Here is a 49,651-nt window from a genome sequence, read left to right as displayed (position 1 = left end):
GCAGCGACCGGGTGGGGGCGGCTGGAGGATGGGCCCTCCCCACCCCGCCGCCGCTTCGCGTCGCCGACCCTCCCCGTGCCGGGGAGGGAGAAGCGGACAGGGAAGACAAGCCCCTTCCCTCACGCTAAACCGCCCCCAAATCCCGTTCAGGAGCTTCCCATGACCGTCGCCGCCCGCCTCGCCGAACTCGGCATCAACCTGCCGGAACCCGCCAAGGCGGTCGCCAACTACGTGCCCTACGTCCAGACCGGAAACCTGGTCCACATCTCGGGCCAGCTGTCGAACGACGCCTCGGGCGGCGTGAAGGGCACCGTCGGCGCCGACGTCTCGCCGGAACAGGCCCAGGCCGCGGCCCGCATGTGCGGCGTCAACCTGCTGGCCCAGATGTCGGCCGCGCTGGACGGCGATCTGGAACGCGTCGTCCGCGTCGTGAAGCTGGGCGGCTTCGTCCAGGCCGCCGGCGACTTCGAAGCCATCCCGGCCGTGATCAACGGTTGCTCGGACCTGATGGTCGAGGTCTTCGGCGACAAGGGCCGCCACGCCCGCTCGGCCGTCGGCGTCTACAAGCTCCCGCTCGGCTTCGCCGTCGAGGTGGACGCCATCGTGGAAGTCCGCTGATCGGCGCCACGCTTCGATCCTTCCCGCGAAGCGGGACCCGACTTCCTCGCGGAGTCCGGTCCCGCGGAGCGGGTGCATCACCAAGGCCACGAAGACCGCACGAAGCGCACAAAGGTCGCGGAGCCACGCATGGACTCCTTCGTGTTCTTTGTGCCCCCTTGGTGCTCTTCGTGATGAACCTGCCGGCGACGACAGGGATACCCACCCCGCTTCGCGGGACGTCCGCATGACCGAGCCGGCCTTCCGCATCCACGTCCACAACGCGGTCGCCGACATCGGCCGGGACGCGTGGGACGCCTGCGCGGCCCCGTCCGGCGACCCCTTCGTCTCGTACGACTTCCTCGATGCCTGCGAGGCGTCCGGCAGCGCGGTTCCGCGTGAAGGCTGGGCCGGACGCCACCTCGCCCTGACCGACGCGGACGGCCGCGTCATCGGCGTCATGCCCCTCTGGCTCAAGGGCCACAGCCAGGGCGAATACGTCTTCGATCACAGCTGGGCCGACGCTTACGAGCGCGCCGGCGGCGCCTACTACCCCAAGCTCCTCGGCGCCGTGCCCTTCACCCCGGTGACAGGTCAGCGCTTCCTCGCCCATCCCGACGGCGACGCCGCCGTCGTCCGCCAGGCCCTGCTGCAGGGCGCCGTGGCCCTCACCGAACGCCTCGGCGTCTCCTCGCTGCACGTCACCTTCCCCACCCGCGAGGAGTGGCGGGCCATGGGCGAGAGCGGCCTGCTGCTGCGTCAGGACATGCAGTACGTCTGGCGCAACGGCGGCTACGAAACCTTCGACGACTTCCTCTCGGCCCTGTCGTCCAGCCGCCGCAAGACCATCCGCCGCGAACGCCGCGAGGCCCGGGCCGGGCTCGACATCCGCACCCTCACCGGCGTCGACATCACGGAGGTGCACTGGGACGCCTTCTTCCAGTTCTACATGGACACCGGCGGCCGGAAGTGGGGCCGCCCCTATCTGACCCGCGACTTCTTCAGCCGCCTCGGCGCGACCATGGCCGACCGCATCGCCCTGGTGCTGGCGTACCGCGACGGCGCGCCCATCGCCGGGGCCCTGAACCTGATCGGCCGCGACGCCCTGTACGGACGCCAGTGGGGCGCGCTGGACGACGTGCCCTTCCTGCATTTCGAGCTCTGCTACTACCAGGCCATCGATTTCGCGATCGCCCGCGGTCTGTCGCGCGTCGAGGCCGGCGCCCAGGGCGAGCACAAGATCGCCCGCGGCTACCTGCCCGCACCCGTCTACTCGGCGCACTGGATCGCGGACCCGGCCCTGAGCGCGCCCGTCGCCGATTATCTCGAACGCGAGCGCCCGGCGGTCGAGGCCGAAATCGACGCCATGACGGAAGAGCTCTCGCCCTTCCGCAAGAACCTGGGGTGACCTATTCGACGCGGCGCTGCGGCTCCGGGCCGATGAACCAGCCGGCGATCCAGCTGACGATGCCGGTCACGATCGCGGCGCCGATCCCGGCCCAGAAGCCGTTGACCGTGAACCCGCCCAGCATGACTGACACCAATCCGATCATCGCCGCGTTCACCACCAGCAGGAACAGGCCGAAGGTGATGATGGTCAGCGGGAAGGTCAGGATGGTCAGGATCGGCCGCACGATGGCGTTGACCACGCCCAGCAGGATCGCCGCCAGCCACAGCGAGCCGTTGTCGGTGAAAGACACGCCGGGCACCACCTTCGCCGACAGCCACAGGGCCAGGGCGGTGACGAGGAACTGGATGATGAAACGCAGCATGGCTTCCTCCGTGAAGACCTTGAGCATAACACCGGAAACCCGTCGGGGCTCCCCTCGCCGCCCCGCGATTGCTAGCCTCGCCTGAAGCCCCGGAGCCCCGCATGACCCTTCACGCGCCCTACGACCCGCACAACATCTTCGCGAAGATCCTCCGCGCCGAGATTCCCGCCGTGAAGGTCTGGGAGGACGACGAGGTCCTCGCCTTCATGGACGTCTTCCCCCAGTCGGAAGGCCATGTGCTGGTCATCTCGAAGACCTCCACCGCCCGCACCCTGCTGGACATCGAACCGGCGGTCCTCGCCCGCCTCATGGAGGCCACGCGGCGCACCGCCCGCGCGGTGCAGAAGGCGCTGCAGCCCGACGGCTTCCAGATCATGCAGTACAACGGCGAGGCCGGCGGCCAGACCGTCTTCCACGTCCATTTCCACATCGTGCCGCGCTGGTCCGACCGTCCGCTCAAGGGTCACAGCCAGGCCCCGATGGCCGACGCCGCGGCCCTGAAGGTCCTCGCCGACCGCATCGCGGCCGCCCTCGACTAGGTCGGGATCGGCCCCCGGAACACGAACCAGGCTCCCGCCACGATCAGGGCGAAGCCGACGGCGTGGTTCATCGTCAGCTTCTCGCCCAGGAAGGTGACCGAGAAGATCGCGAACACGATCAGGGTGATCACCTCCTGCATCGTCTTCAGCTCGGCCGCCGAATAGACCTGATGCCCGATCCGGTTGGCCGGCACCGCCAGGCAGTATTCGAAGAAGGCGATGCCCCAGCTGACGATCACCACCAGCCACAGCGGCTTGGACCCGAATTTCAGGTGCCCGTACCAGGCGAAGGTCATGAACACGTTGGAGGCGACCAGCATCAGGACCGGCGCCAGATGAGGAATTGAAATCGGCACCTGCGTCCCCGGCTTGCGTCCCGCCTCATGCGCCAGCATAAGGGCCGCCCGTCAAGCGGTGCGCCGGCTTAGCTCAGTTGGTAGAGCGCCAGTTTTGTAAACTGGATGTCGCGGGTTCGATTCCTGCAGCCGGCACCAGCTGTTTTTTATTTAAAAACAGTCACTTAGCCGAAATCAAAACTGAGAACAGGCTTCTCCGACCTACTGATTTGCTTGGCTTTTTTTGTCTGACGGCGATCCGAAAACAGCGTCAGTTCGATTCCTGCGGCAGGCATCTCACTGTGTTGATGGTGTCGCGCCGATTGCACCGCCGCCTAGCTCAAGAAGCTTGGCATTTTTCTAGCTTCGCTATCGCCACAACCCGATCGCGCGACACGAAAGTGGGCGTCCGGGTCTTTGGGTTATAGGTGAGGAGGCCACCACCGAACTGCCCAACAAGTGTGGTGCATAGTGAGCCACCATTCGTAAGGGACACATAGGTCGAAGGCGGTGCGCGTTTCATCGATTCACCCATCATCATTCCGAAGCCGAGCACCACGGTGATGGCACCGTACGTGAAGCACAAAGGGATGATGGTCCGGGCTCGAGCGTGGTTCCAATACAGTTCGGGGAGAAAGAAGACGCCGAACCCGTGCATGATCGTCAGGCCCGCGAGGAGCCTAAAGTCTTCGGGATAGATGGCCCGAACGAGCATAACGGCCGAAAAGCCGACCACGGCCAGGATACCAATGATCAGATTTTTGACGAGAACAATGACGGTGATGGCTTTCACCGGTGTCGTGTTTCCACTCGGTCCAGGCCGACCGGTGGCGTGAAACAGGAACCCACCAATCAGAGCGGCAAGGAGAGTGGGGGTCAAAAACCAGATGCCGCTAAGAAAATCTGCGACGGTAAGAAAGCTAAGCCAAGACGTGCCGAAGGGTGTGAAATATCCCACGGTATAGGACATTGCGAGGGCCACACCGCCCAATGAAACTAAGGGTAGCGTTTCGCCCGCGATCCGCCACACCGACTTCTGCTCATCTGCCATTCGCGCGCTCTGTTGGCGGCTGTCTCATCCGCCTAAGTGATCCAGCCATGGTGCTAAATCACGTGGAGATCGTGTACGAGGACAGGAGAACTGCCAAGCTTTTGCGGATGGCGACGCCATTTCGCGCCCGGACCCACCGTTGCTGGGCGCGGGGTCCGACTATGGCTTGGCAAGGAATTTTCCGAGGGCGGCGGCGATGCTGGGATCTAGGCCCCCATCTTCCTTCACGATGCCGTCGGGCGTGTTACGGAAGAGCGCGTTCAAGATCACCTGGCGATCTTCGGTCGATGCGGCGCTATTTTCTATAAGAGCGAGGTAGGTTTCGGTCATTGTCGCTCTCTCCTCAGCATCTTGGCGAAGGTGATGTTGGCTGAGATACAGCTTCGTCAGGAGGCGCCCGGCCCAGAAGACCAAGCCGGCGCAAGAAGCGAGGCCAGCTGAAGCCACAATGAAGATGGCGTTGGGAAATGGCGGAGCCCCAGGCACTTGGGCTTCTTTTGCAGCGTTTATCAACGATACGCCCGTCTCGTTGAATGCATACGCCATCCCCGCGAGGGCTGCCGGAAAGAAGATCAAGACCCAGAGACGAGTCCAAAATTCGGATTCTTTGTGTTGAGCAGCCTTGTTCTTCCAATAGTCTACAGGAGCTGCAAGCCCCATGTGCTCTTTGTAGGTCGCCTCTACAGTCTTTATGCTGGCCTCGGAAGCGGCGTGCCGATCGCGCCAGTTCCTACTCTCCTTTCGCCAAAGCCAGTTTCGTCGCACGGCCCAACGAGCAGCCGTCCGCTGAGCTTCGTGTACAAGCCGACGCCATTCTTGGTCAGCCAGTTCGGCTTTGGCCGCCGCCTCAGCAGTGACCTGCCGCACCGTAGACCGTGCGTTCTCTCGCTCCATCTTGAGACGTTCGGCCAACGCTGACGTTTCAGATAATGCGGGCGCAACCTCCCAAAGCGCGCCCAGGATGTCGTCCCGGTCTCTGGCATCGCCCAATGTCAGCGCGCCGCGCTTCAAGCCGATGTAGAAGAGCGCCGCGGATTCCGATAGAATATTTGCAATCTCTTTCCGAGTTTCTTGCAGCTTTGATCCGGTACCGATTAGCTCCCCTTCGGAACTATCGAACATCCTCGCCATGTGCTGGGCGGCTTGATTATAGTGCTGCCCCTGCTGCTGCATGCGGACTACTTGTTGGTTTAGCGTTCGTAGACCGGCCTGTTGGTTCTCTACAAGAACAGCAGCTCCATGGCTTAGTTCGCTTTCGCCTAGGCTTTGCCAGTATGCTGCCTGTTCCTGACGAAAGGTCGCAATCTCCTGCCAACCAGGGAAGGCGTCGGCATTCAGCCGCCCGTCAGCGTTGAACCACTCGGCCATTCAGCCCCCTCCCACCATATACTTCTGCGGACTAGCCTGTCCGGGTCTCCATGAACAGGTGGGGAGACCCCCACGGGTCTTAAGCTTGACGACCCAAAGGATCGCAACTCGTACTCCACACAGCAGTAGCGACGATCGAAGGTGGGCAGAGGTGGTCGATCACTGGTGTATGAACGATCTACGCATCACCGCAACAAGTTCTAGTTTGGGCAACCGCCCACGACCGCTCCATTCCGCTTGGCACTGACGCTCGAAGCAGCGATAGTCCCGCCGTCGCCCGAAGTTTGGTCACGGAAGGCGATGCGCTGTTGCGCGTGAACACAGGTCCGCTCTGTCGGGCGGCCTGCTGAATACAAAACCTTCGGGGAATAGGCGGGACGCGCCTTCCCTGTGTTCGCGCGTGACCAACCACCCGACTTCGGTCGGGCACGCGGAACACAGGGGGTGTGCGTGGAAGCTGGCGACGCCAAGCGACCGGATGGAGCCGGCTGCCTTCTAGGCGCCTTGGGAATCATCGTGATCCTGATGTTTTTTCACCATCTAGGCAGCAGGTCGCCGCGGCAATTGACGCCCGAGGAGCGTCAGATCTGCGCGCTGGCTGCAGCGTCTGCCGATCGCGAGGCGCAGGAGCCTTGGTACTGCGAGAAGTGAGCGCCTCAGAGGGTCACCTTCAGAAGTTTCTTAGGCTGCCTGAGGTTCTCCTGCTCACCGGTCTGTCTCGCGCAACGGTCTATCGGCGCATTCGGGCCGACGAATTTCCACGAGGTATCAAGGACGGGCGCTGCACGCTGTGGGCAACTTCGCAGATCGCAGCCTGGCAGAAGGACAAGCTCCGGCAAAGTCCATTTCCCCGCCATGAAACGCGTCACCTTAATAGTGAAAGTTGACGGTACCTCTGACGGTACCCAATGGTGAAAGCCATAATTTTCCTAGTAATTACTTGTTACTAGATACGATAGAGGTTTCCTGCAGCCGGCACCATCGCCCACGCCGCGCCGCGTCAAAGCGGCCTGTTCCGGGCGATGATCTTCAGCACGATCAGGATCAGCCCGACCGCGGCGATCAATCCGCCCAGCAGGATGAGGACGGCTCCCTGGTTGAAGACCCCGACGAGCATGATCGCCAGTCCGACCACCAGGAACAGCAGTCCCACCAGGAATTTGGCGATGAGGGTTCCCCCTCCCGGTCGCGTCGCAGTCATGATCCGCTCCGATCCTGTCGCGCCGCCATCGCGGCCCTCTGCGCCGCAGAGTGCCCCGTCGCCGACGCCAGGATAATCGGGGTGAACCCTGAGACGCCTCAGCCCGCGCCGAGCGCCACCGCGACCCGATAGGTGACGAAGGCGGCCAGGTAGGCCAGGCCGAACATATAGACGACCATCACCCACATCCACTTCCACGAGTTCAGCTCGCGCTTCACCACGCCCAACGTCGCCACGCACTGCGGCGCGAAGACGTACCAGGCCAGGAAGGCCAGACCCGTGGCCAGCGACCACTGCGCCGCCAGTGTCGCGCCCAGCAGGCTGGTCGCGCTCTCCGGATCAGCCACGGCGTAGACCGTGCCCAGCGCCGCCACGGCCACTTCACGCGCGGCCATGCCCGGGATCAGGGCGATGACCATCTGCCAGTTGAAGCCGATGGGTGCGAAGATCGGCTCCAGCGCGTGACCCATCATGCCGGCGAAGCTGTAGTCGATGGCCGGCTGCGTCGCCCCCTCAGGCGGATACGGGAAGGTCGACAGCGCCCAGACGATGATCATCAGCGGCAGGATGATCCGCCCCGCCCGCTCCAGGAAGATGCGGGCGCGGAGCCACAGATTGAACAGCACGCTCTTGAAGTCCGGCGTCTTGTACGCCGGCAGCTCCATCATGAAGGGCTCGACCGCCCCTCTCCAGAACACCTTGCGGATCACGAACGACACGACCAGCGCGCTCAGAATGCCCGCGGCGTAGAGACCGAACATCACCAGCCCCTGCAGGCTGGCGAAGCCCCACACCTGCTCGTTCGGAATGAAGGCGGCGATGATCAGGGTGTAGACCGGGATGCGCGCCGAACAGGTCATCAGCGGCGCGACCATGATGGTCGTCAGCCGGTCGCGCTTGGAGTCGATCACCCGCGCCGCCATCACGCCCGGAATGGCGCAGGCGAAGCTGGACAGCAGCGGAATGAAGGCGCGGCCGTGCAGCCCGGCGCCGCCCATGATCCGGTCCATCAGGAAGGCGGCCCGGGCCATGTAGCCGAAGTCCTCCAGCAGGATGATGAACAGGAACAGGATCAGGATCTGCGGCAGGAAGACCAGCACGCTGCCGACCCCCGAGATCAGGCCGTCGACGATCAGGCTCTGCCATATGCCGTCGGGCATGACCGTGGCCACCCAGGCGCCGAGCATGCCCAGCGCGCCCTCGATCCCGTCCATCAGCGGCGTCGCCCAGGTGAACACCGCCTGGAACATCACGAACAGCAGCGTCAGCAGGATCACCAGACCAGCGACCGGATGCAGCAGCAGGCTGTCGATCCGGCCCGTCAGCGTGTCCGGCCGCTCGGGGGGACGCACGCAGGCCTTCATGATCCGCTCGGCCTCGAGGGCCTTGCCGCGCAGGGCCTCGGCGTCCGGCGCGACCCAGGCGTTCTCGGCGGTCGCCGACAGACCGCCGGCGGCCGCGTCGATGGCGGCGATCAGCTCGTCGATGCCGCGCTTGCGCGTCGCCACCGTGGTCACGATCGGCACGCCCAGTTCGGCGCGCAGCTTCTCCAGATCGATCCGTAGGCCCTGCCGCTGGGCGATGTCGTACATGTTCAGCGCCAGCACCATCGGACGCCCGACGGCCTTCAGCTCCAGCACCAGACGCAGCACCAGGCGCAGATTGGTCGCATCGGCGACCGCCACCAGAACGTCCGGCGTCGGCTCGCCCGCCAGTTTGCCCAGCACGGCGTCGCGGGTGACCTCCTCATCCGGGCTGCGGGCGCGCAGCGAATAGGTGCCCGGCAGGTCCAGCACCGACATCGTCCGGCCGTCCGCCGTCCGGATGTGGCCTTCCTTCCGCTCAACGGTGACGCCGGCGTAGTTGGCGACCTTCTGGTGCGCGCCGGTCAGGGCGTTGAACAGGGCGGTCTTGCCGCTGTTGGGGTTGCCGACCAGGGCAACCCGCGCGGTGCGAACGTGCATATCCATCAGATGGCCGCCGTATCGAGACGAACGGTCAGGCTGGCCGCTTCATGGCGACGCAGCGCCACCCGCATGTCGTCCACCTTCAGCGCGATGGGATCGCGTCCGAACAGACCCTCGTGCAGCAGCTCGATCCGGGCGCCCTCGACGAAGCCGAGCTCCAGCAGACGCCGCTCCAGCTCTGCGGCATGCTCCTGCCCGTGGTGGCGGTGATCGCCGACCCGCACGATGACGCCGCGGGCGCCCTTGCGGGCCTGGCTGAGTTTGAGGGTGTCGGACATCAGGCTCTTGAACCACTGGCGCTGACAGGCGCGCCTATCTGACAGTGATTATCAGGTGCGAAGCGTCAGCGTCCAGTCTGTCGGAGGGTCGCAGGCGGTTGCCCCGCCTCACGGTTGAGCTATCAGAGGGACGCGCAACCCGGAGCCCGCCCATGACCCGCCTCGCCCTCGCAGCCGTCGCCCTGCTGACGCTGACCGCCTGCGGCGAAAGCGCCACACCGGCATCGGACCAGCCGGCCGCCCCGGCGAAGCCGGCCCTGACGGACGCCCAGAAGACCGCGCTCCTCGCCTCCCTGCCCGCGCCGTATAACGAAGCCAGCCTCGACAACGGCCGCCGCGTCTTCGCCCGCTGCCGCTCGTGCCACACCATCACCGAGGGCGGGCCGAACATGACGGGCCCGAACCTCTACGGCGTGTTCGGCCGTCAGGCCGGGACCTATCCGAAATACAACTACTCCCCCGCCGTGAAGCAGGCCGGCTTCACCTGGGACGCCGAGCGGCTCGACCACTGGCTCGAGAACCCGCGCACCTTCCTGCAGGGCACCAAGATGAGCTTCGCCGGCATCCCCGACGCCACGGACCGCCGCGACGTCATCGCCTGGCTGAAGGTCGAGACCGGCTACACGCCGCCGGCCGCGACCGCCCCCGCGCCCTGATCTATTCGGCGGCGGCCGGGATCTGGTCGTTGGCGGTGGCTTCCTTGGCTTCCCACTCCTCGATCTTGCGGGCGGTGTACTCCGGCGACTTGGTGAAGCGCGCCAGCACGCCGTAGATCACGGGCACCACGAACAGGGTCAGCAGGGTCGCGAACATCGCCCCGGCGAAGATCACCACGCCGATCGTCTGACGGCTGCCCGCCCCCGCCCCGTGCCACAGCACCAGCGGCAGCGCGCCGAATGCGGTGGCGATCGAGGTCATGATGATCGGGCGCAGACGGAGCGTCGACGACTCGATGATCGCCTCGCGGATCGACCGTCCCTGGTCGCGCAGCTGGTTGGCGAACTCGACGATCAGGATGCCGTTCTTCGCCGCCACGCCGATCAGGATGATCAGGCCGATCTGCGAATAGATGTTCAGGCTGGACCCGGCCATCGTCAGGCCGAACAGCCCGCCGGCCGCCGCCAGCGGCACCGTCAGCATGATCACCGCCGGGGTGATCCAGCTTTCGAACTGGGCCGCCAGCACCAGGAAGACCAGCAGCAGGGCCAGGCCGAAGGCCGCGGCGACCGCGCCGCCCGCCTCCTTCTGGTCCCGCGCCGCCCCGCCCCACTGGGTCGTCACCACGCCTTGCGGCTGTTCCGCCGCGACCTCGGTCAGGAAGGCGGTGGCGTCGGCGATGGTGTAGCCGGGGTTCAGGTCGGCGCTGATCGAGATCGCCCGCTGGCGGTCGAGACGACGCCGGTCCGGCGTGTCGCCCGAGGTCTTGGTGGTCACCACCGACGACAGCGGCACCAGCTGCCCGGCGCCCGTGGCGACATACAGGGCCTCCAGATCACCCACGTTGCGACGGTTGTCGCGCTGGGTCTGCAGGATCACGTCGTATTCCTGGCCGCCGCGCAGGTAGGTCGTGGCGCGCCGCGACCCGAACATGGTCTCCAGCGTCCGGCCCACGGCCTGCGCCGAAACGCCCAAGGCCGCCGCCTTCTCGGAGTCGACGTCGACCAGCAGACGCGGCGCGTTGGGCTCATAGTTCAGGCGCGGACGCGACAGGCCCGGATTCTCCAGCGCCTTCGCCAGCACCGGCTGGATCCAGTTGTAGATGTCGGCGTACTCGGCCCCCGTCACGATCATCTCGACCGAGTTGGAGTTGCCGCCGCCGCGCTGGAAGGCGCCAGGCACCGAGGCGTTGACCTGGGCGTCCGTCTGCCCGCGCAGCTTGCCGTTGATCTCCTGGGCGATCTCGTCCGCCGGGCGGTCGCGCTTGCTCCAGTCGCTGAGGATCAGGCTGGCATTGCCGGTGTTGTAGCTGCCCCCGCCGAAGCCGGGCGCCGACACCAGATAGCTGTCCGCCTCGCCGTTGGCCTTGTACTCGGCCAGGATCGGCTCGAGCCCGAGCATGATCTTCTTGGTGTAGTCGAAGCCGGCGCCCTCGGGGCCCTGGACCCGGATGCCGACGCGACCGCGATCCTCCGGCGGCACCAGTTCGTCCGGCAGGGTGATGAACATCACCGTCGCCCCGGCGCCGACCAGCAGGATCAGGCCGATGACCCCGATCACCGCCGCCTTCACGCCCAGCAGGGCCTCCAGCGAGTTGCGATAGGAGCCGCGCAGCTTGTCCATCGCCCAGTCCACGCGGCGCGCGACGAAGCCGCCGCTGTGCGCCGGACGGAGGATTTTCGACGCCAGCATCGGCGACAGGCTGAGGGCCAGGAAGGCCGAGAAGGCCACGGCGGCCGCGATTGCGGCGGCCAGTTCGACGAACAGCCGCCCGACGTATCCGGGCAGGAACAGCAGCGGCGCGAACACCGCCAGCAGCACCACCGTCGTCGCCACCACGGCGAAGAACACCTGACGCGCGCCGCGCTCGGCGGCGACCAACGGCGGCTCGCCGTGATCGATGCGGCGCTGGATGTTCTCGGTCACGACGATCGCGTCGTCGACGACGAGGCCGATGGCCAGCACCAGCGCCAGCAGCGTCAGCAGGTTCAGCGAGAAGCCCAGCGGCGCCAGCACGATGAAGGTCGCCAGCAGGCAGATCGGCGCCACGATCGACGGAATGAGCGCCGCCCGGAGCGTGCCCAGGAAGATGAAGTTCACCAGCGCCACCAGCGCCATCGAGATGCCGATGGTGATCCAGACTTCCTCGATGGCGTGCTTGGTGAAGACCGAGTTGTCGGATCCGACGACCAGTTCCGTACCTTCCGGCAGGCTTGGGCGGATCTCCTCGACCATCTCCTCCACGCCTTTCGAAATGGCGAGGTCGTTGGCCTGGGCCTGACGCGTGACGGCCAGACCGATCTGGTCGACGCCGTTGCCGCGGAACAGCCGGCGGTCCTCGGCCGGCGCTTCCTCGACCCGGGCGATGTCGCCCAGCCGGGTCACGTAGGAGGCGGCCCCCTGCAGGGCGCCGCTCGCGCCGCTCGGCAGGTTGACGCTGGCCTGGGTCTGCCCCGTCTGCGTCGTCCCGGTGGTCGAGGCCGAACCGCGCGTGCCGATCGGCAGCTGGCGGAAGTCCTCGGCCCGGGCGTAGGTGCGGGCGACGCGGACCGTATAGTCCTTCTGACCCGACTCCAGCTGGCCGGCCGGCAGTTCGACGTTCTGGTTGGTCAGGGCCGTTTCGACGTCGCTGACGGTCAGGCCGCGCGCGGCGAGCGCCCCGGCGTCCAGCCAGATGCGCATGGCGTAGCGCTGCTCGCCGTAGATCTGCACCTGCGCCGCGCCCGGCACCGTCGCCAGGCGGTCGATCAGATAGCGGTCCGCATAGTCGGTCAGCTCAAGCCGGTTCAGCTTGGTCGAGCGCAGGAACAGGATGATGATCGGCTGGCTGTCGGAGTCCGCCTTGGCGACCTCGGGCGGGTCGGCCTGGTCCGGCAGACGGCCCACCACGCGCGACACGCGGTCCCGCACGTCGTTGGCGGCGTCGTCGATGTTCCGGTCCAGCGCGAACTCGATGTTCACATTGGAGCGGCCGTCGCGGCTCGTCGAGTTGATCCGTTCGACGCCCTGGATGCCGGCGATCTGCTGCTCGATCGGCTCGGTGATCCGGCTCTCGATGACTTCGGCCGACGCCCCGGCGTAGGTCGTGTTGACCGAAACAATCGGCGGATCGACGTCGGGCAGCTCCCGCACCGGCAGGAAGAAGAAGGCCGCAGCGCCGATCACGCAGAGGACGATGGCCGCCACGGCGGCCATCACGGGACGGCGGACCGAGACGTCGGAGAGCATCATCGCGCAGCGCCCCTGGCTGCGCCCTGGCCAGCGCCCTGACCGCCGCGACCGGCGACGCGCACCGGCGCGCCCGGCTGGATGCGGTTCAGGCCTGAGCCGACCACACGATCACCGGCGTTGAGGCCGGAGACGATCTCGACGAAGCCGCCCTCGACAGCGCCGGTCTCGACCTCGACCCGCTGGGCGGTCGAGCCGCCGTCGCCCGCGGCTATGCGGTACACGAAGGCTCCGTCGCCCTCGTACTGCACCGCGGCCTCGGGCACGGCCACGCCGTTGCGCAGGCCCTGCTGGACGGCCACGCGAACGGCCATGCCAGGACGGATGCGACCGCCGGGATTCGGAATTTCTGCACGCGCCGTGACCGACCGGGTCTGTTCGTTGATCCGCGTGTCGACCAGGGCGATGCGGCCGGTGAAGGCCTCGTCGCCATAGGCGTCGATCGTGGCCGAGATGGGCGTCCCGGTGCGGAGCACGCCGAGATAGCGCTCGGGGATCGGGAAATCGACGCGGACGACATCGATGTCGTCCAGGGTGGTGATCACCGCGCCCGGGTTCACCAGCGTCCCCGGCGTCACCGTGCTGAGCCCCAGCACGCCCGCGAACGGCGCCCGGATGGTGCGATCGCCGGACCGCGCCTGGGCGGCGGCCAGCGAGGCCTGGGCGGTTTCCAGCTCGGTCTCGTATTGCTCGATCATCATCGGCGAGGCGAAGCCGCGATCGCCCAGCGCCTTGTAGCGCTCGTACATGGTCTGGGCGCGCGCCACCCGGGCGCGGGCCTCGGCGATGTCGGCGTCTTCCTCGCGGGCCTGCAACTGTACCAGCGGCGTGCCGGCCGCGACGCGCTGCCCGTCCGTGAACATCACGCGCGTGATCAGTTCGCTCGTCGACGAGGTGATGTTGACCGACCGGCGGCCCCGGGCGACGCCCAGCACGCGGATCTGGTCGGAGAATTCGCGCGGCGTCGCCACCGCCTCCGCGACGGTCTGGCCACGACCGCCGGGACCTCCGCGACCGCCCCCGGGGCCGCCGGCTTTCTGATCGTCGGCGAACGCCATGCGCAGGACCACTGCAACGACCATCAGGCCCAGCAGGGCCGCCGCGGCGACAAGGAAGAAGTGGCGTTTGATCACGCGGCTGGCGCTCCGGACGAGGGACGAGCCGACTTAGCGGCTACCGCCGTCGACGCAACTAAAGTTCCTGTAACGGGCGCCGTTCCGGTTTTCCGTCGCGACCGGACGTCGCGGTCAGAAGCTGTACCAGAGCGCGATGACGGCCCCGCCGGACTGCGGAGTCTCCCGCCCGGCGACCGCTTCGCGCCACCCGGCCTGCACCCGCCAGTCGCCGAACGAGCGCACCACGGACGCCTCCAGCGACAGCCACTGCGGACCGCCGTCGTCCGCCATGCCGCCGAAGGCCTGGCCGAGGACCATCCAGTTCTCGCCGAAATGGGCGCCGACGGTCGCATCCAGCCGGGTCTCGTCCGGCAGGCCGGCGCGCATCCGCCGCGCGGCCTGAACGTCGAAGAAGGTGCCCGAGGGAATCCAGCCGCTCACATTGCCGCCGTTGAACGAGCGGCCGAACGCGGCCCGGACCTCCCAGTCCTGATCGCCGACGCCCGGCGGCGCGTAGCCGGCGTTGCGCCCCTCTCCGCCATCAGCCAGACCGGCGTACAGCGCCACGGCCGTGTGGTCGTCGCGCCAGACCTGCCAGTTGACGCCGATCTCCAGCGGCCCGCGACCGTCGTATTCGACGAACGCGTCCTCGCCGGACTGCCACTCGCCCTTGAAGCGGATGCTCACGCTGTCGGTGACGCCGTATTCGGTGAACAGCGACAACACCCGGTCCGTGCGGTCGGCAGGAAGATCGGCCAGGTCGCCGTCGGGGTCGAAGCCGCGCCCGGCCTGCATATCCTCATACTTGAAGATCGCCTCGCCCTTGCCCTTCGGCTGCGTCCAGGCGCCCGCCGCCGCAGGAGCGGCGCCGGTGATGACGATCAGAAAGAGAAGCAGCCCCCCGGCCGGTCTCAAGCGTCGTAGCCTGGAGATTTTCGGTCGACCATCCGCAGCGCGCCGGGCCAGGCCAGCGCCGAGATGAAGCCGATTCCGGCGCCCTGCCCTTTCGTCTCTTCCTGCGCGGCGTCCGGCGCGAACAGCACATGCTCGCGACCGCCCGACAGCGCGGCGATCTGCTGGGCGCACGCCCGCTCAAGGAAGAACATCCCGACCCAGGCCTGGGCCGCGGTCTGTCCGACCGCCAGCGTGCCGTGGTTGCGCAGCAGCATCAGCGGCTTGGTCCCCAGGTCGGCGACCAGTCGCTCCCGCTCCTCGTGGTTCAGGGCCAGGCCTTCATAGCCGTGATAGGCGACCTGATGCTGCAGCAGGCAGGCGTTCTGCCCGATCGGCAGCAGCCCTTCCTTCTGCGCCGCCACCCCAACCCCGGCGACGGTGTGCAGATGGATGACGAAGTGCGCATCCTCGCGGGCGCCGTGGATCGCCGAATGGATCGTGAAGCCGGCCGGGTTGATGAAGTCCGTGGTCTCCTGAACGATGTTGCCGTCCAGATCGACCTTCACCAGCGACGAGGCGGTGATCTCCTCGAAATACCAGCCGTACGGGTTGATGAGGAAGTGATGCTCTGGCCCCGGCACGCGCGCCGAGATGTGGGTGAAGATCATATCGTCCCACCCGTGCAGGGCGACCAGACGATACAGGGCCGCCAGCTCGACGCGGGTTTTCCATTCCGCATCAGAGACTTTCGACTTGAGAGAAGTGATTGCGCCGTCAGCCATAGCCGTTGTCCTGGGTACCGGGAGGCCGGCACGCTCGCGCCAGGCGGGGTTCCCGTCAAGATTCAGGTTCCATTAACCCTGTCTTAGTCCCCAAGCGCTACCGTTGATCTTGTCGAACCGCGTCGGCGCTTCGGAGACGTTTGTGACCGTCCTCGTCCAGCTTGTTCATCCTCCGCGCGCACCGGAGAGCGTCCCCTCTGTCGGGGAACTCCTCGCGCTTGCCCGGAACACGAGTCCCGACGCTCGCCACCGCCTGCTTCTGGGCGTCATGGCCCTGTGCGACGCCAGCCCGCCCGCCGGCGAACTGTCACCGGTTCTCGGCGAAATCTTCCTGACCCTCGCCCGTCAGGCCGAGCGCGAAGTGCGCAAGGCCCTCGCTGACCGTCTGGCTCACGCCGACTGGGCGCCGGTCGCCCTGGTCAACGTCCTGGCGCTCGACGAAATCGAAATCGCCCGCCCGATCCTGCTGTCCAGCCCGGTGCTGCAGGACGATGACCTGTTGCGCGTGCTGATCGAGGCCTCTCTCGACCACCAGATCGCCGTCGCCCGCCGTCCGCAAATCAGCGGCCGGGTCGCCGACGCCGTCATCGACCGGGGCGACCCGGCCGTCCTGACCGCGCTGGCGACCAACCGTACCGCCGAAATCAGCGTCGAGGGCCTGCGTCGCCTGGTCGAACAGTCGCGACGCGTCGCCGCCCTGCGCGCGCCCCTCACCCGGCACCCGCGCCTCACTGAGGTTCTGGCCGAGCAGATGTATCACTGGGTCGGCACCGCGCTGCGCCAGTCGATCGCCGCCCGCTTCTCCGTCGACGAACAGCGCCTCGGCGCCGCCGTCTACGACGCCGTCGAGGGTGTCCTCCGCAAGGCGCGGGTCGACCACTTCGAACCCGAGCCTCCGGGCCGCGAGGAAATGGAACGCCGGCTCGTCGCCAAGCTGAAGGCCGCGGGGCAACTGAAGGGCGGCGTCCTTGTCCGCGCCGCGCGCGAGCGTCGCCTCAGCCTCTTCGTCCACGGCCTTTCCGCCCTGGGCGGCTTCACCGTCGGGCAGGTCCGCCAGGCCTTGGCGGCGGCCACGCCGGAAGCCCTCTACTACGCCTGCGCGGCGGTCGAGATCGATCGCGCCGTCTTCCCGTCCCTGCTCGCGGACCTTCGCAAGCTGAACCACGGCCTCCCCGGCGATCTGGGTCAGGCTGTCTGGCTGCGCGGCGCGATTTCCCCGGCATCGGCCACACGCGCTTTCCGCGCCCTGGTCGACGCCGATCCGGCCGGGCAGCGGGCCGCCGTTTGACTTCGACGCCGCGCTCGGCTTGCGTGCGCGTGTGAGCCAGCCCTCCGAGACCTCCCTCCGCATCGCCTTCGCCGCCTCGGATCGTCCCGAGGCGCAGTCCGCGCGCGACCAGCTTGCCGCCCGCTACGGTTCGGTCGATCCGAACGAAGCCCAGGTGATCGTGGCCCTGGGCGGCGACGGCTTCATGCTCGAGACCCTGCACACCGTCATGGATCGCCGCACGCCCGTCTTCGGCATGAACCGCGGCTCGGTCGGCTTCCTGATGAACGACTATTCGGAGGACGACCTTCTGGAGCGCCTCGCCGCCGCCGGCCGGGCGGTGATCCACCCCCTCCAGATGGACGCCTGGACCGAAGCCAGCCAGGTCCACAGCGGTCTCGCCATCAATGAGGTCTCGCTGCTGCGCCAGACCCGCCAGAGCGCCAAGCTGCGCATCAGCGTCGACGACCGCGTGCGCCTCGAGGAGCTGTCCTGCGACGGCTGCCTCCTCGCCACCGCCGCCGGATCGACCGCCTACAACCTCTCGGCCCACGGCCCGATCATCCCGCTGGATTCGCGCGTCCTGGCCCTGACCCCGATCAGCGCCTTCCGCCCCCGCCGCTGGCGCGGCGCCCTGCTCCCGCATCAGGCCAAGGTCTGTTTCGAGGTGCTGGAGCCCGACAAACGCCCCGTCAGCGCCACCGCCGACAGCTTCGAGGTCCGTCGGGTCAGCAAGGTCGAAATCCGCGAACGCCGCGACATCGCCCTGACCATGCTCTTCGACGCGGGGCGGTCGTTCGAGGAACGCGTGCTCGCCGAGCAATTCGCATCCTGACGTCGTGCACCGCTTTTTAATGTCACTGACGTCACAGTGTCCCCCATTCATTTTCGGGAGCGCTCCGTGAGCAACTCGGCCCAGGTCATTCGCCCGCCCAACACCCTTCGCATGAAGGTTGGCGGCGGCTTCGGAGGCATCGACGCCAGCGCCATCGCCAAGGCCGAAGAGGCCCTGAAGGCGATGTCGGCCCAATTCGGCCAATGGCTGCAGGACGAGATCGTCAAGCTGGACAAGGCCCAGACGGACATCCGCACCGAGGGCTACAACACCCAGACCGCCGAAGCGCTCTACTTCCGCGCCCACGACCTCAAGGGCCTGGGCACGACCTACCAGTATCCGCTGGTGACCCGCCTCGCCGGCTCGCTCTGCAAGCTGATGGACGAGCAGACCAAGCGCATGGCCGCCCCGGTCGTGCTGATCGACGCCCACATCGACGCCATCAAGGCCGTCGTGCGCGACCAGATCCAGACCGACGACCACCCCACCGGCAAGATCCTGGCCGAAACGCTCGAAGCCAAGGTCGCCCAGCACCTGGGGTGATCCGCACAATAGTCCGAAGCCAGAGCGCCCGCCTCTCCGGCGGGCGTTTTGCTATGCGGCCGAGGCGGCCACTTCCACCGGCGTCCGCGCCGGCGCAGGCGCCTGGTCGAGGCGTTCCATCAGATAGGCCAGGTCCTCGCGCGGCGCATTCGGCCGCTGGGTCAGGAACCGCTCCAGCATCTGGTGCCGGAAGTTATCCCCGGAAGTATCCACACCCTCCGCCTGCAGCGCCCGCCACGTGTCGACGCCCGCCCGGAAGGCCTGGAACAGCCGCGGCGGCAGGCCTGCCCGGTCGTAGATCGCCTTCAATCCCAGCGGTCCCGCATCGTGAATCATCAGCCAGGCGCGCTGGTGCGGCGCACCCGCCAGCTCGGCCAGGCCGTGCTCGAACAGGCCCATCTGGCCCCGCGCCAGCGCCCGCAGAAGAAGCGATCCTGACAGCGCCCGCCGGGCGTTCAGGTTGGCGACGAACAACGGCATGTCGGCCTGGTTGGCGGCCTGGTCGACTAGGTCCACCGTCGCGCGCTCACGGGCGAAGGTCGCCAGACGAATGGCGGTCTCCGGCGCGACGGCGTGGCGGGTGACCAGGTGCTCGCGGACCGCGTCCGAGGCCAGTTCGACCAGGCGCTCCGTCACCGACAGCGGCAGGACCTGACGATAGGCGATGGCGGCGACGACTTCCGGCGACGCCCCGAAGCGATCCACGCAGCGGCCCAGCGCGGCTTCCGCGATGTCGGCGTTGTCGTTCGCGGCCAGGGTGCGCACGGCCTGCTCGCTGCCGGTCTCGGCCAGAGCGTTGGCGACGTCGCGCGCCACGGACGGGCGCCCCGCGACGGCCGTCTGACGCACCGCGGACCCGGCCTGAACGATCTCGATCAGGTCCGCGTCCGAGAACACCGGAGAGAACGAAATCAGCGGCAGGGCGACGCTGTCGACGTCGGCGGCAAGCCGGCGCGCCACGTCGTGGGGAATCAGGTCGGAGGACTTCAGCGTCACCGCCATGGCGCGGCGCACCAGCTCGGCGGCGTCGTTGGCGAGCAGGCGCAGGATCTTCTGCGCGGCGGCGCGGTCGTCCTCGTCGAGGTCAGCCTTGTCGATGCTGCGGCACAGCTTGTGGGCCGCCGCCGCGCGCTCGTCCTCGTCCGTCGCCTTCACCAGCCGGCGGATGTCGATCTCGGTCAGGCGGGCGCGGTAGGCGGTCATATAAGACGCTCGAAGGCTTGGCTGGCGAACAACATCGGCCCGTCATCGTTAACGGGCGGTTCACCATGGCCGGATTCGCGTCAGGCGTCGGCGCTCGTTCCCGGTCCGAAGGCTTTTCCAAAGCCGGTATCCGCCCCGTCGCCCTGCCCCAGCAGCAGCGACAGCAGGCTCTGGTCCTGCCGCAGCCGGTCCAGACGGGCAGCCAGCATCTGATCCCGCTCCGACAGATCCGGGGTCAGGGACGGCGCGCCCGTGGAGGCCGCCGGCGCCCCCTCTCCAGCGGTGCGCTGCAGGTTGGCGTGCACCTCGGCGACGGTGGCGGGTCGCCCGTCGCGATAGAAGATCGACCGGTTCGCCGAAGCCGCCTCCGGGAAGATCGAAGCGGCGCTGGAGCCCGGCCGCCGGTCCATGGCGTCCATCAGCTGGGCCGCGCCCGCCGGTCCCAGGAAGTGGGCGGCGTACAGGTCGCCCGCGCCCGGCTCCCTCCCCGTACGGCCTCGCAGATAGGCCGCGTTGGAAGCGGTCAGTTCGGCCGCCATGACCGACGCGGCCTGCGGATCGAAGCGCAGGTCCAGCACCACGTTCCGGGCCGAGCCCTCGACCCGCCAACGACCGTCCGATCCGCGATAGATCAGGTCGGCGTACTGGCCGTAGCCGTGCTTGGCGCCGTGCGTCTTCACCGTGCCCAGCCAGGTCTGCTCGATGAACTGGAACAGGCCGGCCGCCGACGAGGTCGGCGCGCGCGCGGAAGGGTTCATCGCGCTTTCGCGACGGGCGGTGCGCACGAGGAAATCGGCGTCTACACCCGTTGCGCTCGACGCACGCCGGATGGCCGCCTCAACCCCGCTCGACGATGGAATCGCCCCGATGGTCATAATCGTTAACGGTCGTCGGGTCTGGTTAACCAAAGCCTAACGTGGTGCGCGCGCAACGCGGTTCAACGAGCTGAATTCCGACCAACCGTCGCCGTAAACCCGCCGCAACGGCAGCGCTCAACTTTGGCGTGGGACGCTGTGGGGACGGCGAAGACAGGGAAGTACGGCCATGATGATCAGAACTGCAGGTGGGCCCGGAACGGTCAGCCCTATCAACTTCAACGAACGCCGGACGCAGCGCCTCTCGCGCAGCAGCTGGATTGCGATCGGCATCGTCGCCGCCGCCCACGTGGGGGTCGGAGTCGCCTTGTATTATCAGCGCTTTGAGATGCCGGCGCCGCTCGTCCTGCCTGAACCCCGCCCCATCACCGTGACGATGGAGCCGGTTCCGGAGAAGCCTGTCGAGAAGCTGCCCGAGCCGGCCGCGCCGAACACGGCGATCCATCATCCGGCCGCGCCGCCGACCACCGTCGACACAAATCCGGTCGCCTTGAACGACGACGCCAAGCCCGCCGAGGGGCCCGTCATCAGCATCACGCGGCCCGTGGATAAACCTGTGGAAGACGCCAGGCCGGCGGTCACCCCCGACCCTCCGGTCACGCGGGTTATCACCAGCCCGAGCTGGAGCCGGCAACCCTCGGCCGAGCAACTGATGCGCGCCTATCCGGATAGGGCCCTGGCGAGGGGCGTGTCGGGGTCCGCGTCGCTGAACTGCCTGGTGCAGGCGGACGGCACGGTCGCGTCCTGCGACATCACCGGCGAGACGCCGGCTGGCCAGGGCTTCGGGCGGGCTGCGCAAAGCCTGTCGCGGTACTTCCGCATCAACCCCCGCACGGTCAACGGGGCCGCGGAGGGGTCGCGCGTGGCGATCAACCTGCGCTTCGTGCCGCCAGCGGAGTGATCAGGCGAACCTGAGCGGGTCGAGGGTCGCCGCGTCGTCCACGGGCGCGCGGCCCTCAATTCCGTCGGCGACGATCCGGGCCACCAGCGGGCCCAGCAGCCAGCCGTTGCGGCGGGGCGCGAGGGCCAGGTGCAGGCCGGGCTCGCGGGAGGCGCCGGCCATCGGCAGGCCGTCCGGGGTGGAGCCGCGGATGCCGACGCGGGCCGGGAGGCCCTCCCCCTGGTGATCGAGGAGGCTGAGGCCTGCGGCTTGTTGGCGAGTCGATACGTCGGCGTCGACCGACAGGTCCCGCACGCCCGGTTCCATAGTCGCGCCGAACAGGGCGCCCTCCTCGGACGGGACGGCATAGACGCCCGGCGCCCGGACCACCCGGGCCGGCGAAGCGCATCGAACTGGCGTCAGCTGGCCGCGGATGGGTTCGATCCGGTTGATCAGGGCGGTCGTGCCCCCCGTCAGGCCAGGCAGGGGCGCAGCGGCGCCGGTCGCCAGGATGATGACTGGAGCCGACCAGGCGCGGCCGTCTTCCGCCGTGACGCGCCAGCTGTCGCCAGTCCGATCAATGGTTGAGACGGTCGCCACTTGGCGCAGGACGCCCGTCGCTGCGGACAGACCAGCCATCGCGGCGGCCACCTCGACGCGCCAGTCGTCAGGGGTTAGCAGACCGGCCGCCGTCCGCTCTGCGGCGAAGCCCAGAGCGTGGAGGCGGGCGATCCCGGCGTCAGGATCAGGACCGCGCCACTCGGCGCCTTCGAGATGCAGCGTGAGGCCGTGGCGGGCGGCGAAGGCGGGCCACAGGTCGCGGGCGCGCTTGAGCAGGGCGGAATGGCCGGGCGACAGGTCGTCGAGCAGGCTTTCCAGCGCCGGGGCGATCATGCCGGCGGCAGCCGATGAGGCGTTGGGCCCGCCGGGGTCGAGGACGGTCACGGCGTGGCCCCGCGCGCCGAGTTCGGCGGCGGTGCAGAGGCCGAGCACGCCGGCGCCGATGACGATCACATCAGGGGAAGACACGGACGGTCAGATCGACCGCCCGTGCTTCTTTTGCAAGTGCGCTATCGCGAGCGCGGACTACTCGGCCGCGATGGCGGCGGCACGGCGGGCGTCGATGCGCGTGGTGAGCGCCGCATGCTGGTCCCACAGGGCCTTCGGCAGGCGATCGCCGAACTTCGCATAGAACTCGGGGATCAGCGCGGCTTCCTCGGCCCAGACCTCGGCGTCGACGTCCAGCAGGGTCGCCAGGTCGGCGTCGGTCAGGCTGAGGCCCGACAGGTCCAGCGCGTCCGACGACGGCACGCGGCCGACCGGGGTGTCGACGGCCGTGGCTTCACCGTCGAGGCGTTCGGCGATCCATTTCAGGACGCGGGCGTTGTCGCCGAAGCCCGGCCAGACGAACTTGCCGTCCTCGTTCTTGCGGAACCAGTTGACGAAGTAGAGGCGCGGCAGCTTCGCGGCGTCGGTCTTGCCGCCCATCGACAGCCAGTGGGCGAAGTAGTCGCCCATGTTGTAGCCGCAGAAGGGCAGCATCGCGAACGGGTCGCGGCGCAGCTCGCCGACCTTGTTCTCGGCGGCGGCGGTGCCTTCCGAGGCGACCGTCGAGCCCATGAACACGCCGTGTTCCCAGTCGAAGGCTTCCGTCACCAGCGGCACGGCCGAGGCGCGGCGGCCGCCGAACAGGATGGCGTCGATCGGCACGCCCTTGGGGTCTTCCCATTCCGGCGCGATGGTCGGGCACTGGTGCGCCGGGGCGGCGAAGCGGGCGTTCGGGTGAGCAGCAGGCTCGCCCGAGGCCGGGTCGTGCGGCGCACCCTTCCAGTTGGTCAGGCCCGCCGGCGCTTCCTTCGTCAGACCTTCCCACCAGACGTCGTTGTCGGCTGTCAGGGCGGTGTTGGTGAAGACAGTGTTGGTGGCCAGGGTCGCGAGCGCATTCTGGTTGGTGTTGCGGCTGGTGCCCGGGGCGACGCCGAAGAAGCCGGCTTCCGGGTTCACCGCGTACAGGCGGCCGTCGTCGCCGAAGCGCATCCAGGCGATGTCGTCGCCGATGGTCTCGGCCTTCCAGCCTTCCAGCGTCGGCTGGAGCATGGCGAGGTTGGTCTTGCCGCAGGCCGAGGGGAAGGCGGCGGCGACGTATTTGGCGCGGCCCTTCGGATCGGTCAGCTTGAGGATGAGCATGTGCTCGGCCAGCCAGCCCTCGTCGCGGGCCATGATCGAGGCGATGCGCAGGGCGTAGCATTTCTTGCCCAGCAGGGCGTTGCCGCCGTAGCCCGAGCCGTAGGACCAGATCTCGCGGGTCTCGGGATAGTGGACGATCCACTTGTCCTCGTTGCAGGGCCACGGCACGTCGGCCTGGCCGGCGGCCAGCGGCGCGCCGAGGGTGTGCACGGCCGGGACGAAGACGCCGTCGGCGCCCAGCACGTCCAGCGCCGGCTTGCCCATGCGGGTCATGATGCCCATCGAGACGGCGACGTAGCCGCTGTCGGTGATCTCGACGCCGAGGGCGCTGATCTTCGAGCCGAGCGGCCCCATGGAGAACGGGACCACGTACATGGTGCGGCCGGCCATGCAGCCGTCGAACAGGCCGTCCATGCGGGCGCGCATCTCGACCGGGTCAGCCCAGTTGTTGGTCGGGCCGGCGTCGGCCTGGTCAGCCGAGCAGATGAAGGTGCGGCTCTCGACGCGGGCCACGTCCTTGGGGTCCGAGGCGGCGTAGTAGCAGCCGGGGCGCTTCGTCTGGTCGAGCTCGCGCAGGGTGCCCTTGCCGATCAGGTCGGCGACGATGGCGGCCTTCTCGGCCTCCGAGCCGTCGCACCAGTGAACCCGGTCGGGCTTCGTGAGGGCGGCGATCTGTTCGACCCAGGCGATGAGGCCGGCGTGCGCGGTAGGGGCCGGGTGAAGACCCGGGATGACGGATGCAGTCACTGTCAAAACTCCTGAACGCTGGCCCGACGATCTGCGCCGTCGTGACCCTCCCTGCGTGGATGATCACGCAATGTTTCAGCCGGGGCAATGGCTGGAAGCGGACGCCGCGTCAAACGATGCAAGTTTCAACCTTTTGCGACCGGTGACCTCCGGCGCCGGTGCACATTTCCGGTCGCGGGGACGGGTTTCGCGGGCTATCGGGACGTGCATGCAGACCATGGATCCCGCGACCGCGACTCCCTCCGGGGCCCTCTCCTCCCCCGCCACGGCGCGGAACACGGGGCCGATTCTGGAGGTGCTGCGGGCCCATCTGCCGGCCCGGGGACGGGTGCTGGAGGTGGCCAGCGGGGCGGGCGAACACGCCGTGGCTTTGGCCGGGGCGCTGCCGGGGCTGGAGTGGACGCCGAGCGATCCGTCGGCCGAGGCGCGGGCGAGCATCGCGGCCTGGACGGCGCAGGCGGGGCTGGCCAATCTGAAGCCGGCGCTGGCGCTGGACATGTTGGACAAGGCGACCTGGCCGGAGGCGGAGGTCGACGCCGTCGTCTGCATCAACATGGTCCATATCAGTCCGTGGGCGGCGACCGAGGGTCTGATGCGCCTGGCCGGGCGGGTGCTGCGCAGGCCGGGCGGGCTGCTGGCGCTGTACGGGCCGTACCGGGAGGCGGAGGTCGCGACCGCGCCGGGCAACGAGGCCTTCGACATCAGCCTGAAGAGCCGGGACCCGGCCTGGGGCCTGCGCGACCGGGACGCGGTGGCCGCGGCGGCGAAGGCGGAGGGGCTGGCGTTCACCCGGCGGATCGAAATGCCGGCGAACAATCTGATCCTCCTGTTCCGACGGCTGTCAGCCGCCTAAGCTGCGCCGTATCCAATCCAGCCGCGGAGCCCGTCATGAAGCGCATCGTCCTCGCCCTCGCTGTGGCGGCCCTGTCCGGCCCCGCCCTGGCCCAGACCGCGCCGACGCCGACTCCGGCCGCCGCGCCGGCCCCGCCGTACGGCGCGCCGATCAGCCTGGCGGACGCCCAGGCGCTGATCGAGCGGGCCATGGCCGAGGCGCGGAGCCGCAATTTCCGCATGGCCTTCGCCGTGGTCGAGCCGTCGGGCGAACTGGTCGCCTTCGCGCGCATGGACGACGTGCAATACGCCTCCATCGAGGTGTCGCAGCGCAAGGCCGAGACGGCGGCGCGCTTCCGCCGGCCGACCTCGTCGCACGAGGAAGGCGTCGCCGGCGGCCGCCACGCCATTCTGGGCGTCAGCGAGATCATTCCGCTGTCGGGCGGCGTGCCGATCATCGTCGACGGCCGGGTGGTGGGCGCGATCGGCGTGTCGGGCGCGTCCTCGGCGCAGGACGATGAAGTGGCGCGGGCGGCGCTGGCCCGATAGCGCCTTGCGCGGACACGGCCTGCGGTCCTAGTGACCCGCATGGCGTTCACCCGCACCTATGACGGCCCCGAGCCGGTCCGGATCAACAAATGGCTGGGCCAGTCCGGCGTCTGCTCGCGCCGCGAGGCCGACGCCCTGATCGCCGACGGCCTGGTGTCGGTCGACGGCGAGGTGGTCACCGACGCGGGCCGCAAGCTGGAGGCGGGCCAGACCCTGACCCTCAGCGACAAGGCGACGGCGACCCTGGCCGCGGGCGTCACCATCATGGTGCACAAGCCCGTCGGCTACGTCTCCGGCCAGCCGGAGCCCGACAAACGCCCCGCCGTGCGCCTGATCACCGAGAACAACCGCGTCGGCGAGGGCGAAGTCCCGGCCGACGAGGTCTCCCTGCCCCCGATCGGGCGGCTGGACGAGGACTCGCGCGGCCTGCTGCTGCTGTCGTCCGACGGGGTGGTGGCCAAGGCGGTGATCGGGCCGGAGTCGGACCTGGACAAGGAATACCTGGTCCGGGTGACGGGCGACATCACCGAGAAGAAGCTGAAGGTCCTGCGCCACGGCCTGATGCTGGACGGCCGGCAGCTGAAGCCGGCCTACGTCAGCCGGATGGAGTCCTTCCGGCTGAAATTCATCCTGCGCGAGGGCCGCAACCGTCAGATCCGGCGGATGTGCGAAATGGTCGGGCTGGAGGTCATCGACCTGATCCGCATTCGTATCGGCCCGATCAAGCTGGACAACCTGCCCGAGGGTAAATGGCGCATGCTGACCGCCGAGGAGCGCGAGGCCCTGGTCGGCGGCTGAGGCGTACTGTCGCCGGGAAAAACGGCGAAACCCTCTCAAGTCCTCTCAAGTCCGCCATTTCGCGCAACGCCGGTTCAGGCGTGGCGGGGTTTGGGGGTTCGGAGACGAGAGGGCGGAATAGAGGGAAATAGAGGATTTGAGAGGGTCCTCTCACGTCTATCCGCCCTGCGATGTCAAAGACCGGAGACGCAGTGAAGCACGCGTGGACGTCAAAAGCGGACGTACGGCCTCACCTTCTTTCGTCATCCTCGGGCTTGTCCCGAGGATCCAAACGCGCGGTGCGGCTTGTTCGGATGCGACCGGTCGACACCGGGTCTATGGGCCCTCGGCACAAGGCCGAGGGTGACGAGTGGGGTTGGCACTTCCCAACGCAAACAATCCGGGGACAACCTCAGGCCGTCAGGGAGGAGACCCATGGTCACGCGGGACGGTGTCATCGGTTGCTACATGATGGCCAACCGCAGGCATGGGACCCTGTACATCGGCGTCTCGAGCGATCTCGTCGGACGGGTGCATCAGCATCGGCAGGGGCTGATCGAGGGCTTCACCAAACGCCACGGTCTCAAGCGGCTGGTCTGGTACGAATGCCATCAGTCGATCACGGCGGCGATTCAGAGGGAGAAGTCCCTGAAACGCTATCTGCGGGATTGGAAGACGACCCTGATCGAACGGATGAACCCTGACTGGATAGATTTGTACGACAGTCTGGCGACCGGCGGAGCGGCATGGAAGGGCGAGCCCGAGGCCTGGCTCGACTGGAAGCCGAAGGCGCCGGAGCCGTCCAGGCCCCACCCGCTGCCAAAGGGTTGGAATTCGCGCCAGGCGTAGCCCCGTCCCGCAAGGCGTCAGTGCGCCGCCGCCAGTGGCGGTGGCGAAGGCGACGCCCGGAGAACAGTGTGCAGTCAGGCGCAGATCGAATATTCTCGCCCGGTCTTGCTGGTCCCGGAGCATCGAGATGTATCTGATCGTCGTGATTGGGCTGACGTTCGTGCTGCCGGCGGCGTCGGTCCTTATAGAATGGCTTTTGCCGGGCCATGCGGGTCTGATTTTCCTGATCGGGAAATGGTTCGTCTTCTGGGCCGTGGGCGTGAGGCTCCTGACCGCCGGCGTCAGGCAGATGGCCCAGCCGGAATTCACGGCGCGCACGATCTTCGAGATCAGGGATCCGGACGCTTCGAAGATCGTGTCCGAGCTTGGGGCCGCCAACGTTGCGATCGGTTCGATCGGCGTCGCCAGCCTGTATTTCGAAGCCTGGGTTCTGCCGGCGGCGGTGTGCGGTTTCATTTTCTACACGCTGGTCGGCGTTCGCCACCTGAGGAACAGGCAGCGCAAACCTGACGAAAACCTGGCGACCTACTCCGATCTGTGGGTCGCGGTGGTGCTGGCGATCTACCTCATCGGTCTCGTGGCCGCGTGAGTTTCAGGCGCGGGCGTCGAGCCACGCGGTAAGCGTTCCGGCGTCGCCGGCCGCCACGACGGCCACGACATTGCGCAGCAGACCCAGGACGGCGGCGCGCTGGGCCTCGGGCCAGGCGCCGAAACCGGCATGATCCAGCTTCTCCGACAGGATGTCCGGCTCCAGCATCCAGCGGTCGGGCGCGGCGGCGGTGCGGCGGAGGAAGTGCGGCAGGATCCATTTGAACGTTTCAAGGCCGCCGATGGTCGTTATGGCCCGGAAGGCGACGAGGTCGACATCCTCGTCGGACCAGGCCTCGGGCGCCGTCGCTAGCATGCGGGCGATGCGGGCGTGGTCCTCCCGACGCGCGGCGCGGAGCGGGCTTTCGGGGAGGACATCGGCGAAGGGATCGGCGGGCATAGCCAAGCCTAGCCGACAGTTTCCCCCCTCGTCATCCTCCGCCGAACGACACGACACCCCTCCCCCTAACCCGCTGCAAAGACTGGCCGATCGCCGGGTGGCCAGCGGAGGCGGCAGGCCCTAGGGTGGCCCATGGCCTCCGACGTGCGCGATCTTCCCGACGAGGCCATAGACGAGGCGTTCGTGCAGTCCGTGCTGGCGGCATCGAACGACTGCATCAAGATCCTGAGCCTCGACGGCGCCCTAACCTATATGAGCGAAGGCGGCAAGCGGGTGATGGAGGTCAGCGACTTCAACCAGCTGCGGGGCTGTCCGTGGCCGTCGTTCTGGGACGGTCCGAGCAATGCGGACGCGAAGGCCGCGATTCTGGCGGCGCGCGAGGGGCGGAACTACCGCTTCCAGGGGCCGGCCAACACCGCCATGGGCAATCCGCGCTGGTGGGACGTGCAGGTGACGCCGATCCCGGGGCCGGACGGCCGCCCGGCGCGGCTGCTGTCGGTGTCGCGCGACATCACCGAACTGAAGCGGGCCGAGGAGCAGCAGCGTCTGCTGGCGCTGGAGCTGAACCACCGCATGAAGAACATGCTGGCCATGGTCCAGGCCATCGCCAGCCAGACCTTCCGCAGCGGCGGCGAACCGGCCGAGCTGAAGACGGCCCTGATGGACCGGCTGGCGACGCTGGCGGCGGCGCAGGACGTGCTGACCCAGACCACCCGCACCGGCGCGCCCCTGCGGGACATCGTCGCCCAGACCTTACGGGCCCACGGCGGCGCGGCGCAGACGTCGTTCGCCGGTCCGGACGTGGATCTGAGCTCCCGCTGCGCGCTGGCCCTGTCGCTGGCGCTGCACGAACTGGCGACCAACGCGGTCAAATACGGCGCCCTGTCGACCGACGGGGGCCGGGTGGCGGTGCACTGGTCGATCGACGCCCCGGCCTTCACCCTGTCGTGGACCGAGAGCGGCGGACCGCCGGTGCAGCCGCCGACGCGCACGGGCTTCGGCTCCGGCATGATCCAGCGGGCGTTGAGCGGCTATGTCGGCGGGACGTCGGAACTGACCTATGCGCCGGAGGGCGTGAGGTTCGAGCTGGCCACGACGGTCGAGGCGCTGACGGCCGAAGCGTTCTGACCAATCCGCTTCCGACCGCTATTTGAGGAACGGCCCGACCTTCTTCTTCAGCAGGACCACCAACTCGGGCTGCATGAACGCGTAGTCGTCGGGGATGTCGAGGCAGATGACGCGGGCGGTCTTCAGGCCGGCGCGGAAGCGCTGTTGCAGCTTCGAGCGGTGGGCGCGCTCCATGACGAAAATGAGGTCGGCCCATTCAACCAGCTCGGTGGTGACGGCCTCCTCGGCGTCATGGTTCAGCCCGGCCGAGGCGGTCTCGACGCCCGGCCAACGACACCTGCTCGGCCGTGGGCGAGCGCAGGCGGTTGGCGGAGCAGATGAAGAGGACGTTGGTCATTCCGCCTATCCTACCCTTCTCCCCTTGCGGGAGAAGGTGGCCGAGCGGAGCGAGGTCGGATGAGGGGTCGCGCCGGCGCGTCAGTCCTTCGCCGCCCGTGCGTGCGCCGCTTCAATGATGGCCATGATCACCTCATGGCCCCTGGATTCGATTTGCTGGTTCGGGAAACGCAGGACGCGGAAGTTCTGGCCGCGAAGCCATTCGTCGCGCGCGGCATCTTCGGCTCGCTCGTCGTGATGCGGCCCGTCAGCCTCGACGATGAGCCGATGGCGGAGGCAGGCGAAGTCAACGATGTAGCGGCCGATGACGACCTGTCGGCGGAACTTCAGGCCTTCGAGTCGCCGGTCGCGGAGAAGTTTCCAGAGACGTCGCTCATAGAGCGCGGGTTCGCGCCGCATCTCCTTCGCCCGGTCGTGGAGCCAGTGATCCATGGCGCGAGCCTAGCGCGCTATACGAGCAGCATGGAAGCGATTGCAATCTGACCGAGAGAGCCCTCATCCGACCCGCTACGCGGGCCACCTTCTCCCGCAAGGGGAGAAGGGTTCGAGCCTACAGCGGAATATTATCGTGCTTCTTCCACGGGTTCTCCGCCTGCTTGTTCTTCAGCGTGCGGAGCGCCTTGATCAGTCTCCGGCGGGTGCCGTGGGGCATGATGACGTCGTCGATGTAGCCAAGTGAGGCGGCGACGAAGGGGTTGGCGAAGCGGTGCTTGTACTCGGCCTCGCGGGCGGCCAGCGCCTCGGGGTCGCCGGCCTCCTTGCGGAAGATGATCTCGACCGCGCCCTTGGCGCCCATGACGGCGATCTCGGCCGAGGGCCAGGCGTAGTTGACGTCGCCGCGCAGGTGTTTGGAGCTCATCACGTCATAGGCGCCGCCGTAGGCCTTGCGGGTGATGACGGTCAGCTTGGGCACGGTGGCCTCGGCGTAGGCGAACAGCAGCTTGGCGCCGTGCTTGATCAGGCCGCCGTACTCCTGACGGGTGCCGGGCATGAAGCCGGGGACGTCGACGAAGGTGACGATCGGGATTTCGAAGGCGTCGCAGAAGCGGACGAAACGGGCGGCCTTCTTGCTGGAGTCGATGTCCAGCACGCCGGCCAGCACCTGCGGCTGGTTGGCGACGACGCCGACGGTCTGGCCGTCGAGGCGGCCGAAGCCGGTGACGATGTTCTTCGCGTGGTCGGGGGCGATCTCGAAGAACTCGGCCTCGTCGACCGTCTTCAGGATCAGCTCCTTGATGTCGTAGGGCTGGTTCGGGTTGGCCGGGACCAGGGTGTCGAGCGACGCCTCGTCGCGCTCGGGGTCGTCGTAGCTCTCGCGGACCGGCGGCTTTTCGCGGTTCGACAGGGGCAGGAAGCCGATCAGGCGGCGGACCTCGCTGAGGGCCTCCAGATCGTTCTCGAAGGCGCCGTCGGCGACGCCGGACTTGCCGGCATGGACCCGGGCGCCGCCCAGTTCCTCGTGGGTGACGACCTCGTTGGTGACCGTCTTCACCACGTCGGGGCCGGTCACGTACATGTAGCTCGTGTCCTTCACCATGAAGATGAAGTCGGTCAGGGCCGGCGAATAGACGTCGCCGCCGGCGCACGGGCCCATGATGACGCTGATCTGGGGGATGACGCCCGAGGCCAGGGTGTTCTGCAGGAAGATGTCGGCATAGCCGGCCAGGCTCTCGACGCCCTCCTGGATGCGGGCGCCGCCGGCGTCGAAGATGCCGATGATCGGGGCGCCGTTGGTCAGGGCCATCTTCTGGATCTTGACGATCTTGGCCGCGTGCGCGCCCGAAAGAGAGCCGCCGAAGACCGTGAAATCCTTGGAGAAAACATAGACCAGGCGGCCGCCGATGGTGCCGCGGCCGGTGACCACGCCGTCGCCGGGGATGCGCTGCTTCTCCATGCCGAACTCGTGCGAGCGATGCTCCACGAACATGTCGGTCTCCTCGAAGGAGCCCTCGTCCAGCAGGACCTCGACGCGCTCGCGCGCCGTCAGCTTGCCCTTGGCGTGCTGGCTCTCGATCCGCTTCGTGCCGCCGCCGAGACGGGCCGCGGCGCGGCGGGCTTCGAGCTGTTCGAGGATGTCTTGCATGGTCGGGTCTCCTTGAGCGCTGGCTTAAGGAGACCCGAAGGCGGAGGCAAGCGGCGGGGCGGCAGGCGGGGTGTGCGCCGAACCTACGCCGCCGGCTTCAGGAGGATCGGCGTCCGGATACGCAGACGCGGGATCTCATAGTGGACCGCGCCGGGCGCATCGCAGCTTACGGGTTCAGGATAGGTGACGGGCTCGACGCAGATCAGTTCACGGTCCGCTGTCGCCCAGAAGGGCCGCCAGAGAAGCGTGTCGGTGTCGTCGATCTCGACGATGAAGGCGAGGGTGCAGATGTTGCGGCCGGACTGGTCGAGGCAGGCCGACGGAGCCAGCGGCGGATGGCGCAGTCCTTCGGCGGGGGTGAGGTAGTTGTCGGAGCCGGTCTCCCAGACGATCACCCGCACGGCGTCCGGCGCATCGCAGGCCACGCGGGTGTCGGCTGTCGCGCGGTCGACACACGCAAATTCGGCGCCCGGCTCCGCCCAGGCGGAGAGCCAACGCGGCGTTTCAGACCCGTCGCGGGCGTACACGGCCAGCTGGCACTGATTGGCTCCTGCCCGATAGAGACAGCGCTCCTGCACGTCGGGCGCGTCCCGCAAGGCTTCCTCCGGCGTCGCGTAGCCAGACGGGTCCTGGAACGCCAACGCCACCGCGCTGGATGCGCAAAGGGCGGCGGCCAGCAGGCTCGCCCCGAACAGAACCGATTTCACGCACGCCCCCCGCGACACTCAACGGCATTCGATTAGGGCGGGCCGTAGGGCGCGGCAAGCCCTCCCCTATAGCCGCTCCAGCTTCAGCCAGGCCGGATTGCCGAGCCAGGCCTGGTCGAGGGCGCGGCGGGCGGCGGTGGCTTCGGCGGTGTGGCCCTGGGCTGCCTCGCTCTCGGCCAGACCGTACAGGGCCCAGCCGTTGTTGGGAGTCTGGATCAGGGCCTGGCGGAAGGCCTGGCTGGCCTCGTCCGGGCGGCCGGCGCGCAGCAGGGCCGCGCCCAGCGACTGGCTGACCGGATAGTACCACCAGGACGGCTCCATATAGGGGATGCCGGTCTCGAGCGTGGCGGCGGCGCGGTAGTGGCGGACGGCGTCCTCGTAGCGGCCTTCGTACCAGGCCAGGCGACCGCGCGCGGCCTCTTCGGCCAGTTCCAGCAGGACCGGCGTGGGCACGCCCTGGGCGATCATGTCGGCGAAGGCGTCCGACTGGCGCAGGGCCGAGAGCTCGGCGATGGTGGCGTCGAAGGCGGCGCGGTCGCGCTTCTGCGCATGGGCCGCGGCGCGGGCGTACAGGCGCATGGCCTTCGCATAGGGCAGACGCGGATCGGCCTCAGGCATGGCGAGGATGTCGTCGGGCGCGGCGAACTGGGCCATGGCGAGGTAGGGCGCGGCGTCGATGGCCTGGATCCAGGCGATCTTGGCCGAAGTATCCGGGTCCATGAGGGTGCGCAGGCGCTTCGCCTCGTCGATCGCCGTGGTCATGTCGCCGGCCATCTGGGCCGAGGCGACGATGAAGTGGACGTTGTGCGGATAGTAGCCGTAGCGGACCAGGCCCTGGTCGTTGGAGGCGCGGATCCACGCCTCGTCGGCGCGGGCGGCGGCGATGTTGCCGCGGATGGAGTCCGCATAGCGGCCGCGCACCATGTAGATGTGGCTGGGCATGTGCACCAGGTGGCCGGCCGTGGACGGCAGGGTCGCCAGCCGGTCGGCGGCGGCTTCGGCCCGCGCCGGATCGCTGGCCTCGAGCAGGTGGATGTAGAGGTGCGCCGCCTGGGGGTGGCCGGGATTGCGGGCCAACACCTTCTCGACCAGGCGGATGGCCTCGCCGCTGCGGCCGATGGAGGTGCGCTTGTCGGCCTCCCAGTAGTTCCACGGCGTGGTGTTCATCGCCGCCTCCGCCGCCAACACGGCGACGTCGTCGTGATCCGGGAAGCGCGCGGCGACGGCCAGCATGGCGTCGGCGTAGGCGCCGTCCAGGGCGGCCCGGTCGGCGGCGGGGTCGGCGGAATAGCGCACGGCCGCGGCCTCGATCAGGGCCCGTTCGACCGGGGTGGCGCGATCCTTCAGGGCCACGGCCTTGCCCAGCGCCGCCAGGGCGGCGCCGCGGTCGCGGTCGTCCATGGGGGCGTTGATGTTGGGCCCGAGCGCGACGGCCTCGCCCCACCAGCACATGGCGCAGCCCGGATCGAGGCGCTGGGCCTCGCGGAACGAGCGCACGGCCCCGGCGTGGTTGAAGCCATAGCTGAGCATCACGCCCTGGCGGAAATAGAGCCGGGCCTGGTCGCTGGAGGTGCTAACCGGGAAGTTGAGCTCCGTCAGGTCGGGATAGAGGGCGATGGTTCCGTCGGAGCGCTTCAGCGGGCCGACGGCGGCGGATGCGGCCAGCAGGCGGCTCATCAGCGCCTCACGCCCGGCCTTGCCCGTGCCGCACATGGCGCGCGCCTGCTGAACCGGGTCCAGCGGGTCCAGCATGTCGGACGGAACGGTCTCGCCCGACGTCGGCGGCACGCCGGCCGAGGTGGAGATCAAAGCGCCCATGACCAGGGCCGCGCCCCCGCTGAGGATCGTCCGCATGCCTTACCTCCCCTCGCTACCAGCCCTCCCCGGCCGTAACGGCGGAATAAATATCAGCGGATGTCGAAGGAGGCGAGCGTCCCGGATCGCCGCTGCGCGCCGTCCGGGATGACAAGGTCAGGCCAGCGCCCGGAACCACCGGTCGAGGATGTCCGCCTCGGCGCGGCGGAGGGCGGTGCGGGCCGCGTTCTCCTCGTCGACGCCCCACTGGCTTTCCTGGAAATGCTCGTCGAGGCGGGACAGGTCGAAGGCGGCCTCTCCGGTCAGGTCGCCGCGCTGCAGGGCCAGGCCGAGGACGGCAGAGCCGAACAGGGGAACGGACATGGCCAGGCCGGTCAGGGTGAAGTCGTCCAGCTCGAGCGCCAGCTCGCGGACGCGGGCGATGGCGGCGGGGTCCTGGGCGTGGTGGATGACGCCCGTGGCCGGATCGAGCTTCACGCCCAGCACGTCGTCGGCCCATTCGCGCCACGGCTCCCAGCCGCGGGCCTGCATCTCGACCAGGCTGCCGGGGGCGTCGGCGTAGTAGCAGATGGCGTCCGAGCCGGCGTAGGCGGCGATTTCGTCGGCGACCGCCTCGCGGGCCTGGCTGACGCGGTCGATGGCGGTCGAGGCCAGACGGGTGGCGGGCATGGTCGCCGGATCGATGAACTCGCCCTGGGCGGCCCATTCGTCGGCGACGAGGCGGGCGGCGGCTTCGGTCGGCAGGGTCAGGGGCGCGTGGGCCGGGGTCTTCGGCGCGCGGCCGTCCAGCTGAACCGTCCAGCCCCCCTGCCCTTCAGCGACGTCGACGGCCTTCCAGAAGCGTTTGAGGCGCTCCTCGGACTCGCGGAAGCCCTTGCGGGCGGCGACGTTGGGATCGAGCGGGGGGATGTGGCTCATGGGACTCTCCCGGTCAGGCGGCGCGGGCGCGGGCGGCGAAGCCGTCCAGCACGACGCTGAGTTCGCCGAAGGTGGTAGCGACGTGACGGGCCCCGGCGGCGCGTTGTTCCTCGGCGGTATGGAAACCCCATGAGACGCCAAGTGGATGCACGCCCGCGTTGACGGCCATCAGGGCGTCGTGGGCGGTGTCGCCGATCATGACCGTGCGGGCGGGCTCGGAATCGCAGGCGGCCATGGCGGCGAGGAGCATGGCGGGGTCCGGCTTGCCGGGGCCGTCCTCGGCGCAGTGGCTGGAGATGAACAGGTCGGCCCAGCCCTCGCGGGCCAGATTGCGGGCGACGCCGCGGCGGTTCTGGCCGGTGGCGAGCGCCAGACGCCAGCCGTCGCGGTGCAGGCGGCGCAGGGTGGACATGGCCTCGGGATACAGCGGCTCCTCGTGACCGGACTCGTACAGGCGGCGGAACGAAGCCTGGAAGGCGGCGACGAAGTCGGCCAGTTCGGCGTCGGTCAGCTGGGGTTCGAGCGTGTGCAAGGCCTTGTGGAGGCTCAGGCCCACGATCATGCGGACGCGATCATACTCCGGCTCGGGCAGACCCAGGGCCCGGGCGGCGTCGACGCAGGCGCGGTGGATCGACGTCCGGCTGTCGACGAGGGTGCCGTCGATGTCGAAAACTGCGAGGGGTCTCAAGCCACTAAACTCCGCTCATCCCCGCGAAAGCGGGGACCCAGTGCTTTTGTTGGAGCGGCGGCGGACGGGATCAAGGTCCGCGAGCCACAGGAAGAACCGATCACCCAAAGAACTGGGTCCCCGCTTTCGCGGGGATGAGCGGAAGATTGAAAACTCATCGCTGGCGCTTCACGCCCTCGAACGGATCGCTTTCGTTGCCTTCGCTCTCCTCGAAGCCGAAGTGGGCGAAGCCGGTCTTCATTTCGGGGCTGAGGGGGGCGACGACCTTCAGCATGCCGCCGCGCGGATGCTCCAGTTCGATGCTGCGGGCGTGGAGCTGCAGCTTCAGGATGCCCGACAGTTCCTTCGACTTCTCGTCGCCGTACTTCGGATCACCGAGGATCGGGTGGCCGATGCCGGCCATGTGGGCGCGCAGCTGGTGGGTGCGACCGGTGAAGGGGCGCAGCGCCATCCAGGCGGCGCGGTGGGCGGCGCGGCTGATGGTGGCGAAGGCGGTTTCGGCCGGCTCGGCGCGCGGGTCCTTGCGATCGGCCGGGCGCATCATCTCGAAGTCGTTGATGCCGGTCTTCTTCAGCGGCATGTCGATCTGACCGGCGGACGGCTTCGGGTTGCCGATGACGATGGCCCAGTAGGTCTTCTTGGCCTGACGACGGGCGAAGGCGCCGGCGAGCCGCTTGGCGGCCTCGGGGCCCTTGCCGAGCAGCAGGACGCCGGAGGTGTCGCGGTCGAGGCGGTGCACCAGCCGCGGGCGGTCCATGCCCTCGCCCCAGGCGCCCAGCAGACGGTCGACGTGGCGGCTGGTCTTGGTGCCGCCCTGGACGGCCAGGCCGTGGGGCTTGTTGATGGCGATGACCATGTCGTCCTCGTAGATGACGAGCGACTTGATGAAGCGGATGTCCTGTTCCGACAGGGTGTGGGCGTCGCCCGCCTGACGCGAGGTGTCGTCGGGGATGGGCGGGACGCGCACGGCGGCCCCGGCGGTCAGGCGGCCTTCCGGCTTGATGCGGGCGCCGTCGACGCGGATCTGGCCGCTGCGGGCCATCTTCTGCACCTGGATGTTGGACAGGTGCGGCCAGCGCCGGCGGAACCAGCGGTCGAGGCGGATGCCATCCTCGGCCTCGGCGACATAGATCGTCAGGACCTCGCGCTTGGGCGCATCCTGGGGGGCGTCGGCGGGAGCGTCGGGGGTTTCGTCGGTCAAAGGGCGGCTCCGAAGGCGCGGCGGGCGACCATCAGGCCGAGGAAGAGTGCGGCGATCGACAGGACCACCGAGGCGGCGACATAGCCGGACGCCATGGCGAATTGGCGGCGCTCGATCAACTGGACGGTTTCCAGCGAGAAGGCCGAGAAGGTGGTGAAGCCGCCGAGCACGCCGACGGCGGCGAACAGGCGGATGGTCTCGGACTGCGCGCCGCCGCGGAAGGCCAGCCAGCCGGCCAGCAAACCCATCAGCAGACCCCCGGCGACATTGGCCGTCAGCGTCGGCCACGGCCAGCCGGTCGCGGGCAGCACCCGGCCCAGCCCGTAGCGCGCCATCGCCCCGAGGGCGCCGCCTGCTGCAACGATCAGGAAACGTGTCATTGTGCGGGGCTTATACCCGTCCTTGCGGCAAAGCGAAGGGAGCGCCCGTGCTCGATCTCCTCCTGGCCATCGCCCACCACATCCTGGTTTTCAGCCTGGTCGCCATGCTGATGGCGGAGCGGGTGCTGTTGCGGGGGCCGAGGGTGGACATTCACCGGCTGGCGCAGGTCGATGTGGGGTATGGCACGCTGGCGGGGCTGGTGTTCATCGTCGGCGTCTGCCGGGTGAATTTCGGCGGCAAGGGCTGGGAGTTCTACGACGGCAATCCGTTCTTCTGGGCCAAGGTGGCGACCTTCGTGCTGATCGGCGTGGCGTCGATCCTGCCCACCATGCGCTACCAGGCCTGGGGCCGGGCGGCGAAGAAGGACCCGGACTTCCATCCGGAGGAGGCCGACATCCGCAAGGTGCGGGCGGCGGTCGGGATTTCCGGCCTGCTGCTGGTTCCGCTGCTGGTGTTCGCGGCGGCGATGGCGCGGTGGCCCGGCTGAACGAAACTTCACTTGCCGAGGCGTAGGGTTAACGGCGATACCTGAGCTACGGCGCAGCTCGCGCCATGAGGGAAAGGCCGTCGGCCCGGCGGCGCCCTCCGCCATACTGTCGGGCCGCATTTCAGGACCGCCGTACGCGCCATGGCCCACGACGATCACAGCCACGCTCCCCCGTCCCACGCGCCCGCCGACGCGCATGACGACGGCCACGGCGGGCACGGCCATGACGAGCGCGCGACCGCGACCATTGCGCCCGCGCCCAATCCGCCGCCGCCCGGCGCGGAGGACAGCCCCAACCGCGCGGCTCCCCCGCGCCCCGGCGCCGACGCCGGCGGAACGCTGCGCAGCGGCGACGGCATTCTGAGGCCGATCAGCGAGAGCGAGTATTTCTCGACCCTGCCCGGCGCCGAGGACGTCGTCTCGGCCCATATCGACGAATATTTCAACCAGCCGCTGGACCTGTTCCCGTTCTGGGAGACGGGCCGCAAGCCGGACCGCTTCCACGTGCTGTTCGCGCGCCAGATCGAGGAGCGCTTCCCGATCGACCGCGACCTGCGGGGCCGCATTCACAGCTATGGCCGCCGGGTGTTCCGGGCCCTGATGGTGCACATCGGCATCAAGCGACTGAACCAGACGCTGGCGCTGGTCGCCTTCGCCCTGCTGGCGTCGCTGGGTCCGACGTGGTTCGCGGGCTGGGTCGGCTCGGCCCAGACCGGCGCCCTGCTGGCCGGCGGCGCCATGCTGGTGGTCGTGGGCCTGTGGTGGGCGGTGCAGGCGATCCTGTTCGTGCAGTACCGCTTCCGGCTGGAGAACGACTCCTACGAGCTCTCGCGTGAGGTGGTGCAGCGGACGCGTGAGCTGCAGAACCTGTTCACCAGCGCCCGCGCCATGGCCGACCAGGCCGAGACCCAGTTCCAGATGGACGGCAAGGGCTGGGGCAAGCGCGCCATGTACCTGACCCGCCTGACGATGTGGCTGGGCGCGCGGATGGAGTACCTGGAGAAGTACGTGCAGATGGAGCTGTGGCGGATCCGCCGCGAGCGCTACTGGACCCGCTGGCTGCAGCGCATCGCTACGCCGCTGATCCTGATCGTCTGGGCCGTGCTGTTCGCGCTGGAGCCCGCGCCGGCCGACGCCGCCTGGTTCCGCGGGCTGCAGGGGCTGGCGGGCGTGCTGGCGCTGGTGGTGAGCTGGGTCTCCTACGTGCGCTGGAGGACGCCGATGGAGGCGATCCAGGACAAGTTGGGGGTCGAGGGCTGGGTCCGCTACGCCTCGCTGGACGTGGACAACTCGGTCGCCGACCAGGTCCGGCGCGACAAGGAACGGCTGGTCGAATACCGGGCGCTTACGCGCGGCCGCTGACGTCAGGCGACAGGCCCCAGGGCCGTTCGCGCCACCACTTCGTGACGATGTGTTTGACCCCGGCCTCGACCGGCATGCCCTGGTGCAGGGTCATGCGGTTGGGCTCGCCGGCGGCGTCGAGGTTGTTCCAGACGATCAGGTTCCCACGGCGCGGCGGCAGGGTCAGGTCCAGCAGCGGGAAGTATGTCGCCCCGCCCTTCTCCGGCGCGTCGAGGAAGACCATGGCGGTCCAGGTGCGCTGGCCGCCGATGGCCTGCTGGCGCGGCCAGTACGGCTCGCTGGTGCGCAGATAGTCGTGGTGCGGCTTGAACTGCTGTCCGGCCTCGTAGCGTTGCCCCTGAAGGCGTTCGCCGTATTCGGGCGCGAGGCCGATCAGGCGGTGGAAGCCCGCTTCGGCCTCGATGACTACCGCCTCGGCGGGATCGAGGTTGCAGGTCTCGCTGGTGCGAAACTCAGGGTCTGGGTGGTCGCCGAACAGGCGCGAGCGCTTCCGGTTGACGTCGATCAGTTCGATCAGGGCGGCGCACTGATCCGCGTCGAGGAAGTCGCGCAGGATGAACAGGTCGACCTCTTCGACCGGGACGTGCTGGACGTTCGGCGCAGCCAGCAACCGTTCACGCACCCTCTGTCCGGTCTCGACGCGATCCATGCCGCCCCCTTCGAGGGCGAAGCATCTACCCGCTGACGCGGCCGCGCAACGAGTCCTGCACATTGCGGGCGTTGTAAGCGTTCGGGCGGTCCGGCCGATCGCCGCGGCCCATGACCACTTCAAGCGAGGTGGAGGTGGCGGACGGGCCGCTGAAATTCAGGCCGAGGCCGACGCCGACGCCGGAGCTGGACCAGCCGCCGTACCGGCCAGAACCGCTGCTGGAGCCGAAGCCGACGCCGACGCTGGGGCTGACGCCACCGGCGCTGTCGGGGCGGCCGTCGATCCAGCGCTGGGTGACCTCGAACCAGTCATAGCCCTGGGCGGTGGTCAGTTCGGCGGCGCGCAGCAGGGCGCGGTCGCCGACCGGGCCGGGCGAGCCGACGCCGTAATAGGTGACGCGGAAGCGGTTGGACTCGATCTGCTGCTCGGTGAAGCCCTGCCCGCCGGCGCTGGTTTGCGGCCCGTACGGGCCGAGGCTGGCGCAGCCCGCCAGCGTCAGGCCGGCGGCGACGAGGGCGCAAAGGACGGGACGGTTCATGACAGGCCTCCGAAGGGGTTTCCTTCGGAAAGCGTGGCGGGAGCCGCGAGGTTCCTGTGTACGGAGCCCGTCAATCCTCCCCCGCAGGGGGAGGGGGACCGCGAAGCGGTGGAGGGGGCTGGCCGCCGGCACGCGAGCGGATGAAGTGCAGCACGCCATCCAGTTCACCGAGAACATCACGCGCCGGGAGGCGAATGACGTCGATGCCCCTCGCTTTCAGCCAGGCAGTGCGTCGCCGGTCATGCGCCATCTGGTCAGGATGCTCGTGTCCCTGCCCGTCGACCTCAACGGCCAATCGCGCCCGGTCACAGTAGAAATCGAGAATGTAGGGGCCGATCGGGTGCTGCCTGCGGAAGCGTAGGCCGCCGAGTTTTTGACCTCGAAGAGCCGCCCACAACACGACCTCCGGAAGAGACATGCGGCGGCGAAGTTCGCGGGCGCGCTGAACGGTCGGGCGTGGGGCCTCCATTCGCACAACCTATTCGGGAGCGATGTACGTGTCAGCCCCCTCCACCACCCTTCGGGTGGTCCCCCTCCCCCTGTGGGGGAGGATCTTCCTAGAGGCCCGCGGCGGCCTTCAGGGTCTCGAAATCGGCGGGCGGCGGCGCCTCGACAGTGGTGTAGCCGCCTTCCGGGTGGGGGAAGACCAGTTTCGCGGCGTGCAGCATGAGGCGCGGCGCGGGGCGGCCGGCGAAGGTCAAGGCGCCGCCGTAGCGGGCGTCGCCGGCCAGGGGGCGACCGATGGAGGCCATATGGACACGCAGCTGGTGCATGCGGCCGGTCTGGGGCTCCAGCTCGACCAGCGCCCCCTCCTCCGACGCCGACAGGGTGCGGTAGCGGCTGAGCGAGGCCTGGGCGCCCGGCGTGTCGGCGGTGACGGCGCGCATATAGCTTTCGCGGCCGATCTCCTGACGCAGCAGGGGCGTCTCGATCTTGCCGTCGCGCGGCTCGGGCGCGGCGGACAGCAGGGCCAGGTAGGTCTTCTTGAACCGCCGGGCCTGCAGCGCCTTGCCGAGGAAGCCGGCGGCGGGCTTGGTCTTGGCGGCGAGGATGACGCCCGAGGTGTCGCGGTCGAGGCGATGCACCAGTTCGGGCCGTTTGCCGTTCGAGCGCATGAAGGCCCACAGCAGGTCGTCCAGCGTATGGGCCTTGATGCGTCCGCCCTGGCTGGACAGGCCCGGCGGCTTGTTCAGCGCCAGGACATGCGGGTCCTCGAACACCACCCACGAACGGACGGCGGCGATCTCATCTTCGGTGAGGGAAACGGGCGGGAGTACGGTCACGGCGCGTGCTTACGCGAAACCGGGCCCGCCCGTCAGCCCATCAGGCGAGAACGCCCTTCTTGCGCATCGTCCAGGCGTACCAGGCGAGGAAGGCGGCGATCACCACGATGACGTACGGCATGTACTGCATCATCGCCATTTCAGGCGGCAGCGCCGGCATCTTGTTGATGAACTGGCCGTAGATCAGGCTGATCACCGCGCCTGCCAGAGACAGGGCGAAGGCGTGCACGGCGAAGCGATTGCGCAGCAGCAGCAAGAGCGTCCCGGCCACGGCGCCCCAGACTCCGAGGACCCAGGGGCCGTACATCCAGGCGGGCATGGCGTTGAAGTAGTCGATCATGGCCTGGGTCATGCCGCTTTCACGCATGTAGGCCTCGCCTCGCATCGTCGTCTGGATGAAGTCGAAGGCGCCGAAACCATTCCACAGCAGCGACACCACGCCCACCAGCCACAGGTGCCAGGGCGTCGAACGGGTCATTGAAGGCATTGAAGTATCGGTCATAGGTCCCCTCCCAAGGTTATTCCGATGGGCTGAGGATGGGCTGAATTCAGCGTTACGGCAACGTTCACCCTGAGGCGGTCATTCCTCGTCCCGGGCCATCCGGGTGCGCATCGCCGCCCAGCGGTCGAGGCGTTCCTTGACCTTGGCCTCGTGTCCCTCGCCCTTCGGATTGTAGAAGGTGCGGCGCTCCATGCCGTCGGGGAAGAAGTTGGCGCCGGAGAAGCCCTCGGGCGTGTCGGGGTCGTACTGGTAGCCCTTGCCGTAGCCGAGTTGCTTCATGAGCTTGGTCGGGGCGTTGCGGATGTGGGCGGGCGGCATCAGGGAGCCGGTCTCCGCCGCCGCGCGCTTCGCCGCCTTGAAGGCTTCGTAGACGCCGACCGACTTGGGCGCGGTGGCGAGATGGACCACCGCCTGGGCCAGGGCCAGTTCGCCCTCCGGACTGCCGAGGAAGTCGTAGGTGTCCTTGGCGGCGTTGGCGACGAGGATGGAGAGCGGGTCCGCCTCGCCGATGTCCTCGACCGCCATCCGCACGATGCGGCGGGCGAGATACAGCGGATCCTCGCCGCCGTTGAGCATGCGGGCCAGCCAGTAGAGGGCCGCGTCCGGGTCGGAGCCGCGAACCGATTTATGTAACGCTGATATGAGGTTGTAGTGCTCTTCTCGACTTTTGTCATAAGCGGGCGCGCGGCGCTGGAGGGTGCCGGCGAGGCCCTGGACGTCGAGCTGGATCCCGTCCGGCAGGGCGAACAGGGTCTCGGCCATGGTCAGCAGATAGCGGCCGTCGCCGTCGGCCAGCGCGGTCAGGGCCTGACGCGCCTCGGGCGTCAGGGGCAGCGGCCGGCCCTCGTGCGCCTCGGCCCGGGTCAACAGTTGATCAAGCCCGTCGTCGTCCAGTCGCTTGAGCACGAAGACCTGCGAGCGGGATAGAAGCGCGCCGTTCAGCTCGAACGACGGGTTCTCGGTCGTGGCGCCGACGAGGGTGACGACCCCCTCCTCCACGAACGGCAGGAAGCCGTCCTGCTGGGCGCGGTTGAAGCGATGGATCTCGTCGACGAACAGCAGGGTCGACTGGCCGGCGGCGCGGCGCATGCGCGCCTGCTCGAAGGCCTTCTTCAGATCGGCGACGCCGGAGAAGACGGCCGAGATCTGCTGGAACTGGTAGCCGGCGGCCTGGGCCAGCAGGCGGGCGATGGTGGTCTTGCCGGTGCCGGGCGGCCCCCACAGGATCATGGAGCCGAGGCGGCCGGCCTCGATCATGCGGCGGATCGGTCCGCCCTCGCCCAGCAGATGATCCTGGCCCACGACCTCGTCGAGGGCGCGCGGACGCAGGCGGTCGGCCAGCGGGGCGTCAGGGGGATGGATGCCGGAGGCTTCGAACAGGTCGGACATGGACGGTCACAGATAGGCGTTACCGACACGCTTTTCACGCGTTACTGTCGGCGCACCGCACGGAGAACGCGCCATGGCCCAAAACCCTGCCCCTCCCATGCCGGGCGTCACGCCGCATCTGACCATCCCGTCGCGCGGCGGTCAGGCGGCGATCGAGTTCTACACCCGCGCCTTCGGGGCGGAGGAGCAGAGCCGCCACCTGGCCGAGGACGGCGAGCGGCTGATGCACGCGCACCTGCTGATCAACGGCGGCGCCGTGATGCTCAACGACGAATTCCCCGAGTACAACGGCGAGCAGGACATCGCGCCCAAGGGCGTGACCATCCACCTGCTGGTCGATGACGCGGACGAGTGGTGGAACCGCGCCATCCTGGCTGGCGGGGTGCCGGTGTTCCCGCTGGACGACCAGTTCTGGGGCGACCGCTACGGCATGTTGCGCGACCCGTTCGGCCATAGCTGGTCGATCGGCGCGCCGATCAGGAAATGACCTACGTCCCGCCCGATCCGCCGGTCGTGCCCTATCTGGTCGTCGACCGGGGTCACGAGGCGCTGGCCTGGTATCTGAGGGCGTTCGGCGCGACCGAGAAGGTCAGCTACGATATGGACGACGGCCGGCTGGGCCACGCCATGCTGGAGCTGGCCAACGGCGGGATGATCTATCTGGCCGACGAGTTCCCCGAGATGCAGGCCGTGGTGGCGACGGACGCCCCGGGGCGGCTGGGCGGCACGACGGTGACCATCGCCCTGGCCGTCGACGACGTGGACGCCTGGATCGGCCGCGCTGCAAACGAGGGCGCGACCGTGATCCGGCCGCCGGCGGACGAGTTCTACGGCCGCCACGGCAAGCTGCGCGATCCGTACGGCCACGTCTGGTCGATCACCGGGCCGAAGGCGGAGGCAGGCTGAGTCCGCCCCACGGAGGAGCCGGATGTCCGAGTTCGAGTTCTTCTTCACCTTCTACGGCCTGGTGCTGGGGCTGGCCGCCGCCAAGGTGCTGAAGGGCGTGGGCGGTCTGGTGCAGGCGCGACGGCTGAAGCATGTGGGTCTGCAGACCGGCCTGCTGATGCTGTTCCTGATGCTGAGCATCTGCGTCGCCTGGGTCAGCGCCTGGACCAATATGCACGAGGTGGAGATCCGGCTGGGCGTGCTGGCCGCGCCGCTGGGCATCGCGGGCTGCTACTACCTGGCGGCGGTGATCGTCGTCCCGAAGGACATGGATCATTGGGACTCGCTGGACGCCTATTTTGCAGGACGTAAGCGGTTCGTGGCCGTCCTGCTGCTGGCCGCCGAGGTGCTGATCGACGTGACGGCGTGGAACCAGTTCAGGCGCGCGATGACGGACGAGCCGGACCTCTTCTGGCGCTGGCTGCTGCCCTACAACGCCGTGACGATCGGACTGCTGGTCGCCCTGGTGTTCGTGCGCGGGAAGCGGTGGAACATCGCCGTGCTCAGCGCCCTGATGGTGCTGTTCACCCTGCCCTACTGGACCGGCCGCTACGTCGCCGGGCTCTAGCGCACCCGGCCGGTCATCGTTCGGCCGCCGCGGTTGATGGTGACCTCCGAGCCGCGCGGCACGTCGTCGACCTGGCCGACCGAGGTGACCGGACGGCCATTGACCGCGACGATGATGTCCCCCGGACGGAAGCCGTTGGCGCTGGCGTAGCCGCGCTGCATGCGGCCGAGGATGACGCCCCGGGCGAAGGGATCGCCGCCGAGGCTGTCGGCCAGCGCCGGGTTCAGGGTCAGGACCTGGGCGCCCGAAAGCGCGCCGGCGCGGACGACGGAAGCGTTGTCGAGCGCCGCATCGCCCGGCAGCGGCTGGACGCGGGCGTCGAGGGTCTGGTTGCGGCCGTCACGCAGGACGGTCAGTTGCACGGCCTCGTTCGGCTCGTGCGTGCCGACGCGGAAGTTCAGGCCGGCCTGGTCGTTGATCTCGGCGCCGTCGACGGCGGTGATGACGTCGCCCTCCCGCACGCCGGCGCGGGCGCCGGGGCCGTTCGGCCAGACCTGGGTGACGATCAGGCCCTGCGGGCGTTCGAGACCGAGGCTGCGGGCGATCTCGGCGTTGACCGGCTCGCCCTTCACGCCCAGCCACGGACGGACGACGGCGGTGGCGCCGCCGACGGCGGAATCGACCACCCGCTTCACCATCGCCGCGGGCACGGCGAAGCCGACGCCGGACGACGAGCCGGAACGCGAGAAGATGGCCGTGTTGATGCCGATCAGGTCGCCGTCCATGTCGACCAGGGCCCCGCCGGAGTTGCCGGGATTGATGGCCGCGTCGGTCTGGATGAAGGAGCCCGAGTCCGAAATGCCGGTCTCGGTGCGGTTCAGGGCCGAGATGATGCCGTTGGTGACGGTCTGGCCGACGCCGAACGGATTGCCGATGGCCAGCACCAGGTCGCCGACCTGCTGTTCCTCGCGGTCGTCGATGTCGAGCGTGGGCAGGCGTTCGGTGACGCCCTCCAGCTGGAGCACGGCGATGTCGGAGCGTTCGTCGGCGAGGACCACGCGGGCGTCGTATTCGCGCCGGTCGTTCAGGACGACCTTGATCTCCTGCATGCCCTGGATGACGTGGAAATTGGTCACCACCACGCCGTCGGAGCGGACGATGACGCCCGAACCGACAGAGCCGACCTGCTGACGCCGCGGGCCCTGACCGAACATGGACCAGAACGGGTCCTGGACCTGCTGGACGCCACGGGCCGCGATATTGACCACGGCGGGCGCGGCGGCGCGGACCACGGGGGCGAAGCTGGCCTTCATCGCGTTGGCGTCGCCGGGGACGACCCGGTTGTCGGCGAAGACGCCGTCCTGGGCCTTCGAGTTGTTCGGCTGTCCGCAGGCGGCGAGCGTCAGGGCGACGGCGATCGCGATCGAGCTGGTCTTCATGGGGATCCGGTCGAGCAGGGTGTTCACGCCCCCATACGTGCGCGCCATTTCGACAGGATCAAGGCGTCACCGGGCATCCGGAATCGCGTCTTCCTCGCGCTGGGCCTGACGACCGACCCACCAGCCGATGATCGCCGCCAGCAGCAGGACCCCGGCGGCGATGAAGAAGGCGATGCCCGGGTGCGGCAACGGCGCCCCCTCCTCCGCCGAGATCGAATAGATCCAGCCGAAGAACAGGGGCGACAGGACGCCGGCGATCGAGGCGACGCTCATGTTCGCGCCCTGCAGCTGACCCTGCTCGTCCTCGCCGACGCGGCGGGTCATCAGGGCCTGCAGGGTGGGCATGGCGAGGCCCCACAGGGCGTTGGGCAGCATGGCGAGGATGAACACCAGGCCCGTCGGGGCCCAGCCCATCAGGGCGATGCCGATGGAGCCGCCGAAGAGGCCCAGCACCATGGTCGGGCGGTCGCCCAGCCGCTTCGTCACCGGCCCGATGAGCAGACCCTGGACGATCATGTCCAGCACGCCGACCCCGGCCAGCAGCATGCCGACCTCTTTCGGGCCCCAGCCGTAGCGAAGGGCGGCGTAGAGGACGAACACCGCCGAGAAGACGTGGTGGGCGAAGTAGAGGAGGAAGTTCACGACGGCCAGGCCCGACAGCTCGGTGTGCCGCTTGAGCAGGATCAGGGCGCCGACCGGGTTGGCGCGGGCCCAGCTGAACTTCATCCGCTTCTCCGGCGGCAGGCTTTCGGGCAGGACCAGCCAGCCGTAGACGAAGGCGACCGCGGACAGGCCGGCCGCCGCCCAGAACGGCACGCGCGGACCGAACTCGCCGAGGAAGCCGCCCAGCGCCGGGCCCAGCACGAAGCCGAACGAGAAGGCCGCGCCGATCAGGCCATAGGCGCGGGCGCGTTTCTCGGGTGCGGTGATGTCGGCCATATAGGCGTAGACGGTGGTGAAGCTGGACGAGGTGATGCCGGCGATGATCCGCCCCAGCGCCAGCCACCACAGGTCGGGCGCGACCGCCATCAGCACATAGTCGACCGCGAGACCCGCGCAGCTGATCAGGATGACCGGGCGGCGGCCGTACTGGTCCGACAGCGAGCCTATGATGGGCGAGCAGACGAACTGCATCAGCGCCCAAAGGGCGACGAACACGCCGTTGATCCAGCCCGCGCGGGCGTTCGAGCCGACGAACTGCTCGATCAGTTGGGGCAGCACCGGGATGATGATGCCCATGGCCACGATGTCGAGCACCGCCGTCACGAAGATGAAGGCGAGCGCGGCGCGGTGGGTGCGGAGACGGTGAAGGGCAGACATGATCGGGCTCGCAGGGGGACGGGCCTTCTACCCGCTCCCGGCTCGGCGGTCAGCCCGCGCCTACCGCGCGTTGCAAAAGCTTAATGGGGCGACGCCTTGCGCGAACGCGCGGCGCAAGGCCAAGCTCGCGGCATGAACGCTGTGATCGAGACCCGTGGGCTGACCAAGACCTACGGAGACGTGCGCGCCCTGGACGGGCTGGACCTGTCGATCCCGCGAGGCGGGGTCTATGGCGTGCTGGGGCCGAACGGCGCGGGCAAGTCGACCCTGTTCCGCATCCTGCTGGGCCTGATCCGGCCCACCGCCGGATCGGCCGCCATGATGGGCGGGCCGCTCAACGACATCTCCCACATGCGCCGCACCGGCTCGATGATCGAGACGCCGCGCTTCCCGCCCTATCTGACCGCGCGGCAGGTGCTGCGCTGGCTGGCGCTGGAGCATGGCGTCGGCGCGACGGCGGACATTCCCCACTGGCTGGCCCGCGTGGGCCTGACCGAGGCCGCCGACCGCAAGGTGCGCGGCTTCTCCGTCGGCATGATGCAGCGCCTGGGCGTGGCCGCGGCGCTGATGAGCCGGCCCGAACTGGTCATTCTCGATGAACCGACCAGCGGCATGGATCCGCCCGGCATCCAGGAGATGCGGGCCCTGATCCGCTCGCTGGCCACCGAGGACGGCGTGACCGTGGTGCTGGCCAGCCACCAGCTGCTGGAGGTCCAACGCGTGTGCGACCGCGTGGCCATCCTGAACAAGGGCAAGCTGGTGCGCGAAGGCACGGTCAGCGAGCTGACGTCCGTCGGCGAGCGGCTGCGGCTGGCCGTCTCGTCCGCCGACCAGGTGCTGGCCGTTCTGGGCGCCAAGGGCGTGCGCGACGGCGAGGCCGTGCTGGCCGAGGTGAAGCGGGCGGAAGGCCCCGCCCTGATCCGCGCGCTGGTCGAGGCGAACGTCGACATTCACGAGGCGCGCTGGGTCGGGACCGACCTGGAGAGCATCTTCTTCACCGAGACGGGCGCCGTGCAGGCGCCGGAGGCCGACCATGGTGTTTGACGCACTGGGGGCCGAGGCCTTCCGCCTGTCGAAGAACCGTCTGACCGTGTTCTGGAGCGTGTTCTTCATCCCGCTGCTGTTCGCGCTCGGCGGGGTGCTCTACCACCTCATCAACAAGTCGCAGGGCGACAAGCTGGCGGCCGGGGCGGGCCTGCCGACGACGCCGACGGTGACGCCGGTGAACCTGGCCGAGGCCATCACCTTCACGGCCAATCTGGCGGCCCAGGCCAATATCGGCGGGCTGATCCTGGTGTTCATGCTGATCGCGGGCGCGACCGTCTACGCAGGCGACTATCGCTGGGAGACCTGGCGCCTGATCAGCGCCCGCAACGACCGCGCCTCGCTGATCCTGGGCAAGGTCGGGGTGATGAAGATCCTCGCCTTCTCGACCCTGCTGGTCCTGCTGGTCGCCGCCTTCGTCTTCTACGGAACCCAGGCGGTCGTGTTCCAGCGTCCGGTCAGCTTCCACATGAGCGGCGCCGAGGCGCTGGACGCCCTGCTGGTCTGGCTGCTGTCCTATGTCCGGATCGTCCAGTACGGCCTTATCGGCCTGCTGATCGCGGTGATGACCCGATCGATGATGGCGGCCCTGTTCGTGCCGCTGGCGCTGGGC

General features: G+C 68.6%; 55 protein-coding genes and 1 tRNA gene (1 of these 56 only partly in view). 23 read left to right on the top strand and 33 right to left on the bottom strand.

Annotated elements, in window-relative coordinates; translation table 11 throughout:
- Positions 1–159: 159 nt before the first annotated feature.
- On the top strand, positions 160–618 hold the full coding sequence (locus GGR12_RS07480) for a RidA family protein (protein WP_183203695.1): 459 nt from the start codon (positions 160–162) through the stop codon (positions 616–618).
- Positions 619–844: 226 nt separating this feature from the next.
- A complete protein-coding gene (locus GGR12_RS07475; protein ID WP_183203694.1) occupies positions 845–2,005 on the top strand; it encodes a GNAT family N-acetyltransferase in 1,161 nt (386 codons plus the stop codon).
- 1 nt (position 2,006) lies between these two features.
- On the opposite strand, the gene GGR12_RS07470 is transcribed toward GGR12_RS07475, so the two are convergent.
- Entirely contained in the window at positions 2,007–2,369 is a 363-nt protein-coding gene (locus GGR12_RS07470; protein ID WP_183203693.1) for a phage holin family protein, read from the bottom strand.
- 101 nt (positions 2,370–2,470) lie between these two features.
- On the opposite strand from GGR12_RS07470, the gene GGR12_RS07465 reads away from it, so the two are divergent.
- Entirely contained in the window at positions 2,471–2,908 is a 438-nt protein-coding gene (locus GGR12_RS07465) for an HIT family protein (protein ID WP_183203692.1), read from the top strand.
- On the opposite strand, the gene GGR12_RS07460 is transcribed toward GGR12_RS07465, so the two are convergent.
- Positions 2,905–3,303, bottom strand: coding sequence for a DMT family protein (locus GGR12_RS07460; RefSeq protein WP_221212220.1), 399 nt, complete (start codon positions 3,301–3,303; stop codon positions 2,905–2,907). The genes GGR12_RS07465 and GGR12_RS07460 overlap by 4 nt on opposite strands.
- A gap of 23 nt (positions 3,304–3,326) precedes the next feature.
- Between GGR12_RS07460 and GGR12_RS07455 the strand changes: the two genes are divergently transcribed.
- Positions 3,327–3,402 (top strand) — tRNA-Thr (locus GGR12_RS07455).
- A gap of 181 nt (positions 3,403–3,583) precedes the next feature.
- Here GGR12_RS07455 and GGR12_RS07450 read toward each other — a convergent pair.
- Both GGR12_RS07450 and GGR12_RS07445 read right to left on the bottom strand, forming a co-directional pair.
- Positions 3,584–4,294, bottom strand: coding sequence for a hypothetical protein (locus GGR12_RS07450; RefSeq protein ID WP_183203691.1), 711 nt, complete (start codon positions 4,292–4,294; stop codon positions 3,584–3,586).
- A gap of 159 nt (positions 4,295–4,453) precedes the next feature.
- Positions 4,454–5,662 carry a DUF6161 domain-containing protein gene (locus GGR12_RS07445; RefSeq protein WP_183203690.1) on the bottom strand — a complete coding sequence of 403 codons (1,209 nt, stop codon included), beginning with the start codon at positions 5,660–5,662 and terminating at the stop codon, positions 4,454–4,456.
- Positions 5,663–6,108: 446 nt separating this feature from the next.
- Here GGR12_RS07445 and GGR12_RS16905 point away from each other — a divergent pair, with 446 nt between their 5' ends.
- Positions 6,109–6,549, top strand: coding sequence for a helix-turn-helix transcriptional regulator (locus GGR12_RS16905; RefSeq protein WP_425486210.1), 441 nt, complete (start codon positions 6,109–6,111; stop codon positions 6,547–6,549).
- A 113-nt stretch (positions 6,550–6,662) separates the two neighbouring features.
- Here GGR12_RS16905 and GGR12_RS07435 read toward each other — a convergent pair whose 3' ends face one another.
- The 3 genes from GGR12_RS07435 to GGR12_RS07425 all read right to left on the bottom strand — a co-directional run bounded on the left by GGR12_RS07435 (position 6,663) and on the right by GGR12_RS07425 (position 9,108).
- The gene (locus GGR12_RS07435) at positions 6,663–6,863 is read right to left on the bottom strand and encodes a hypothetical protein (RefSeq protein ID WP_183203688.1); all 201 of its coding nucleotides are present in this window, start codon (positions 6,861–6,863) and stop codon (positions 6,663–6,665) included.
- A 98-nt stretch (positions 6,864–6,961) separates the two neighbouring features.
- Positions 6,962–8,833, bottom strand: coding sequence for a ferrous iron transporter B (gene feoB / locus GGR12_RS07430; protein WP_183203687.1), 1,872 nt, complete (start codon positions 8,831–8,833; stop codon positions 6,962–6,964).
- Positions 8,833–9,108 carry a FeoA family protein gene (locus GGR12_RS07425; protein WP_183203686.1) on the bottom strand — a complete coding sequence of 92 codons (276 nt, stop codon included), beginning with the start codon at positions 9,106–9,108 and terminating at the stop codon, positions 8,833–8,835. Before GGR12_RS07425 ends, feoB begins: the two co-directional genes overlap by 1 nt.
- A 152-nt stretch (positions 9,109–9,260) precedes the next feature.
- Here GGR12_RS07425 and GGR12_RS07420 point away from each other — a divergent pair, with 152 nt between their 5' ends.
- A complete protein-coding gene (locus tag GGR12_RS07420; protein ID WP_183203685.1) occupies positions 9,261–9,764 on the top strand; it encodes a c-type cytochrome in 504 nt (167 codons plus the stop codon).
- Between the two features lies 1 nt (position 9,765).
- Here the strand turns inward: GGR12_RS07420 and GGR12_RS07415 are convergent, their stop codons facing one another.
- The 4 genes from GGR12_RS07415 to GGR12_RS07400 all read right to left on the bottom strand — a co-directional run bounded on the left by GGR12_RS07415 (position 9,766) and on the right by GGR12_RS07400 (position 15,784).
- A complete protein-coding gene (locus tag GGR12_RS07415) occupies positions 9,766–12,993 on the bottom strand; it encodes an efflux RND transporter permease subunit (RefSeq protein ID WP_221212296.1) in 3,228 nt (1,075 codons plus the stop codon).
- Positions 12,993–14,126 (bottom strand): efflux RND transporter periplasmic adaptor subunit, encoded by a 1,134-nt coding sequence (locus GGR12_RS07410; RefSeq protein WP_183203683.1) that lies wholly within the window; start codon positions 14,124–14,126, stop codon positions 12,993–12,995. Before GGR12_RS07410 ends, GGR12_RS07415 begins: the two co-directional genes overlap by 1 nt.
- Before the next feature lie 114 nt (positions 14,127–14,240).
- On the bottom strand, positions 14,241–15,023 hold the full coding sequence (locus GGR12_RS07405; RefSeq protein ID WP_246328747.1) for a hypothetical protein: 783 nt from the start codon (positions 15,021–15,023) through the stop codon (positions 14,241–14,243).
- Positions 15,020–15,784, bottom strand: coding sequence for a class II aldolase/adducin family protein (locus GGR12_RS07400; RefSeq protein ID WP_183203682.1), 765 nt, complete (start codon positions 15,782–15,784; stop codon positions 15,020–15,022). Before GGR12_RS07400 ends, GGR12_RS07405 begins: the two co-directional genes overlap by 4 nt.
- A gap of 268 nt (positions 15,785–16,052) precedes the next feature.
- On the opposite strand from GGR12_RS07400, the gene GGR12_RS07395 reads away from it, so the two are divergent.
- The 3 genes from GGR12_RS07395 to GGR12_RS07385 all read left to right on the top strand — a co-directional run bounded on the left by GGR12_RS07395 (position 16,053) and on the right by GGR12_RS07385 (position 18,429).
- Positions 16,053–17,072 (top strand): DUF2336 domain-containing protein, encoded by a 1,020-nt coding sequence (locus GGR12_RS07395; RefSeq protein ID WP_183203681.1) that lies wholly within the window; start codon positions 16,053–16,055, stop codon positions 17,070–17,072.
- Positions 17,073–17,103: 31 nt separating this feature from the next.
- On the top strand, positions 17,104–17,886 hold the full coding sequence (locus GGR12_RS07390) for an NAD kinase (RefSeq protein WP_183203680.1): 783 nt from the start codon (positions 17,104–17,106) through the stop codon (positions 17,884–17,886).
- A gap of 66 nt (positions 17,887–17,952) precedes the next feature.
- The gene (locus tag GGR12_RS07385) at positions 17,953–18,429 is read left to right on the top strand and encodes an Hpt domain-containing protein (protein WP_183203679.1); all 477 of its coding nucleotides are present in this window, start codon (positions 17,953–17,955) and stop codon (positions 18,427–18,429) included.
- A 51-nt stretch (positions 18,430–18,480) separates the two neighbouring features.
- Here the strand turns inward: GGR12_RS07385 and spbR are convergent, their stop codons facing one another.
- Positions 18,481–19,632: a SpbR family protein gene (gene spbR, locus GGR12_RS07380; protein WP_183203678.1), complete on the bottom strand. Its 1,152-nt coding sequence runs from the start codon at positions 19,630–19,632 to the stop codon at positions 18,481–18,483.
- A gap of 80 nt (positions 19,633–19,712) precedes the next feature.
- Positions 19,713–20,507, bottom strand: coding sequence for a transglycosylase SLT domain-containing protein (locus GGR12_RS07375; RefSeq protein ID WP_183203677.1), 795 nt, complete (start codon positions 20,505–20,507; stop codon positions 19,713–19,715).
- Between the two features lie 169 nt (positions 20,508–20,676).
- Here GGR12_RS07375 and GGR12_RS07370 point away from each other — a divergent pair, with 169 nt between their 5' ends.
- The gene (locus tag GGR12_RS07370; RefSeq protein WP_183203676.1) at positions 20,677–21,408 is read left to right on the top strand and encodes a TonB family protein; all 732 of its coding nucleotides are present in this window, start codon (positions 20,677–20,679) and stop codon (positions 21,406–21,408) included.
- Here GGR12_RS07370 and GGR12_RS07365 read toward each other — a convergent pair whose 3' ends face one another.
- A complete protein-coding gene (locus tag GGR12_RS07365) occupies positions 21,409–22,416 on the bottom strand; it encodes an FAD-dependent oxidoreductase (protein ID WP_221212218.1) in 1,008 nt (335 codons plus the stop codon).
- 57 nt (positions 22,417–22,473) lie between these two features.
- On the bottom strand, positions 22,474–24,321 hold the full coding sequence (locus tag GGR12_RS07360) for a phosphoenolpyruvate carboxykinase (GTP) (protein WP_183203675.1): 1,848 nt from the start codon (positions 24,319–24,321) through the stop codon (positions 22,474–22,476).
- A 217-nt stretch (positions 24,322–24,538) separates the two neighbouring features.
- Here GGR12_RS07360 and GGR12_RS07355 point away from each other — a divergent pair, with 217 nt between their 5' ends.
- The 5 genes from GGR12_RS07355 (at position 24,539) to GGR12_RS07335 (ending at position 27,916) form a co-directional block, all read left to right on the top strand.
- A complete protein-coding gene (locus tag GGR12_RS07355) occupies positions 24,539–25,174 on the top strand; it encodes a DUF938 domain-containing protein (RefSeq protein ID WP_246328746.1) in 636 nt (211 codons plus the stop codon).
- A 35-nt stretch (positions 25,175–25,209) separates the two neighbouring features.
- Positions 25,210–25,701, top strand: coding sequence for a GlcG/HbpS family heme-binding protein (locus GGR12_RS07350; RefSeq protein ID WP_183203673.1), 492 nt, complete (start codon positions 25,210–25,212; stop codon positions 25,699–25,701).
- A gap of 39 nt (positions 25,702–25,740) precedes the next feature.
- On the top strand, positions 25,741–26,499 hold the full coding sequence (locus GGR12_RS07345; RefSeq protein WP_183203672.1) for a pseudouridine synthase: 759 nt from the start codon (positions 25,741–25,743) through the stop codon (positions 26,497–26,499).
- Between the two features lie 414 nt (positions 26,500–26,913).
- Positions 26,914–27,327: a GIY-YIG nuclease family protein gene (locus GGR12_RS07340; RefSeq protein ID WP_183203671.1), complete on the top strand. Its 414-nt coding sequence runs from the start codon at positions 26,914–26,916 to the stop codon at positions 27,325–27,327.
- A gap of 127 nt (positions 27,328–27,454) precedes the next feature.
- Complete coding sequence (locus GGR12_RS07335) at positions 27,455–27,916, top strand: DUF6790 family protein (protein WP_183203670.1); 462 nt, start codon at positions 27,455–27,457, stop codon at positions 27,914–27,916.
- A 3-nt stretch (positions 27,917–27,919) separates the two neighbouring features.
- Here the strand turns inward: GGR12_RS07335 and GGR12_RS07330 are convergent, their stop codons facing one another.
- Positions 27,920–28,315, bottom strand: a complete 396-nt coding sequence (locus GGR12_RS07330) for a hypothetical protein (protein WP_183203669.1) — start codon at positions 28,313–28,315, stop codon at positions 27,920–27,922.
- 132 nt (positions 28,316–28,447) lie between these two features.
- On the opposite strand from GGR12_RS07330, the gene GGR12_RS07325 reads away from it, so the two are divergent.
- Positions 28,448–29,443, top strand: coding sequence for a sensor histidine kinase (locus tag GGR12_RS07325; protein WP_183203668.1), 996 nt, complete (start codon positions 28,448–28,450; stop codon positions 29,441–29,443).
- An 18-nt stretch (positions 29,444–29,461) separates the two neighbouring features.
- Here GGR12_RS07325 and GGR12_RS16560 read toward each other — a convergent pair whose 3' ends face one another.
- The 9 genes from GGR12_RS16560 to crcB all read right to left on the bottom strand — a co-directional run bounded on the left by GGR12_RS16560 (position 29,462) and on the right by crcB (position 37,571).
- The gene (locus tag GGR12_RS16560; protein ID WP_246328745.1) at positions 29,462–29,617 is read right to left on the bottom strand and encodes a phosphotyrosine protein phosphatase; all 156 of its coding nucleotides are present in this window, start codon (positions 29,615–29,617) and stop codon (positions 29,462–29,464) included.
- Positions 29,618–29,860: 243 nt separating this feature from the next.
- The gene (locus GGR12_RS07315; protein ID WP_183203667.1) at positions 29,861–30,211 is read right to left on the bottom strand and encodes an endonuclease domain-containing protein; all 351 of its coding nucleotides are present in this window, start codon (positions 30,209–30,211) and stop codon (positions 29,861–29,863) included.
- A gap of 118 nt (positions 30,212–30,329) precedes the next feature.
- A complete protein-coding gene (locus tag GGR12_RS07310; RefSeq protein WP_183203666.1) occupies positions 30,330–31,862 on the bottom strand; it encodes an acyl-CoA carboxylase subunit beta in 1,533 nt (510 codons plus the stop codon).
- Positions 31,863–31,945: 83 nt separating this feature from the next.
- Positions 31,946–32,569 (bottom strand): hypothetical protein, encoded by a 624-nt coding sequence (locus tag GGR12_RS07305; RefSeq protein ID WP_183203665.1) that lies wholly within the window; start codon positions 32,567–32,569, stop codon positions 31,946–31,948.
- Between the two features lie 66 nt (positions 32,570–32,635).
- Positions 32,636–34,423 carry a tetratricopeptide repeat protein gene (locus tag GGR12_RS07300; RefSeq protein ID WP_183203664.1) on the bottom strand — a complete coding sequence of 596 codons (1,788 nt, stop codon included), beginning with the start codon at positions 34,421–34,423 and terminating at the stop codon, positions 32,636–32,638.
- Between the two features lie 117 nt (positions 34,424–34,540).
- Positions 34,541–35,302, bottom strand: coding sequence for an ATP12 family chaperone protein (locus GGR12_RS07295; protein ID WP_183203663.1), 762 nt, complete (start codon positions 35,300–35,302; stop codon positions 34,541–34,543).
- 13 nt (positions 35,303–35,315) lie between these two features.
- Positions 35,316–35,990: an HAD-IA family hydrolase gene (locus GGR12_RS07290; protein WP_183203662.1), complete on the bottom strand. Its 675-nt coding sequence runs from the start codon at positions 35,988–35,990 to the stop codon at positions 35,316–35,318.
- A 154-nt stretch (positions 35,991–36,144) separates the two neighbouring features.
- Positions 36,145–37,191 (bottom strand): RluA family pseudouridine synthase, encoded by a 1,047-nt coding sequence (locus tag GGR12_RS07285; RefSeq protein ID WP_183203661.1) that lies wholly within the window; start codon positions 37,189–37,191, stop codon positions 36,145–36,147.
- Entirely contained in the window at positions 37,188–37,571 is a 384-nt protein-coding gene (gene crcB / locus GGR12_RS07280; protein ID WP_183203660.1) for a fluoride efflux transporter CrcB, read from the bottom strand. Before crcB ends, GGR12_RS07285 begins: the two co-directional genes overlap by 4 nt.
- A 47-nt stretch (positions 37,572–37,618) precedes the next feature.
- On the opposite strand from crcB, the gene GGR12_RS07275 reads away from it, so the two are divergent.
- Positions 37,619–38,059, top strand: a complete 441-nt coding sequence (locus GGR12_RS07275) for a DUF2214 family protein (protein WP_183203659.1) — start codon at positions 37,619–37,621, stop codon at positions 38,057–38,059.
- 141 nt (positions 38,060–38,200) lie between these two features.
- The gene (locus tag GGR12_RS07270) at positions 38,201–39,421 is read left to right on the top strand and encodes a hypothetical protein (RefSeq protein ID WP_183203658.1); all 1,221 of its coding nucleotides are present in this window, start codon (positions 38,201–38,203) and stop codon (positions 39,419–39,421) included.
- On the opposite strand, the gene GGR12_RS07265 is transcribed toward GGR12_RS07270, so the two are convergent.
- The 6 genes from GGR12_RS07265 to GGR12_RS07240 form a co-directional block, all read right to left on the bottom strand.
- The gene (locus tag GGR12_RS07265) at positions 39,405–40,070 is read right to left on the bottom strand and encodes a prolyl hydroxylase family protein (RefSeq protein WP_183203657.1); all 666 of its coding nucleotides are present in this window, start codon (positions 40,068–40,070) and stop codon (positions 39,405–39,407) included. The genes GGR12_RS07270 and GGR12_RS07265 overlap by 17 nt on opposite strands.
- Positions 40,071–40,095: 25 nt before the next feature.
- Positions 40,096–40,608, bottom strand: a complete 513-nt coding sequence (locus tag GGR12_RS07260) for a CC0125/CC1285 family lipoprotein (protein WP_183203656.1) — start codon at positions 40,606–40,608, stop codon at positions 40,096–40,098.
- Positions 40,609–40,678: 70 nt separating this feature from the next.
- The gene (locus GGR12_RS07255) at positions 40,679–41,026 is read right to left on the bottom strand and encodes an endonuclease domain-containing protein (protein WP_246328818.1); all 348 of its coding nucleotides are present in this window, start codon (positions 41,024–41,026) and stop codon (positions 40,679–40,681) included.
- Between the two features lie 139 nt (positions 41,027–41,165).
- Positions 41,166–41,891: a pseudouridine synthase gene (locus GGR12_RS07250; RefSeq protein ID WP_183203654.1), complete on the bottom strand. Its 726-nt coding sequence runs from the start codon at positions 41,889–41,891 to the stop codon at positions 41,166–41,168.
- 40 nt (positions 41,892–41,931) lie between these two features.
- The gene (locus GGR12_RS07245; protein ID WP_183203653.1) at positions 41,932–42,393 is read right to left on the bottom strand and encodes a hypothetical protein; all 462 of its coding nucleotides are present in this window, start codon (positions 42,391–42,393) and stop codon (positions 41,932–41,934) included.
- 78 nt (positions 42,394–42,471) lie between these two features.
- A complete protein-coding gene (locus tag GGR12_RS07240) occupies positions 42,472–43,782 on the bottom strand; it encodes a replication-associated recombination protein A (RefSeq protein ID WP_183203652.1) in 1,311 nt (436 codons plus the stop codon).
- A gap of 73 nt (positions 43,783–43,855) precedes the next feature.
- Between GGR12_RS07240 and GGR12_RS07235 the strand changes: the two genes are divergently transcribed.
- From GGR12_RS07235 to GGR12_RS07225, 3 genes are read left to right on the top strand one after another with little or no spacing between them, the layout of a single operon-like run.
- Entirely contained in the window at positions 43,856–44,269 is a 414-nt protein-coding gene (locus GGR12_RS07235) for a VOC family protein (RefSeq protein WP_183203651.1), read from the top strand.
- On the top strand, positions 44,266–44,688 hold the full coding sequence (locus GGR12_RS07230) for a VOC family protein (RefSeq protein WP_183203650.1): 423 nt from the start codon (positions 44,266–44,268) through the stop codon (positions 44,686–44,688). The genes GGR12_RS07235 and GGR12_RS07230 overlap by 4 nt, the downstream gene beginning before the upstream one ends.
- Before the next feature lie 22 nt (positions 44,689–44,710).
- Positions 44,711–45,295 (top strand): hypothetical protein, encoded by a 585-nt coding sequence (locus tag GGR12_RS07225; RefSeq protein WP_183203649.1) that lies wholly within the window; start codon positions 44,711–44,713, stop codon positions 45,293–45,295.
- On the opposite strand, the gene GGR12_RS07220 is transcribed toward GGR12_RS07225, so the two are convergent.
- Together GGR12_RS07220 and GGR12_RS07215 are read right to left on the bottom strand one after the other, a co-directional pair.
- Entirely contained in the window at positions 45,292–46,674 is a 1,383-nt protein-coding gene (locus GGR12_RS07220; RefSeq protein ID WP_183203811.1) for a trypsin-like peptidase domain-containing protein, read from the bottom strand. The genes GGR12_RS07225 and GGR12_RS07220 overlap by 4 nt on opposite strands.
- A gap of 66 nt (positions 46,675–46,740) precedes the next feature.
- On the bottom strand, positions 46,741–47,994 hold the full coding sequence (locus GGR12_RS07215; protein WP_183203648.1) for a TCR/Tet family MFS transporter: 1,254 nt from the start codon (positions 47,992–47,994) through the stop codon (positions 46,741–46,743).
- A 132-nt stretch (positions 47,995–48,126) separates the two neighbouring features.
- Between GGR12_RS07215 and GGR12_RS07210 the strand changes: the two genes are divergently transcribed.
- Positions 48,127–49,038 (top strand): ABC transporter ATP-binding protein, encoded by a 912-nt coding sequence (locus GGR12_RS07210; protein WP_183203647.1) that lies wholly within the window; start codon positions 48,127–48,129, stop codon positions 49,036–49,038.
- Positions 49,028–49,651 carry the 5' portion of a hypothetical protein gene (locus tag GGR12_RS07205; RefSeq protein WP_183203646.1) on the top strand. Its footprint extends 255 nt past the window's final position, so the window shows 624 of its 879 coding nt (coding positions 1–624); the start codon lies at positions 49,028–49,030; its stop codon lies off the right edge, out of view. The genes GGR12_RS07210 and GGR12_RS07205 overlap by 11 nt, the downstream gene beginning before the upstream one ends.

The organism is Brevundimonas lenta, from assembly GCF_014196335.1.
Lineage (GTDB): Bacteria > Pseudomonadota > Alphaproteobacteria > Caulobacterales > Caulobacteraceae > Brevundimonas > Brevundimonas lenta.
The sequence above is the reverse complement of the archived record's forward strand: the minus strand, read 5'-3'. Positions and strand labels throughout refer to the sequence as shown.

Excerpts from the sequence above, each read along its gene's own strand:
- GGR12_RS07475 (WP_183203694.1), top strand. The coding sequence starts at position 845 with ATGACCGAGCCGGCCTTCCGCATCCACGTCCACAACGCGGTCGCCGAC.
- GGR12_RS07210 (WP_183203647.1), top strand. The coding sequence starts at position 48,127 with ATGAACGCTGTGATCGAGACCCGTGGGCTGACCAAGACCTACGGAGAC.
- feoB (WP_183203687.1), bottom strand. The coding sequence starts at position 8,833 with ATGGATATGCACGTTCGCACCGCGCGGGTTGCCCTGGTCGGCAACCCC.
- GGR12_RS07230 (WP_183203650.1), top strand. The coding sequence starts at position 44,266 with ATGACCTACGTCCCGCCCGATCCGCCGGTCGTGCCCTATCTGGTCGTC.
- GGR12_RS07395 (WP_183203681.1), top strand. The coding sequence starts at position 16,053 with ATGGCCCTGTGCGACGCCAGCCCGCCCGCCGGCGAACTGTCACCGGTT.
- crcB (WP_183203660.1), bottom strand. The coding sequence starts at position 37,571 with ATGACACGTTTCCTGATCGTTGCAGCAGGCGGCGCCCTCGGGGCGATG.
- GGR12_RS07255 (WP_246328818.1), bottom strand. The coding sequence starts at position 41,026 with ATGTCTCTTCCGGAGGTCGTGTTGTGGGCGGCTCTTCGAGGTCAAAAA.
- GGR12_RS07220 (WP_183203811.1), bottom strand. The coding sequence starts at position 46,674 with ATGAAGACCAGCTCGATCGCGATCGCCGTCGCCCTGACGCTCGCCGCC.
- GGR12_RS07325 (WP_183203668.1), top strand. The coding sequence starts at position 28,448 with ATGGCCTCCGACGTGCGCGATCTTCCCGACGAGGCCATAGACGAGGCG.
- GGR12_RS07425 (WP_183203686.1), bottom strand. The coding sequence starts at position 9,108 with ATGTCCGACACCCTCAAACTCAGCCAGGCCCGCAAGGGCGCCCGCGGC.
- GGR12_RS07260 (WP_183203656.1), bottom strand. The coding sequence starts at position 40,608 with ATGAACCGTCCCGTCCTTTGCGCCCTCGTCGCCGCCGGCCTGACGCTG.
- GGR12_RS07340 (WP_183203671.1), top strand. The coding sequence starts at position 26,914 with ATGGTCACGCGGGACGGTGTCATCGGTTGCTACATGATGGCCAACCGC.
- GGR12_RS07450 (WP_183203691.1), bottom strand. The coding sequence starts at position 4,294 with ATGGCAGATGAGCAGAAGTCGGTGTGGCGGATCGCGGGCGAAACGCTA.
- GGR12_RS07415 (WP_221212296.1), bottom strand. The coding sequence starts at position 12,993 with ATGCTCTCCGACGTCTCGGTCCGCCGTCCCGTGATGGCCGCCGTGGCG.
- GGR12_RS07465 (WP_183203692.1), top strand. The coding sequence starts at position 2,471 with ATGACCCTTCACGCGCCCTACGACCCGCACAACATCTTCGCGAAGATC.
- GGR12_RS07315 (WP_183203667.1), bottom strand. The coding sequence starts at position 30,211 with ATGGATCACTGGCTCCACGACCGGGCGAAGGAGATGCGGCGCGAACCC.
- GGR12_RS07330 (WP_183203669.1), bottom strand. The coding sequence starts at position 28,315 with ATGCCCGCCGATCCCTTCGCCGATGTCCTCCCCGAAAGCCCGCTCCGC.
- GGR12_RS07420 (WP_183203685.1), top strand. The coding sequence starts at position 9,261 with ATGACCCGCCTCGCCCTCGCAGCCGTCGCCCTGCTGACGCTGACCGCC.
- spbR (WP_183203678.1), bottom strand. The coding sequence starts at position 19,632 with ATGACCGCCTACCGCGCCCGCCTGACCGAGATCGACATCCGCCGGCTG.
- GGR12_RS07345 (WP_183203672.1), top strand. The coding sequence starts at position 25,741 with ATGGCGTTCACCCGCACCTATGACGGCCCCGAGCCGGTCCGGATCAAC.
- GGR12_RS07435 (WP_183203688.1), bottom strand. The coding sequence starts at position 6,863 with ATGACTGCGACGCGACCGGGAGGGGGAACCCTCATCGCCAAATTCCTG.
- GGR12_RS07245 (WP_183203653.1), bottom strand. The coding sequence starts at position 42,393 with ATGACCGATACTTCAATGCCTTCAATGACCCGTTCGACGCCCTGGCAC.
- GGR12_RS07270 (WP_183203658.1), top strand. The coding sequence starts at position 38,201 with ATGGCCCACGACGATCACAGCCACGCTCCCCCGTCCCACGCGCCCGCC.
- GGR12_RS07400 (WP_183203682.1), bottom strand. The coding sequence starts at position 15,784 with ATGGCTGACGGCGCAATCACTTCTCTCAAGTCGAAAGTCTCTGATGCG.
- GGR12_RS07300 (WP_183203664.1), bottom strand. The coding sequence starts at position 34,423 with ATGCGGACGATCCTCAGCGGGGGCGCGGCCCTGGTCATGGGCGCTTTG.
- GGR12_RS07470 (WP_183203693.1), bottom strand. The coding sequence starts at position 2,369 with ATGCTGCGTTTCATCATCCAGTTCCTCGTCACCGCCCTGGCCCTGTGG.
- GGR12_RS07370 (WP_183203676.1), top strand. The coding sequence starts at position 20,677 with ATGATGATCAGAACTGCAGGTGGGCCCGGAACGGTCAGCCCTATCAAC.
- GGR12_RS07375 (WP_183203677.1), bottom strand. The coding sequence starts at position 20,507 with ATGACCATCGGGGCGATTCCATCGTCGAGCGGGGTTGAGGCGGCCATC.
- GGR12_RS07240 (WP_183203652.1), bottom strand. The coding sequence starts at position 43,782 with ATGTCCGACCTGTTCGAAGCCTCCGGCATCCATCCCCCTGACGCCCCG.
- GGR12_RS16560 (WP_246328745.1), bottom strand. The coding sequence starts at position 29,617 with ATGGAGCGCGCCCACCGCTCGAAGCTGCAACAGCGCTTCCGCGCCGGC.
- GGR12_RS07445 (WP_183203690.1), bottom strand. The coding sequence starts at position 5,662 with ATGGCCGAGTGGTTCAACGCTGACGGGCGGCTGAATGCCGACGCCTTC.
- GGR12_RS07295 (WP_183203663.1), bottom strand. The coding sequence starts at position 35,302 with ATGAGCCACATCCCCCCGCTCGATCCCAACGTCGCCGCCCGCAAGGGC.
- GGR12_RS07460 (WP_221212220.1), bottom strand. The coding sequence starts at position 3,303 with ATGCTGGCGCATGAGGCGGGACGCAAGCCGGGGACGCAGGTGCCGATT.
- GGR12_RS07225 (WP_183203649.1), top strand. The coding sequence starts at position 44,711 with ATGTCCGAGTTCGAGTTCTTCTTCACCTTCTACGGCCTGGTGCTGGGG.
- GGR12_RS07215 (WP_183203648.1), bottom strand. The coding sequence starts at position 47,994 with ATGTCTGCCCTTCACCGTCTCCGCACCCACCGCGCCGCGCTCGCCTTC.
- GGR12_RS07350 (WP_183203673.1), top strand. The coding sequence starts at position 25,210 with ATGAAGCGCATCGTCCTCGCCCTCGCTGTGGCGGCCCTGTCCGGCCCC.
- GGR12_RS07480 (WP_183203695.1), top strand. The coding sequence starts at position 160 with ATGACCGTCGCCGCCCGCCTCGCCGAACTCGGCATCAACCTGCCGGAA.
- GGR12_RS07335 (WP_183203670.1), top strand. The coding sequence starts at position 27,455 with ATGTATCTGATCGTCGTGATTGGGCTGACGTTCGTGCTGCCGGCGGCG.
- GGR12_RS07310 (WP_183203666.1), bottom strand. The coding sequence starts at position 31,862 with ATGCAAGACATCCTCGAACAGCTCGAAGCCCGCCGCGCCGCGGCCCGT.
- GGR12_RS07355 (WP_246328746.1), top strand. The coding sequence starts at position 24,539 with ATGGATCCCGCGACCGCGACTCCCTCCGGGGCCCTCTCCTCCCCCGCC.
- GGR12_RS07265 (WP_183203657.1), bottom strand. The coding sequence starts at position 40,070 with ATGGATCGCGTCGAGACCGGACAGAGGGTGCGTGAACGGTTGCTGGCT.
- GGR12_RS07235 (WP_183203651.1), top strand. The coding sequence starts at position 43,856 with ATGGCCCAAAACCCTGCCCCTCCCATGCCGGGCGTCACGCCGCATCTG.